Annotated in this window: 52 protein-coding genes (2 of these 52 cut by a window edge); 24 read left to right on the forward strand and 28 right to left on the reverse strand. The window is 71.5% G+C overall.

Translation table 11 applies throughout. The annotated features are described in order from the left end of the window. Together MED15_RS25650 and MED15_RS25655 are read right to left on the reverse strand one after the other, a co-directional pair. Positions 1–494: the start of a Na+/H+ antiporter gene (locus tag MED15_RS25650; protein WP_208646724.1), read on the reverse strand. The gene continues 1081 nt to the left of window position 1, outside the view; the window shows 494 of its 1575 coding nt (coding positions 1–494); its start codon is at positions 492–494; the stop codon falls past the left edge of the window. Between the two features lie 114 nt (positions 495–608). Then, positions 609–3956: an ATP-binding protein gene (locus tag MED15_RS25655; protein WP_112737139.1), complete on the reverse strand. Its 3348-nt coding sequence runs from the start codon at positions 3954–3956 to the stop codon at positions 609–611. Positions 3957–4095: 139 nt separating this feature from the next. On the opposite strand from MED15_RS25655, the gene MED15_RS25660 reads away from it, so the two are divergent. From MED15_RS25660 to MED15_RS25670, 3 genes are all read left to right on the forward strand, one after another. Continuing rightward, positions 4096–4974, forward strand: a complete 879-nt coding sequence (locus MED15_RS25660; protein ID WP_112698192.1) for an alpha/beta fold hydrolase — start codon at positions 4096–4098, stop codon at positions 4972–4974. Positions 4975–5388: 414 nt separating this feature from the next. Next, the gene (locus tag MED15_RS25665) at positions 5389–5790 is read left to right on the forward strand and encodes a hypothetical protein (RefSeq protein WP_244220583.1); all 402 of its coding nucleotides are present in this window, start codon (positions 5389–5391) and stop codon (positions 5788–5790) included. After that, positions 5787–6185 carry a hypothetical protein gene (locus tag MED15_RS25670; protein WP_112585469.1) on the forward strand — a complete coding sequence of 133 codons (399 nt, stop codon included), beginning with the start codon at positions 5787–5789 and terminating at the stop codon, positions 6183–6185. Before MED15_RS25665 ends, MED15_RS25670 begins: the two co-directional genes overlap by 4 nt. Positions 6186–6228: 43 nt before the next feature. Here MED15_RS25670 and MED15_RS25675 read toward each other — a convergent pair whose 3' ends face one another. From MED15_RS25675 to MED15_RS25685, 3 genes are all read right to left on the reverse strand, one after another. After that, a complete protein-coding gene (locus MED15_RS25675; protein WP_112601672.1) occupies positions 6229–8397 on the reverse strand; it encodes a hypothetical protein in 2169 nt (722 codons plus the stop codon). Positions 8398–8404: 7 nt separating this feature from the next. After that, entirely contained in the window at positions 8405–9607 is a 1203-nt protein-coding gene (locus MED15_RS25680; RefSeq protein WP_167457727.1) for a low temperature requirement protein A, read from the reverse strand. A 121-nt stretch (positions 9608–9728) separates the two neighbouring features. After that, positions 9729–10646: an SDR family NAD(P)-dependent oxidoreductase gene (locus MED15_RS25685; protein ID WP_112698194.1), complete on the reverse strand. Its 918-nt coding sequence runs from the start codon at positions 10644–10646 to the stop codon at positions 9729–9731. A 131-nt stretch (positions 10647–10777) separates the two neighbouring features. Here MED15_RS25685 and MED15_RS25690 point away from each other — a divergent pair, with 131 nt between their 5' ends. Next, positions 10778–11599, forward strand: a complete 822-nt coding sequence (locus tag MED15_RS25690; protein WP_112698195.1) for a helix-turn-helix transcriptional regulator — start codon at positions 10778–10780, stop codon at positions 11597–11599. 25 nt (positions 11600–11624) lie between these two features. Here MED15_RS25690 and MED15_RS25695 read toward each other — a convergent pair whose 3' ends face one another. From MED15_RS25695 to MED15_RS25705, 3 genes are all read right to left on the reverse strand, one after another. After that, positions 11625–12392, reverse strand: coding sequence for a TetR/AcrR family transcriptional regulator (locus MED15_RS25695; protein WP_112585459.1), 768 nt, complete (start codon positions 12390–12392; stop codon positions 11625–11627). A 74-nt stretch (positions 12393–12466) separates the two neighbouring features. After that, entirely contained in the window at positions 12467–14098 is a 1632-nt protein-coding gene (locus MED15_RS25700) for an MFS transporter (RefSeq protein ID WP_341866360.1), read from the reverse strand. Further along, positions 14095–14790: an SDR family NAD(P)-dependent oxidoreductase gene (locus MED15_RS25705; protein ID WP_167457728.1), complete on the reverse strand. Its 696-nt coding sequence runs from the start codon at positions 14788–14790 to the stop codon at positions 14095–14097. Before MED15_RS25705 ends, MED15_RS25700 begins: the two co-directional genes overlap by 4 nt. 162 nt (positions 14791–14952) lie before the next feature. Between MED15_RS25705 and MED15_RS25710 the strand changes: the two genes are divergently transcribed. The 4 genes from MED15_RS25710 (at position 14953) to MED15_RS25725 (ending at position 18849) form a co-directional block, all read left to right on the forward strand. After that, the gene (locus MED15_RS25710; RefSeq protein WP_112585453.1) at positions 14953–16245 is read left to right on the forward strand and encodes a sensor histidine kinase; all 1293 of its coding nucleotides are present in this window, start codon (positions 14953–14955) and stop codon (positions 16243–16245) included. After that, positions 16233–16898: a response regulator transcription factor gene (locus MED15_RS25715; protein ID WP_112585451.1), complete on the forward strand. Its 666-nt coding sequence runs from the start codon at positions 16233–16235 to the stop codon at positions 16896–16898. The genes MED15_RS25710 and MED15_RS25715 overlap by 13 nt, the downstream gene beginning before the upstream one ends. Before the next feature lie 102 nt (positions 16899–17000). After that, entirely contained in the window at positions 17001–18062 is a 1062-nt protein-coding gene (locus MED15_RS25720) for a Gfo/Idh/MocA family oxidoreductase (protein WP_112737141.1), read from the forward strand. Between the two features lie 238 nt (positions 18063–18300). After that, a complete protein-coding gene (locus MED15_RS25725; protein ID WP_112698200.1) occupies positions 18301–18849 on the forward strand; it encodes a DUF1062 domain-containing protein in 549 nt (182 codons plus the stop codon). 164 nt (positions 18850–19013) lie between these two features. Here the strand turns inward: MED15_RS25725 and MED15_RS33635 are convergent, their stop codons facing one another. The 3 genes from MED15_RS33635 to MED15_RS25735 all read right to left on the reverse strand — a co-directional run bounded on the left by MED15_RS33635 (position 19014) and on the right by MED15_RS25735 (position 21150). Continuing rightward, positions 19014–19172 carry a hypothetical protein gene (locus MED15_RS33635; protein WP_167457729.1) on the reverse strand — a complete coding sequence of 53 codons (159 nt, stop codon included), beginning with the start codon at positions 19170–19172 and terminating at the stop codon, positions 19014–19016. A gap of 384 nt (positions 19173–19556) precedes the next feature. Further along, the gene (locus MED15_RS25730) at positions 19557–19778 is read right to left on the reverse strand and encodes a hypothetical protein (RefSeq protein ID WP_030335934.1); all 222 of its coding nucleotides are present in this window, start codon (positions 19776–19778) and stop codon (positions 19557–19559) included. A 277-nt stretch (positions 19779–20055) separates the two neighbouring features. After that, complete coding sequence (locus MED15_RS25735; protein ID WP_112585445.1) at positions 20056–21150, reverse strand: PIN domain-containing protein; 1095 nt, start codon at positions 21148–21150, stop codon at positions 20056–20058. A 219-nt stretch (positions 21151–21369) separates the two neighbouring features. Between MED15_RS25735 and MED15_RS25740 the strand changes: the two genes are divergently transcribed. Further along, positions 21370–23406: a glycosyl hydrolase family 28-related protein gene (locus MED15_RS25740; protein ID WP_112737143.1), complete on the forward strand. Its 2037-nt coding sequence runs from the start codon at positions 21370–21372 to the stop codon at positions 23404–23406. A gap of 41 nt (positions 23407–23447) precedes the next feature. On the opposite strand, the gene MED15_RS25745 is transcribed toward MED15_RS25740, so the two are convergent. From MED15_RS25745 to MED15_RS25765, 5 genes are all read right to left on the reverse strand, one after another. After that, positions 23448–23906, reverse strand: a complete 459-nt coding sequence (locus MED15_RS25745; protein ID WP_244220584.1) for an MmcQ/YjbR family DNA-binding protein — start codon at positions 23904–23906, stop codon at positions 23448–23450. After that, on the reverse strand, positions 23855–24484 hold the full coding sequence (locus MED15_RS25750; RefSeq protein ID WP_112737145.1) for a CG0192-related protein: 630 nt from the start codon (positions 24482–24484) through the stop codon (positions 23855–23857). The genes MED15_RS25745 and MED15_RS25750 overlap by 52 nt, the downstream gene beginning before the upstream one ends. A gap of 13 nt (positions 24485–24497) precedes the next feature. Further along, entirely contained in the window at positions 24498–25595 is a 1098-nt protein-coding gene (locus MED15_RS25755) for an SRPBCC domain-containing protein (protein WP_112737147.1), read from the reverse strand. 68 nt (positions 25596–25663) lie between these two features. Further along, positions 25664–26713, reverse strand: a complete 1050-nt coding sequence (locus tag MED15_RS25760; protein WP_112731484.1) for a nitronate monooxygenase — start codon at positions 26711–26713, stop codon at positions 25664–25666. Positions 26714–26742: 29 nt separating this feature from the next. Further along, on the reverse strand, positions 26743–27855 hold the full coding sequence (locus MED15_RS25765; protein WP_244220585.1) for a hypothetical protein: 1113 nt from the start codon (positions 27853–27855) through the stop codon (positions 26743–26745). A 145-nt stretch (positions 27856–28000) separates the two neighbouring features. Between MED15_RS25765 and MED15_RS25770 the strand changes: the two genes are divergently transcribed. The 3 genes from MED15_RS25770 (at position 28001) to MED15_RS25780 (ending at position 32038) form a co-directional block, all read left to right on the forward strand. Then, positions 28001–28966 carry a hypothetical protein gene (locus MED15_RS25770; protein WP_112737149.1) on the forward strand — a complete coding sequence of 322 codons (966 nt, stop codon included), beginning with the start codon at positions 28001–28003 and terminating at the stop codon, positions 28964–28966. Positions 28967–29266: 300 nt separating this feature from the next. Further along, a complete protein-coding gene (locus MED15_RS25775; RefSeq protein WP_208646725.1) occupies positions 29267–31591 on the forward strand; it encodes a M64 family metallopeptidase in 2325 nt (774 codons plus the stop codon). A 174-nt stretch (positions 31592–31765) separates the two neighbouring features. Then, positions 31766–32038, forward strand: a complete 273-nt coding sequence (locus tag MED15_RS25780) for a hypothetical protein (RefSeq protein WP_112698206.1) — start codon at positions 31766–31768, stop codon at positions 32036–32038. Between the two features lie 417 nt (positions 32039–32455). On the opposite strand, the gene MED15_RS25785 is transcribed toward MED15_RS25780, so the two are convergent. Continuing rightward, positions 32456–33724 (reverse strand): Nramp family divalent metal transporter, encoded by a 1269-nt coding sequence (locus MED15_RS25785; RefSeq protein WP_112585431.1) that lies wholly within the window; start codon positions 33722–33724, stop codon positions 32456–32458. A 264-nt stretch (positions 33725–33988) separates the two neighbouring features. Here MED15_RS25785 and MED15_RS25790 point away from each other — a divergent pair, with 264 nt between their 5' ends. Genes MED15_RS25790 through MED15_RS25800 form a run of 3 tightly spaced genes read left to right on the forward strand, consistent with a single transcriptional unit; the run spans position 33989 to position 36293 of the window. Further along, positions 33989–34396, forward strand: a complete 408-nt coding sequence (locus MED15_RS25790; RefSeq protein ID WP_030335957.1) for a GntR family transcriptional regulator — start codon at positions 33989–33991, stop codon at positions 34394–34396. A gap of 20 nt (positions 34397–34416) precedes the next feature. Further along, positions 34417–35307, forward strand: a complete 891-nt coding sequence (locus tag MED15_RS25795) for an ABC transporter ATP-binding protein (RefSeq protein ID WP_112737153.1) — start codon at positions 34417–34419, stop codon at positions 35305–35307. Then, the gene (locus tag MED15_RS25800; RefSeq protein ID WP_112737155.1) at positions 35304–36293 is read left to right on the forward strand and encodes an ABC transporter permease; all 990 of its coding nucleotides are present in this window, start codon (positions 35304–35306) and stop codon (positions 36291–36293) included. Before MED15_RS25795 ends, MED15_RS25800 begins: the two co-directional genes overlap by 4 nt. A gap of 48 nt (positions 36294–36341) precedes the next feature. Here the strand turns inward: MED15_RS25800 and MED15_RS25805 are convergent, their stop codons facing one another. The 8 genes from MED15_RS25805 to MED15_RS25840 form a co-directional block, all read right to left on the reverse strand. Continuing rightward, a complete protein-coding gene (locus MED15_RS25805) occupies positions 36342–37430 on the reverse strand; it encodes a DNA glycosylase AlkZ-like family protein (RefSeq protein WP_112698305.1) in 1089 nt (362 codons plus the stop codon). 70 nt (positions 37431–37500) lie between these two features. Next, the gene (locus MED15_RS25810; RefSeq protein ID WP_112698209.1) at positions 37501–38331 is read right to left on the reverse strand and encodes an ABC transporter permease; all 831 of its coding nucleotides are present in this window, start codon (positions 38329–38331) and stop codon (positions 37501–37503) included. After that, entirely contained in the window at positions 38328–39293 is a 966-nt protein-coding gene (locus MED15_RS25815) for an ATP-binding cassette domain-containing protein (RefSeq protein WP_112698210.1), read from the reverse strand. Before MED15_RS25815 ends, MED15_RS25810 begins: the two co-directional genes overlap by 4 nt. 174 nt (positions 39294–39467) lie before the next feature. Continuing rightward, entirely contained in the window at positions 39468–40730 is a 1263-nt protein-coding gene (locus MED15_RS25820; RefSeq protein WP_112585419.1) for an ROK family transcriptional regulator, read from the reverse strand. 112 nt (positions 40731–40842) lie between these two features. Beyond that, entirely contained in the window at positions 40843–41946 is a 1104-nt protein-coding gene (locus tag MED15_RS25825) for a substrate-binding domain-containing protein (protein ID WP_091401241.1), read from the reverse strand. A 52-nt stretch (positions 41947–41998) separates the two neighbouring features. Continuing rightward, positions 41999–43288, reverse strand: coding sequence for a multiple monosaccharide ABC transporter permease (gene mmsB, locus MED15_RS25830; RefSeq protein WP_112698211.1), 1290 nt, complete (start codon positions 43286–43288; stop codon positions 41999–42001). Next, positions 43285–44832: a multiple monosaccharide ABC transporter ATP-binding protein gene (gene mmsA / locus MED15_RS25835; protein WP_112585415.1), complete on the reverse strand. Its 1548-nt coding sequence runs from the start codon at positions 44830–44832 to the stop codon at positions 43285–43287. The genes mmsB and mmsA overlap by 4 nt, the downstream gene beginning before the upstream one ends. Positions 44833–45367: 535 nt before the next feature. Then, positions 45368–46546: a glutathione-independent formaldehyde dehydrogenase gene (locus MED15_RS25840; protein ID WP_112585413.1), complete on the reverse strand. Its 1179-nt coding sequence runs from the start codon at positions 46544–46546 to the stop codon at positions 45368–45370. Between the two features lie 134 nt (positions 46547–46680). Here MED15_RS25840 and MED15_RS25845 point away from each other — a divergent pair, with 134 nt between their 5' ends. After that, complete coding sequence (locus MED15_RS25845) at positions 46681–47265, forward strand: TetR/AcrR family transcriptional regulator (RefSeq protein WP_112585411.1); 585 nt, start codon at positions 46681–46683, stop codon at positions 47263–47265. After that, positions 47262–48095, forward strand: a complete 834-nt coding sequence (locus MED15_RS25850; protein ID WP_167457730.1) for an alpha/beta fold hydrolase — start codon at positions 47262–47264, stop codon at positions 48093–48095. The genes MED15_RS25845 and MED15_RS25850 overlap by 4 nt, the downstream gene beginning before the upstream one ends. Positions 48096–48320: 225 nt before the next feature. Here MED15_RS25850 and MED15_RS25855 read toward each other — a convergent pair whose 3' ends face one another. Further along, entirely contained in the window at positions 48321–49037 is a 717-nt protein-coding gene (locus tag MED15_RS25855; RefSeq protein ID WP_112585407.1) for an SDR family NAD(P)-dependent oxidoreductase, read from the reverse strand. Between the two features lie 68 nt (positions 49038–49105). On the opposite strand from MED15_RS25855, the gene MED15_RS25860 reads away from it, so the two are divergent. From MED15_RS25860 to MED15_RS25870, 3 genes are all read left to right on the forward strand, one after another. After that, positions 49106–49726 (forward strand): TetR/AcrR family transcriptional regulator, encoded by a 621-nt coding sequence (locus MED15_RS25860; RefSeq protein WP_112737157.1) that lies wholly within the window; start codon positions 49106–49108, stop codon positions 49724–49726. A 112-nt stretch (positions 49727–49838) separates the two neighbouring features. After that, positions 49839–51524, forward strand: a complete 1686-nt coding sequence (locus MED15_RS25865; protein WP_112585403.1) for an ABC transporter ATP-binding protein/permease — start codon at positions 49839–49841, stop codon at positions 51522–51524. Next, positions 51514–52980, forward strand: coding sequence for an aminotransferase class V-fold PLP-dependent enzyme (locus tag MED15_RS25870; protein ID WP_112737159.1), 1467 nt, complete (start codon positions 51514–51516; stop codon positions 52978–52980). Before MED15_RS25865 ends, MED15_RS25870 begins: the two co-directional genes overlap by 11 nt. Positions 52981–52989: 9 nt before the next feature. Here the strand turns inward: MED15_RS25870 and MED15_RS25875 are convergent, their stop codons facing one another. After that, a complete protein-coding gene (locus MED15_RS25875; protein WP_112585399.1) occupies positions 52990–53388 on the reverse strand; it encodes a hypothetical protein in 399 nt (132 codons plus the stop codon). A 71-nt stretch (positions 53389–53459) separates the two neighbouring features. Beyond that, positions 53460–53633, reverse strand: a complete 174-nt coding sequence (locus MED15_RS33865; RefSeq protein ID WP_170158683.1) for a hypothetical protein — start codon at positions 53631–53633, stop codon at positions 53460–53462. A 132-nt stretch (positions 53634–53765) separates the two neighbouring features. On the opposite strand from MED15_RS33865, the gene MED15_RS25880 reads away from it, so the two are divergent. The 4 genes from MED15_RS25880 to MED15_RS25895 all read left to right on the forward strand — a co-directional run. Beyond that, positions 53766–55025 (forward strand): glycoside hydrolase family 16 protein, encoded by a 1260-nt coding sequence (locus MED15_RS25880; protein ID WP_112585396.1) that lies wholly within the window; start codon positions 53766–53768, stop codon positions 55023–55025. Between the two features lie 167 nt (positions 55026–55192). Then, positions 55193–56215 (forward strand): DUF4331 family protein, encoded by a 1023-nt coding sequence (locus MED15_RS25885; RefSeq protein ID WP_112585394.1) that lies wholly within the window; start codon positions 55193–55195, stop codon positions 56213–56215. A 202-nt stretch (positions 56216–56417) separates the two neighbouring features. Continuing rightward, positions 56418–56963, forward strand: coding sequence for a hypothetical protein (locus MED15_RS25890; protein ID WP_112585392.1), 546 nt, complete (start codon positions 56418–56420; stop codon positions 56961–56963). Between the two features lie 16 nt (positions 56964–56979). Further along, positions 56980–57341, forward strand: the beginning of a protein-coding gene (locus tag MED15_RS25895; protein ID WP_112726645.1) for a COG1361 family protein. It continues 631 nt past the right edge of the window; only the first 362 of its 993 coding nucleotides appear in the window; its start codon is at positions 56980–56982; the stop codon falls past the right edge of the window.

A 57341-nucleotide genomic window follows, 5' to 3' on the forward strand; every position in this document is an offset into this window, starting at 1 on the left:
CTGAGCAGACCCACTGCCACCGCGAAGACCACCAGCGCGGTGCCGTCGTTGATCAGGCTCTCCGCGTGCAGGGTGGTGAGCAGCTTACGGGGCAACCGCTTGGCCAGGCCGGTGACCGCGGCGGCGTCGGTCGGCGCGAGGACCGCGCCGAGCACCCAGGCGGCAGCGGGGTTCACCCCGAACGCCTGCGCGGCGAACGACACAGTGACCATGGTGAGCACCACCAGCACCACGGCGAGCAACCCGATCACCGGCAGGTTGGCCCGGATCTCCCGCAGGCTGATGGTGAGGCTCTCCCGATACAGGATCGCCGGCAGGAAGATCAGCAGGACCAGGTCGGGTTCCAGGGTGACCTCGGACAGCGGCGGCGTGAGCCCGAGCAGCACGCCCAACGCGATGAGCAGGACCGGCGGGGCGACCCGGTACCGACCGCCGAGGGTGGTGCCGACGAGGACGGTGACGCCGAGCACCACGATCAGGATGAGCGCCTCCACGCGTACACCCCCTCGGACCACGGCCGGCGGTGGACGCGCCGGTGGTTCCATCTGACCGCACCGGCCGGTGGGTTCCGGCGGAAACCGGCAAGTCGCGGTGCCCGCGGGCGAGGGTCAGGCGGTGGCGCGGGCGCGCGCTGTCACCGCACGGGCCGTACGACGGTGTTCGGCCGCCTCCTCGTGCCGGCCCATCGCGGCGGCCAGGTCGGCGAGGTGCCCGGCCACCGGGCCGACGGTGAGCACCCCACTGCCGGCGGCCAGCTCGTCGACGGCCGGCAGCAGCTCGGCGTGGACCCGCGTCATCGTGGCCCGGTCGTCGAGGGCGCGCGCCGCCCGACCGACGAGGCAGAGCCGCACCTCACGCAGCAGATCGTGCGGCCCCTCGGGAAGCGCCCGCAGGGCGGCCGCGGCGGCGTCCCGGTCGTCGGCGGCGAGCAGCAGCAACGGCCGGACCCACGGTTCGTGCGGCCCCCAGTCCAGGTCCGCCCAGTCGGCAGCGCCGAGCCCCGTGGTCGGCCGGTCGGCAGCGCCGAGCCCGATGGTCGGCCGGTCGGCGCCGATGGTGTCGGCCAACCGCAGGCCGAGCAGGGCCAGCGGGAGCAACCCCTGGGTCAGCCCCGGCATGCTGTCGGCGCTCACCCGGTCGGTCGCCGAGCGGTACGCCTGCGCCGCCGCGTCCGACTCGCCGTCAAGGGCCAGGCGCAGTGCGGCGTACCACCGGGTGAAGACACCGACCAACGGCAGCTCGTACCGTTCGGCGAGGCGGTCGGCGGCGCGGGCGTGCGCGTCGGCGGCGGGCGGGTCGGCCAGCGCGCAGTTGGCCTGGACCAGGACGAGGTGGCCGAGCACCTCGAAGGTCACCAGGTGGTGCCGGGCGGCCAACTCGACCAGTTCCACGCCGATCCGGGCCCGCGTGTCGGCAAGACCGACGCGGTGGAAGGCGTGCATGAAGCGGGCGTTGAGCGCGAAGGCCAACAGCCCGGGGTCGCCGATGTCGCGGGCGGTCGTCTCGGCCTCGACGGCGGCGCGGCGGCCACGATCGGTGGTGGTGCCGCGCAGCTCCAACGCGAGGGTGCTCAGCAGCCGACTGCGCTGCGCCGAGCCGATCGGGCCGAGCGCGGTCAGGGCGTGTTCGGCGGCTCGGACGATGTGCCCGGAGAGCAGGTCGTCGTCGTTGCGCGTCCAACTGGCGGGCACGTCGAAGCCAGCCAGGGCCTCCTGGATCAGCAGGGGGTCTCCGGTGGACTCGGCGACGGTGATCGCCTCGGCACGCCGTAGCCGCGCCTCGGCCAGCCGGCCCGTCACGGCCAGCGCCCGCCCCAGGCCGAGCAGCGCGGTCACCCGCCCACGCGGCTCGACCCCGCCGGCGCGGCCGTACGCGTCGATCGCCTGGCCCCACAGGCGGGCCGCCTCGTGGGGGTTGCCGCCCCATTCGGCCCGCTCGGCCGCCACCCGGGCGTACGTCGACGCCTCGGCGGCGTGGACCGGCCCGCCGGCGCGCAGCAGGTGGTACGCGAGGGCAGCCGGCTCGACGGGTTCCCGCTGTCGCAGCACCTCGGCGACGGCCGCGTGCCAGGCGGCGCGGCGCGGCGCGGACAGGTCGGCGTAGAGCGTGTCGCGGACCAGGATGTGGGTGAAGCGCAGCCGCCCGTCGGACTCCCGTTCGGTGAGGAACCCGGCCGCCAGGGCGCGGTCCACGGCGTCCAGCGCTGTCGTCGGGTCACCGGCCAACACGCCCAGCACGTCCGGGTCGAGGTCCCGGCCGAGCACGGCCGCCTGCCGCAGCACGGTACGGGTCGAGGTCGGCAGCTGCGCCAACCGGTGCCGGATCACGTCGCGTACCCCAGGCGGTACGGCGGCCAACCCCGCCTGCCCCGTGCTCGCGTACAGCTGGGCCAGTTCGCGGACGAAGAACGGGTTACCGCCGCTGCGCTGATGGATCGACCGGGCGGTGGACTGGTCCAGTTCCGACCCGACGATGGCGCCGGCCAGCTCGCCGGTCGCCGACGCGGGCAGCCCGGCAAGATACTCCCGGACCGGCTCCAGCCCGGCGGCGCGGGCCAGGGTGGCGGTCAGCTCCGGGCTGATCTCGGTGGCCCGGTAGGTGCCGAGGATCAGCACCGGCCCGCCGGCCGGCTGCGGGCCGGTGAGCAGTGCGGTCAGCAGGTCCAGGGTGTCACCGTCGGCGCGGTGCAGGTCGTCGAGGACCAGCAGGACCGGCTCCCGGTCGGCGACCGCCGAGATCAGCGAGGCCACCGCGCGGTGTCGACGGAACCGCACGGTGGCGGGGTCAGCCGAGCCGTCAGCCGAGCCGTCTTCCGAGTCGGCGGCGGCGGGGGCGACGACGGGGGCGGCCGGCCCGGCGAGCGCGTCGGTGATCTGGGTCCACGGCCACGCTGGCGGAGCGCCCTCGTACTCCGGGCTGCGTCCCCACGCCGTGGTCCAGCCCTCGGCGGCCAGTCGCCGGGTCAGGGCCTCGGCCAGTGCCGTCTTGCCGGCGCCCGGGTCGCCGCTGAGCAGGGCGAGCGTGGGCTGGCGGCGGCGGGACGCGGCCTCGGCGGCGCGCCGCAGCAGTTCCAGCTCCGCGTCGCGGCCCACGAACGGGCGCTGCTCCGCCTGGACTTGTCGAACGGGTTCCCCGAGGCCGGTGGTGACGGCCCGGTCGACGGCCGGGGCGAGGTGCGGCGCCTGGGCCAGGATGTCGGCTTCCAGCCGTCGCAGCTCGGGCCCCGGGTCCACGCCCAGCTCGGTCACCAGGACGTGGCGGGCTTCCCGCAGCGCGGCCAGCGCGTCGCCCTGCCGGCCGGCGCGGTACCGGGCCGTCGCGAGCAGTCGCCAGGCGTCCTCGCGCAGCGGATGGCTGGCCAGGTGTGCCGGTAGGTCCGCGGCCGCCTCGTCCGGTCGGCCCACCGCCAGGAGCGCCTCTGCCCGCCGCTCGACGGCGAGCATCCGCAGCTCGTCCAGCCGGTTGATCTCCGCGAAGGCCCAGGACTCGTTGGCGCAGTCGGCGTACGCGGGCCCGCGCCAGAGCCCGAGCGCCGACTCCAGCGCGGTCAGGGCCGGCGCGGGACGCCCGGCCGCCAGCAGCCGGCCCGCCTCGGCGACGGCCGCCTCGAACTGTCCGGCGTCGACAGCGTCCGGGGCGGCCTTCAGCGCGTACCCGGGCGGCTCGGTGACCAGGATCCGGGGCGGCTGCCGGGGTGGTCTGTCGGGCTCCAGGGCCCGGCGCAGGTCGGCGACGAAGGTCCGGATCGCGCCCACCGCGCCGTCCGGTGCGACCTCCCACAGGTCGTCGACGAGACGATCCACCGGCACCACCCGACCGTGGGCGATCAACAGCCGGCCGAGCACCAGGCGCTGCCGGTGCCCCCGCAGGGGGACCGGGCCGCGCTCGGTCGCGGCGATCACCGGCCCGAGTACGCCGAAGGTCACCGCGACGGGCGCCGTCAGCTGCCTGGTCATGGCACCAATCTAGGCCCGTGGCCCGGCCGGCACTGATCCGACGCTGACCGGCTGCTGATCACCGCCGGACAGGCTCGGTGAGGTACGACGGCGACGGGCCTCCGCCCTCGCCGGCACTGCTCACCAGGAAGGTTCCCCCGTGGACCCGAAGATCAACGGATTCGACTACCGACGCGTCACCGTCGCCGACGGGGTGACGCTCAACGCCGCCGTGGGCGGTTCCGGGCCGGCGATCGTGCTGTTGCACGGCTTTCCGCAGACCCACCTCATGTGGCGGCACGTCGCCGCCGATCTGGCCGCCGACCACACGGTCATCTGCCCCGACCTGCGCGGCTACGGCGACAGCGACAAGCCCCTCGACACCGACGGCACCGGGTACGCCAAGCGCACCATGGCCGCCGACATCGTGGCGCTGGCCGGCGCGCTCGGTCACGATCGGTTCGCGTTGGCCGGGCACGACCGGGGCGCCCTGGTCGCGTTCCGCGCCGGCCTCGACCATCCGGCGGCGGTCAGTCAGCTGGCCCTGCTCGACGTGCTACCCACCCTGGACATGTGGGACGTGCTGCACGGCGCCAGCGCCGCGGTGGCGTTTCACCTCTACCTGATGGCGCAGCCGCCCGGCCTGCCCGAGGAGCTGATCGCCGGCAGCCCGGACGCCTTCTTCGGTCACTTCCTGGACGTCTGGACCCGTGATCCGGAGGCCCTGCCGGCGGAGGTGCGGGCCGCGTACCTGCGCGCGTCCCGCGACGCCGTTCCCTCGATCGTCGCCGACTATCGGGCGTCCGCCGGGATCGACGTGGCCCACGACGCCGCTGACCGGGCGGCCGGCAACCAACTGCGGATGCCGGTGACTGTGCTCCAGCAGGACTGGGGCGCGGCGCTGGGCTACGACGCGGCGGCGGTGTGGCGGGCCTGGGCACCCGACCTGGACCACCAGACGGTCACCTGCGGACACTTCATGGCGGAGGAGGCCCCGGCCGAGGTGCTCCGGGCGCTGCGCGCCCTGCTCGCCCGTTGATCGATCGGCGACCCGGCCACCACTGTCACCCTGGGCAAGATATCCGACACTCCTTGTCACCGGGTGGCTGTGTGGCCGGGTCGTCGCGCCGCACCCGTCCCACAGCCCACAAACCAGCCAGTAATGGGCCTTGACCTGCGGTAACGCGACGTTGCACGAGGTGGACGGCAACCCGTCATCGGTGATACACAGGCAGATACCGGCAGCCAACGACGTCGAGTCGCTCCATCTTCTCGCCCAACGACCGTCCACAGGCAACGCACCACTGGGCTCCGCCGCACGGACCGCGGCTCGCCGTCGCGACCCACCGAACGGCACTGGTCCACCGGGCGCTGCCGGACGCCGGTCCTCGACCAAGGAGTTGCCGTGGGAACCCTACGAATCCGATCCCGCCACCAGCCGTACGAGATCGCTGTGCTGGCCGCGGCACCGCTCTGCGGCATTCTGATGATGACCCTCGATGTCCGGCCGACGTCCGTTCAGACGTCGATGCCGGGGCCCATCCAGGTCGCCTGGGAACTGGGTCTGATCGCGGTGGGCGTCGGTGGACTACTGGGCATCCTGTGGCCCGGCCGGCTCTCCACCGGGCTCGGCCTCGAACTCGCGTCGGTGCTGGTGCTCGGCACGATCACCGGCATGTACGCGGTAGCCGTGCTGGTCATGTCGGGCCGATCTTCCATCGTCGCGGCGTCGTTCGTGATGGCGGTGACGGTCGGGTCGCTCTGGCGGGCCGCGCAGATCGCCATCGACCTTCGTCGCCTGGCCCGAGCGTGCGAATTTGTGACCTACGAACAGTTGCAGGCAGGTGTTACGTGATCACCGCACCCGCACCGGCTGCACCGCACTGGGTGCAGGTGACGCTCAGCGTGCTCGGCATCCTCGGCGGAGGCACCGGCCTCGCCGCTATCGCCACCGTCGTGGTGCAGCGGGGCAAGTTCAAGGCCGATGCCGCCGACACGCTCACCGAGGCCGCCCTCACGCTCGTGCAGCCGTTGCAGACGCGGATCACCCAGTTGGAGGGCGAGGCGTTCAGCGCCCGGTCCGAGCTGGGCACGCTCCGCGAACAGGTCAACCAGTTGCAGTTCGTGGTCCGGGTGCTCACCCGGACGCTGGACCGCTGGCGCGCCGCGATCCGTGCCCCCGACGCCACGCTGCGCAAGGTCCGAGCGACGGTGGCAGAGTCGGACCGGATTCCCGAGATGGACCGTTGACCGCGGTGGTGTCCCCGCACCGCCCGCCCCACGATCGGCCGGCTCAGCCGGCACCGCGGAGGCGTTCGGCGAGTTCGCGCACCGCCGCCCGGAACTCGGGGTCGGTCTCGCCCGGATGGTGCCCCCGCAGCGGCGGCGCTGACCGCTCCCCCGGCGCCGGCAGCAGGTCCGGTGGGTCCCGCAACCGCCGGTCGACCTGGCCCGCCGGATCGGTCGGGTCCGGTGATGGATCGCCGGGGCGGTGTGCGGCGAAGACCCAGCCGCCGACCGGGTCGGTGTCCCGCCAGAGGTTGAGCCACCGCCACTCGACCCGCTCCCCCACGTCACGCAGCACCTCCTCGTTGAGGTAGGCCGGAAAGAGCCGGGCGTACAGGCGGTCCAGCGGTGACCCGTAGGTGAGCAGCGCGACCCGTCGACGTACGCGCGGGGGCAGCCGCAGCACCGCGAGAGCGAGCAGCGCGGACCCGTGGCTGTGCCCACAGAGCAGAACCCCGACGTGCCGCTCGGCCAGTTGGCTGATCCGGTCGGCCAGTTCCGGCACCGCGCGGTCGGCGTAGCTCGGCGGGGCGAACGGGTGCGCGGCCCGGGGCCAGAAGGTGCCCAGGTCCCACAGGATGCCGACGTGTCGGCGAAACCACGCGGTCCGATAGGCGAACACGCCACCGGTCACCAGCGTGAGCAGCAACGCGGCGACAAGGTAGCTACCCCCGCTGAGCCCCATCTGGACGGCTCCGGCCGGCAGCCCGAGCAGTTGCCGGGTCAGGTCCTCCGGTTCGCGCCCGCTACGCCCCACCAGACTCGTGGCCAGTCCGACCACCGCGAGCGCCGCGTACGTGGCGGCCAGCGGACCCAACCACTCGGTGAACCGCGCCCGGGCGATGGTCTTCGTCGTCAGCCGTAACCTGCCGACCGCCTCCGCTGGCACGACCGGGAAGTCACGAGCGGTGATCGCCGCAGCCGCACGCAGCCGGCGCCGCCGCGACACGACGGTCAACGCGCCGCACAGCAGCACCGCCGCGACCACGTGCAGGAAGAAGGCCAGCAGCGTCCAGCGGTACGGCAACGGTGGCCCACCATCACCGCGGTAGCCGCCGAGCAAATCCCCCATCTGGTAGACGAGGCCGGCGGAGAGCGCGCCAGCCAGGCCGACCGCGAGGGCGGCGAGGACCGCCGCGCCCAGGCCACCCGGCAGCGCGGACCGGCCGCCCACCCGACCGCGCTGCCACAGCACCACCACGCTGAGCAGCACCAGCGACGTCATCTGGCCCAACAGAGCCGCGCCGGCGATCCCGCCGTAGCCGGGAAGTTCGGCCGCCGACGACCAGTCGCGCCGGTCGCTCGCCACGGTGACGAGGGTCGCCACGCTCAGGACGGCAGACACCGTGCCCGCCGTGCGGGCGGTCCAGGTCGCCGTTCGGGCGGTCGCCGCCCGGTCGATCATCCCCGGAGCGGCGAGCAGACCGACGCAGGCCAGCAACACCGCCGCGCTGAGCGCCAGCAGCAGCGTCGTGGAGAACGTCGCGCCGCTGGCGCGACGGGCCGTGAGCAGCACGACATTGAGTACGGCGAGCGCGGCGGCCACGTGGATCGCGCGCAACCGGTGCACCAGCGGCTCCACGGCCCACAGTGGGTTGTCGGCCGGGCCGGACCGACGGGTTCCGAGGAGGCGCAGGACCGCTATGGCGGCGATCGGCAGGAGCGCCAGCACGGCCAGCCGCTGCCCGACGTTCCGACCGTCGAGCCCGGCCATGGTGTCGAAGGGCGGGCGGCAGCGGGCCGCACCGAGACACCGCCAGGCGAGCAGGTCGAGGGCCACTCCGGCGATGGACACCACGTACAGCACTGTGAGGTTGAGCGCGAGGAGCCGACACAGCACGCTGACCGCGACGGCGCGGCGGCGGCCGGTGGGGCGCATCCACACGGCCACGTTGGCGAGCATGAACGGCAGCAGGAAGACCATGGCGAGGGTCCGTCCGACGGTGCCCGAGGGCAGGTCACCCCAGCGGTACGCCTCCAGCGTCAGCTCGTCCGGGCCGATGTCGTCCGACCGGGTGGCACGGTGGAAGCCCCCGCTGCCGTCGCCGGCGACCTGCCGGACCTGCGGCTGGTCGAGGATGACCGTCGGGTCCGCCCCGGACACGCCGTGCACCCGCAACTCCACCACGTCGTGTCGTCGCGGTTGGTCGCCGTGCCGCTGTCTTCCCTCAGGCATCGGGGCGCTATCCGTGTCGCCGCTTGTGGGGTGCGTCGCTCTCCCCGGGCTCGTGCACGGACCGCCGCAGTGCCGGCATCGCGTCGAACAGGACGATCAGCAGCAGTACCCCGGCGACGACGGCGCTGTTGACCAGTTGCGGAGACCGCACTGTCGCCAGCCCGCCCACGATGATCGCCGGCACACCGACCAGACGCGCCCAGGGCCAGCTGCCGTCGACCACCGCCGCGAGCAGGATCCGGGCGCTCAGGAACAACGCGGGGCCGATGACGCCCACTGTCGTCTGCCCCGTTTCGTATTCTCCCGGATGGTCGATCGTCATCTCCATGGCCACCGAGGTGGCCAGCACACCAGCGATCATGACGAGGTGCAGGTAGCCCGCCATCAGCGTCAACTTGCTGCCGGGCGGGCCCTCCGCCTCGATTCTCGCGCCCAGCCGGCTGCCGGCGGGCACCAGGTAGAGCCGGGCGAGGGCCACCGCCGTCACGAACGCCAGGGCGAAGGCCACAGTGCTGTCCCGGTCCAGGCCGGACCCGCTGTAGGTGACGCCGGCGATCAGGATCAGCTCACCCAGGGCGATGATGAAGATCTGTTGGTACCGCTCGGAGAGGTGTGTTCCGTTCACCTGAAGTTCCGGCCAGGTGCTGCGTCCGAGCCACGGGAACGGCCAGCGCAGCCGCGCCAGGGAGTACTCCATGACGAGGGCGAGCGCCCAGAGCACCTCCCGGGCCGGGGTGACGGCCGCCCCGACCACCCAGAGCACACCGGAGATCGCGAACCAGACCGCAACCCGCAGGCTCCGCACCTGTAGCGGGTGCCCCCGCAGGGCGGGGATCAGGATCGCCGCCCGACCCAGGTGGATGGCCACGTAGGCGACGGCGAACACCATGGCGTGTCCGTCGAACACGGTGGGTACGGCCGCGGCCATCAGCAGGCCGCCGAACATCGTCCAGAGCAGCAGGGTGACGATCAGCGGAGCCCGGGGGTCGAACCAGTCCGCCGACCAGGCGGTCACGAACCACACCCACCAGAGCGCCGCCAGCATCAGCAGCGTCTGGAAACCACCGTTGAAGCTGGGGTCGTCGAGCAGCGCCCGGGACAACCGGGTCAGCGCGAAGATGAACGCCAGGTCGAAGAAGAGTTCCAGGAACGACGCCTTGCCCGGGTTCTCCCGCCGGAGCAGCAGCCGTCCCGGAAGCCCGCCCGCCATCGCCATCCTTCCCCGGCCCGCAGCTGCCACCGCCGCCCCAGTCGTACCACCCGGACCGCCGGGCCCGGGTCGGTTCCGCCGAGCCGGGCCGTCGTGGTCGGCGGCAGCCGGTGACGCCGCGCTAGGAGATCAGGTCGGATGCCACGGCCCAGAGCCGCTCGGCGTTGCCCGGGTCGACCGCGTACGCGGCCACGCCGCTGTAGTCGGCGGGCCGATCGGTGACGACCGGGGCCTCGGCGCAGTCCTCGAAGTAGCGGCCGCCAATGCCGTCCAGCAACGGGGAGGCCGCGAGCAGCACCGAGGTCGCCGCACCCTGTTGCGGGGTCTTGTGCATCTCCTTGGGCGACTTGAGCCCACCGGTGTGCTTCTGCAACCCGGTGGCGATCGCGCCCGGGTTCAGCGCGTTGGAGTAGATCCCCTCGTCGGCCCAGCGGCGGGTGGCTTCCACGGCGAGCAGGGCCTCGGCGCTCTTGGACTGACCGTAGGCCAGCAGCGGGTCGTAGGGCCGGAACGCGAAGTGCAGGTCATCGAAGATCACCGGGGAGAAGAGGTTGCCGCTGGAGCTGACCGACACCACCCGGGCACCGTCGGCTGCGGCGAGGGCGTTGTGCAGGCCGACGGTCAACGCGAAGTGCCCCATGAAGTTGGTGGCGAACTGCATCTCCCAGCCCTCGGCGGTGCGCTCCAGCTCGGGCAGCGCCATGATGCCCGCGTTGTTGACGAGGATGTGCAGCGGCTGGTCCCAGCCGGCGACGAACTGGCGTACCGAGGTCTGGTCGGCCAGGTCCAGCGCGCGGACGGTGACCCGCTCCGCGCCGATGCTGGCCGCGATGTCGGCGGCGGCCTGCTCACCCGCCGCGACCCGGCGGACCCCGAGCACGACCTCGGCGCCGGCAGCGGCGAGCGAACGGGCCGTCTCGATGCCGATACCGGCGGCGCCGCCGGTGATGATGGCCCGCTTGCCGCTCAGGTCCACCCCGGCGATGACCTCGTCGGCGGTCGAGGCGAAACCGAAGGGGGTCGTGATGCGCTCTGTCATTGCTGTCCCGTCTCTCGATCACCCTTACTCCGACACTGTCACCCCGGTGGCAGGCGTTAGCCGGTTCCCTGCTTTTCCTGGTAGTGGCAGGACCAGGCTGGGCGGTCGGTGGCGGCTCCTACGATGGGCGGGTGAGCACGGCCGGCCCGCTGGGCGAATACCTGCGTGCCCGGCGCGAGCTGATCGGGCCGGGTGACGTCGGCCTGCCCGCGCACGGCCGTCGGCGGGTGCCCGGCCTGCGGCGCGAGGAGGCGGCCCTGCTCGCCGGCATCAGCGCCGACTACTACCTGCGGTTGGAGCAGGGGCGTGACCGGCACCCGTCGACGCAGGTGGTCGAGGCGCTGGCCCGCGCGCTGAGGCTGGACGCGGACGCCGCGGCGCACCTGCACGGCCTGGCCCGGCCGGTGCCGGCCCGGCGGACGGCGCGACCCTCGGAGCGGGTGCCGGTGGGCATCCGGCAGTTGGTCGGTTCGTGGGCCGAGACGCCGGCCTTCGTGCACGGTCGACACCTGGACGTGCTCTTCGCCAACCCCGCCGCGACCGCGCTGGCGCCGATCTTCACCGCTGGGGTGAACCTGCTGCGCGCGGTCTTCCTCGACCAGAGCGTGCCGGCGCTCTACCCGGCTCTGACGGGGGTCGCGGCCAACGCGGTGGCCGGCCTGCGCGCACAGGTCGGCCCCGAGGTGGACGACCCCCGCCTCATCGAGCTGGTGGAGGAGCTGACGGCCGGCAGCGAGCGGTTTCGGCGTTTGTGGGCCCGTCACGACGTCACGGCCCGCGCGGGCGGCGGGGTGCGGGTGTTCCAGCACCCGGAGCTGGGCGAGTTGGCGCTGCGCTACGAGAAGCTCGCGATCAGCGGCACCACCCAGTCGCTGGTCGTCTATCACGCCGAGCCGGGCAGCCCGTCGGCGCGCTCGCTGGCCCGGCTGGCTCGACGGGCGGCACCGCGCTAGCGTCGCCGTCCCCGAAGCGGGCCCGCTATCGGTTGGCCGCCCGCTCGGCGACCACCACCGAGATCCCGTCGAGGACGCGTTGCAGACCGAACTCGAACGCGTACTCCGGGCCGTACGCGGCGCCGTGCTGCTGGCCGGCGGCGGTGCCGACCCGGGACGCGGTCGGGTAGGCGCCGGGCTTCAGGAAGGTCTCCAGCCAGGGCGCGTGCGACTGCCACCACTGACCGTCGGTCATGCCGGTCTCGCGCTCCAGGTCGACCACCTCGGAGGCGGCCCGGGCGGCGCTCTTCACGTGACCCAGCACGAGGGTGAGCACCGCGTCGACCTCGACGTCGGTGAGCCCGATGTCGACGATCGCGCCGAGCTCGTAGTCGTACTTGGCCATCAGGTGCGGACCGAGCACCGGTCGGGTCGTCTCGGCCCGCAGCATCCACGGATGCCGTTGGTAGAGCGCCAGATTGTCGCGGGCGATCCGTTCCAGCCTGGTCCGCCAGTCGCCCTCGACGACAGGGCGCGGCATCTCGCCGTACGCAGTGTCGATCATGACGGCGACGAGTTCGGCCTTGCCCGGCACGTAGGTGTAGACCGACATCGTGCCGACCCCCAGCGCCTCACCGACCCGGCGCATGGTCAGCGCGTCGAGCCCCTCGGCGTCGGCGATGTCCATCGCGACCCGGACGATCCGGTCGACGCTGAGCGCTGGACCGGCGCTGCGGCTGGTCGGCTCGCGGGTGCGCCAGAGAAGGGCCAGGCTGCGGGCCGGGTCCGCGGTCGCCTTGCGCTCACTCGCCATGGTGCGGCCATCCTAACAACGAGGCCGTACGCCGTACGACCGCGCCGGCCTGCTCTCGCTCGCCCCGTACGCCGTCAGAGCGCCTCGCGGTCGTCGGACAGCGTCGGACCGGCGGCGGCGGGCACCAGGTGTCGGACCTCCGGCTCCCCGTCGGTCAGCTCCCGGGCCCGTTGCTCGGCCGCGCGGTCCTCACCGGTCAACCGGCCACCGTGCTGGCGCAGGTGCTCGTCCCAGGACGGCACCAGATACACCTCGACGAACCGGTCCGCCGTCTCGGCCGGGCGGAACAGCCCCCAGCGCATCGCGCCGGTCCGCTGCCGCGCGCCACGCACCAGGTCCATCGCCGCCAGGAACCGTTGGGTCCGCTCCGGCCGGACGGTGTACTGCACCGTCACCAGCACCGGCCCCACCCCCGGGTCCGGCTCGTGCGCCAGGTGCAGCTGCGGCCAGTAGGCCGCCGGTTCCCGGTCCACCGACCGCAGGTCCGGCAGCGGCCAGATCCGACTCGTCACGGTGCCGACCAGCATCAGCGCCGCCGCCGCCAGGTACGCGAGGACCAGCCCGGCCATGTCGGCCACCAACCCCCAGAGCAGCGCGCCGACCGCCTGCCCACCGGCGAAGCACACCTGGTAGACGGCCAGGCCCCGGGCTCGTACCCAGCTGGGCAGGAAGAGCTGCATCTCGGCGTTGACGTTGGCCAGCACCGTCACCCAGGCCATCCCGGCGGGCAGCAGGGCGAGCAGTACCAGCGGCACCGCCCGCACGGTGCCGACCACTGTCAGCGCCACTGTGAACAGCGCCCCGGCGATCAGCAGCAACTGGTTCGCCGACAGTCGCGTGCGGATCACGGCCAGCAGCACGCCACCCGCGATGGCGCCCACGCCGAGGGCGGCCAGCAGCACCCCGTACCCGCCGGAGCCCAGCCCCAGCCGCCGACTCGCCACCAACGGCAGCAGCGCCCAGAGCGCGCTGGCCGGGACCACGAAGACCAGCGCCCGGCGCAACAGCCGGCGGACGGTCGGCGAGTGGCGTACGTAGCGGCTACCGGCCCGCAGCGCGGCGGTGAACCGCTCGGGCACGTCGACCGCGCGGGCGTTACCGGGCCGCCAGCGCCACAGCGCGTACGCGAAGATCGCGAATGCGACCGCGTTGATGCCGAAGACCGGGGCGACGCCGGTACGGGCGATCAGCACGCCGGCCACCGCGGGCCCGAGCGCCCTCGCGACGTTCACGCTTATCGAACCGAGCGCGGACGCCGACCGCAGTTGGTCCTGCGGCACAAGCTCCGGAATCACCGCCGCCCAGGCCGGCAGGGTCAGCGCCTGTCCGACCCCGAACGCGAAGGTGAGGGTCAGCAGCAGCGCCGGCGGCATCCGGCCGGCCAGGGTGAGCAGGGTCAACGCCACCGCCACCGCCACCAGGAACAGCTGCACGGCGATCAACAGGTGCCGGCGGTCGAAGCTGTCGGCCAGCACCCCGGCGGGCAACGCCAGCAGCAGGACCGGCAGCAGACTGGCGGTCTGCACCAACGCGACAAGGGTGGAGGCGTTGGAGTGGTTGATCAGCAGCCACTGCGCGCCGACGGTCTGCATCCAGGTGCCGATGTTGGCGGCGAGCAGGGCCAGCCACAGGTTGCGGTAGACCGCCGTACGCAGCGGCGCCCAGGCCGAGGCCGGACGGTCGGCGGGTCCGGCTGCGGCCGTCACCACCGCCCGTCCGCGCGCAACACGCGCTCACCCGAGACGTAGAGGTCGTCGGGTTCGAGCAGCAGCAACCGGACGACCTCGGTGGCGACCTGTTCGGGCATGGCGTACACCTTGTCCAGGAACTCGGCACCCACCCGTTCCTGTAGCCGCGTCGGCATCGGCCCGGGATGCAGCTGCATCACCTTGACCCGGTTGCTGTGCTGGGCCTCGGCCAGCGAATCGACCAGGCTGTTGCCGTAGCTCTTGGTGGCCCGGTAGACGGGGATGCCGGGCCGGGGCGCCGCCAGCGCCAGCGCGCCGATGTAGACGACGTTGCCGTGGCCCTGTCGGTGCAGGTGCCGCACCGCCTCCCGCAGCAGGTACGTGATGCCCAGAACGTTGACCTCCACGGCCCGGCGAATGTGTTCCACCGACAGGTCCCCCAGGTCGCCGCCCGCCCACATGGAGGCGCAGGCCGCCACCCCGTCGATAGTGCCGTAGCGCTCGACCACCTCGGCGAGCCCGTCGCGGACCTGCTCGTAGGAGGAGACGTCGCAGACGACGCCGTCGCAACCCAGCTCGCCGGTCGCGGCGGCGACCTCGGCCGGCACGTCGCCGAACACCACGACCTGATGCTCGTCGACGAGCAGTCGGGCCACCGCGAGGCCGAGACCGCTGGTCCCGCCGACCACCACGAAGGTTCTGGCACCCATGTCTCTCCAGCCGTCGCCGGCACAGGTCACGCGGGCCGCGCGACGGCGCGTTCTTCCCGTTTCCGGACCCCGCACACCCGTTCGCCGGTAGTGCTGGGCATACCCCGAAGAGTGGATCTGGACGGCTGGGGCACCCATTCGCTCCCGATTAGCGTCTGCTGCATGACCACGGAACACAGTTCGCACCTGGCCGAGGCGCTACGCCGCCGCCGCTGGCTGATCTCCGCGTGGCCCTGGCGCGCGCTGGCCTACCTGGTGACCACCGTGCCGATCGCCGGCGTGCTCGGCGTCGGGCTGCTCGTCATCGGCGCCCCCCTGCTGGCCGCCGCCAACGGGCTCCGACAGCACGGCCGACCGCCGAGCATCGCGCTGATGCTGTTCCTGGCGACCGGCAGCCTCACCCTGTTGGCGTTGGCCCCGCTCGTGAGCTTCCCGGTGGCCGTCGTCGAGCGGTGGCGGGTCGGGCTCGTCGACGGTCGTCCGCTGGCCTCGTCGCCGTGGCCGGGACTGGTCGCCCGCTACCGCAGCGCCGCGACCTGGCGGGAGGTGGCGTACCTGTTCTGGCTGGGCGGGTTCACGCCGGTCGCGTACTGGGTGTTCCTGGTGCTGGTACTGCTCGACCTCGGAATGATCTCCAGCCCCTGGCTGGCCGGCGACGCCAACCAGCCGGTGGTGATCTGGCAGCCGATCGACAGCACCGGCGAAGCCATTCCGTACGCGATCGTCGGGGTGCTGCTGATCCCGGTGCTCTGGTACGCCATCGGTCTGCTCGCCGCCGTCCAGGCAGCCGTGGCCCGGTGGTTGCTGGCCCACCCGGTGGACGCGGCGGCGCTGCGCGAGGTCACCCGTTCCCGCACCCGACTGGTCGGCGCGTACGAGGCCGAACGCCGTCGCATCGAGCGCGACCTGCACGACGGCGCACAGCCCCGGCTCACCAGCCTCACCCTCCAGCTGGGGCTGGCCCGGCTGGACGTACCCGAGGACTCCCCCGCCTCCCGACCACTCGCCGTGGCGCACGACCAGGCCCGGGGCCTGATGGTGATGCTGCGGCAGTTGGTGCACGGCATCCGCCCGCAGAGCCTCACCGACCTCGGCCTGGCCGGCGCCGTACGCGAGCTGGCCGACGCCGCCACCATCCCGGTCGCCGTGCACGCCGACCTGCACGACGAACTGCCGGAGATCGTGGAGACCACCGCCTACTTCGTGGTCTCCGAGGCGCTGGGCAACGTGGCCCGGCACGCCCAGGCGACCCGCGCCGACGTACGCCTCACCCGCGCAGGCGGTGACCTCGTCGTCGAGGTGACCGACGACGGTCACGGCGGCGCCGACCCGGCCCGGGGCACCGGCCTGACCGGGCTCGCCGACCGGGTCGCCGCCGTGGACGGCCGGCTGCTGCTGTCCAGCCCGCCCGGCGGGCCTACAGTGGTCCGGGTGGAGCTGCCATGTCGTCGGTGACCCGGGTGGTGCTCGCCGAGGACGAGGTGCTGCTGCGGGAGGGTCTGGTCGCGCTGCTGACCCGCTTCGACTTCACGGTGTGCGCGGCCGTCGGCTCCGCACCGGACCTGCTGGCGGCGGCCCGCGACCACCAACCGGACCTGGTGCTGACCGACATCCGGATGCCGCCGGGCCGCCGCGACGACGGGCTGCGCGCGGCCGTCACGCTGCGCACCGAGCGACCTGACCTCCCGGTCGTGGTGCTCAGCCAGTACGTGCAGACCGGGTACGCGGCGGCGCTGCTGGACAGCGGCGACGGTCAACGCGTCGGCTACCTGCTCAAGGACCGGGTCGCCGAGGTCACCGAGTTCGTCGACACGCTGCGCCGGGTCGCCGGGGGCGGCACCGCCATCGACCCGGACGTGGTCCGACAACTTCTGCACCGCCCCCGCGACCCGCTCGCCGCACTGTCCGCCCGGGAACGCGAGGTGTTGGCGCTGCTCGCCGAGGGGCGGTCCAACGCGTCGATCGCCGGCCGGCTGCACGTCAGCGAGGCGGCGGTCGGCAAGCACGTCGGCAACATCCTGCTCAAGCTCGACCTGCCACCCAGCGACGACACCAACCGTCGGGTGCTCGCGGTCCTCACCTACCTGCGCGCCGACCCGGTGACCTGACCGGCGCCGGGCCGGGATCGGGCCCGACCGCCCCCGGCGTAGATTCTTCTCAGCGGTACCGACGCCAGGTCAGGGCGCGGACCAGGGAGACGGGGGCACGGCATGGCGAAGGCGCTGCGGGTTGGTCTGCTGGGGTACGGGCTGGCGGGCCGGGTGTTCCACGCCCCGCTGATCGCCGCGACCCCCGGGCTGCGGCTCGACGCCATCGTGACCCGTGATCCGCAGCGACGCGAGCAGGCCCGACAGCACTTCCCGGACGCCCGCCTGGTCGACGACGCCGACGAGCTGTGGCGTACCCCGGACGCCCTGGACCTGGTCGTGGTGGCGACGCCGAACCGGCAGCACGTGCCGATGGCGCGCGCGGCGCTCGCCGCCGGCCTGCCGGTCGTCGTCGACAAGCCCCTCTCCCCGACCACCGCGGAGGGCCGCGTGCTGATCGACGAGGCGACTGAGCGTGGGGTGCCGCTGACGGTCTTTCAGAACCGGCGCTGGGACGGCGACTTCCTGACCGTCCGCCGCCTGGTCGAGCAGGGCGAGTTGGGGCAGGTGCTGCGCTTCGAGTCCCGGTTCGAGCGGTTCCGTCCGACGATCAAGCCGGGCTGGCGGGAGCTCGCCGGTCCGGAGGAGGCCGGCGGCGCCCTCTTCGACCTCGGCGCCCACCTCGTCGACCAGGCGGTGCAGCTGTTCGGCAGTGTCGACCGGGTCTACGCGGAGGTGGACCGTCGCCGCGCGGGGGCGGCCGTCGACGACGACGCCTTCGTGGCGTTGACCCACGCCAACGGGGTCCACTCGCACCTGTGGATGGGTGCGGTGACCGCTCAACTCGGGCCACGCCTGCGGGTGTTGGGCGATCGGGCCGGCTACACCAGCTATGGGCTGGACGTGCAGGAGGCGGCGCTGCACGACGGTGGCCGACCGGACCAGCCGGGCTGGGGCGAGGTCCCGTCGGACCGCTACGGCCTGCTCGGCGTCGACGGTGACCTGCGGCCGGTGCCGACCGAACCCGGCGCGTACCAGAGCTTCTACGCCCAGGTGGCGGCTGCGCTGCGCGACGGCACGCCGATGCCGGTGGACCCCCGGGACTCCGTCCACACTGTCGAGTTGATCGAGCTGGCCCACCGGTCGGCGGCCGAGGGCGTGGTCCTGCCGGTCCCGACCGCCTGACCGGGGCGGACCCCCGACCGCTCGACACCTCCCGCCACCCGGGCTCCTGACGCGTACGCGAAAACCAGTGGAGCGGCGCCGCCGTGCGCCGTTACCGTGCTGCGCAACCAGGTCGTCTAGGCAAGGACGTGCCGTTGTACACCCTGTGAGACCTCCCGAGAGCTGATCTGTCGCGCGTCGCGCAGTTGCGCCGCGCTCCTTTTTGCTGCGGACTTCTCACTGAGACCGGTGTACTTCTGTGCTCAAAAATTGGGCCGTCGTGCCCACCTGCCTGCCCATCGTTCGCCGCCGTTGCCACGCGTGCGCGTCCCAACGCCTCCGGGCGAGCGGCAAGTTCCGGGTCAACGCCAACCACAAGCTCCTCGACGTCTGGCTGCTCGCGCTCTGCACCGCTTGCGGGGAGACGGCCAAGCTCACCGTCCTGGAACGGATGACGGTGCGCTCCATCCCACCCGAACTGCTGGACCGGCTCCATGCCAACGACCCCGGCCTGACCGCTGAACTGCTTCAGGATCCGGCCGTCCAGCACCAAAACCGATTCGCCCTGGACTGGACCGACGCCTGGCGTCTCGACACCGGTGGATCTGATCACCTGGACCTCGACGTGATCGACGTCGCGGTCCGCAACGCGGCACGGATCCCGGTCCGGCCGACCCGACTGATCGCAGAGGGTTGCGGTGTGTCGCGGGGCGAGGTCGACCGACTGATCGCGGAGGGGAAGATCGTTTCGGCGTTCCGGTTGAGCGGCAAGCTCTCCGGGGACTTCACCTTCACGCTGAAGCGCTGACCCCCGCCATCGGGGCCCGCCCGGCGTCCGGCCGGACAGGCCCCGATGGCAGCGGCATGGTTGGCCAGCACTTTGATCGACTCGGTTTCCGTGAAAGCGGGGGGTTGGACCGCCTCCAACACCGCAATTTCACGGAAACCGAGTCGATCATGATTTCGGTAGCCTCAGTCGGCGTTCTTCTCGGAGCGAGCGTCGTCCGGCGCGCGGGCGTCGTCGTCGGTGAGCGCGTCGTCCGACGTCTTGGGCAGGTTGGCGAGCCGACGCTCGGCCTCCCGGGCCTCATCGTCGATCCTGGGGTTCTCCTCGTCGGGACCGTGCGACATGGGGACCTCCATCGGGCGCGACAGGCAGACCCACGTGTACCCGACCTGAGGGCGGAGACACGGAGGGAGCCACGATCCCTTGGTCAGATACGGCCGAACGGGTGCTGGGTACGCACTGGAGTCGGGCTCTTGAGAGGCCGTGGCGAACTGGCGGCTGCCTCGAGTGCCAAGCACGCGACGACTGCCCGCGACTGGATTCGGCATTGGCGCCTCTGGCAGACGTTGCTTCCGTCATGCTTCAGAGGGCGGTGACCTGTGCGTTGGAGGTAGTCGGCGGCTGTACCGCTGAGCGCTTTCGGCGGACCAACGTACCGAGCGCCGGGCCGGTCGGCGGGCGCGCCGGGCTGGAGCCCGGGAGCGTTGCCGACCCGGCCCGGTGCCGGATCAGCGCTGCTTTAGCTCGCGCCAGGATGGGTGGGTGCCGCGCCAGGCGTCGGCGAGGATGGCCGCCGAGGCCCGGCTTGGGCACTGCTGCACCCGCTCACGACCCGACGCCCCACCGATCTGGGCGCGGACCTCCCAACCCTGCCCGTCAGTACGGATGTACACGTCCCGGCGCCCGCGCGGGGTCGTGTCTCCGTTCCACCAGTGCTCCTCCACCTTCATTCGCCGACCGTATAGCAATTCCCGCGCCGAGGGTACGGCGCAGGTATGCCCGGACCGGGGCAAGGGCGACAATCCAGGCGCATTTCGGGCCAACCGTTGACGGTTCGAAACCATAACGGGCGGTTCTCCCGCTCCTGACTTGCGAATCAGGAACCCCGCCCCACTCTGCACCCTCCCCGCAACTCCAACCCCCAGCCGATGTTGATCAAGAGGTTCGCGTCACGAATCGCGTTCCCGGTGACGCAAACCTCTTGATCAACACGAGAAGGGTTGGGGGTCAGGTTTGGGTTGTCAGGAGGTAGTCGTCGGCTTCGGGGCTCCAGCGCAGGTCCAGTACGCCTGCGGTGGCGGCGGCCTTGCAGAACTGCAGGAAGCTGCGGTAGCCGAGCTTCTTTTCGCTGAAGTCGGGGCGGGCCCGGCGTACCTGGTTCTTCAACCCGGACAACGCCACCGGGTTCCCGCCACTACCAAGGTCCGCCACGACGCCCCGGAGTAGGCCGAACGCCACCTCGCGGTCGCCGTGCTCGGGCAGCGAGACCTCGGGGTCACCCTTCGCCGGCCCCTCGCCCAGCTCGATCACGTTGCGCTCGGCGAGGTGGCGCAGCAGTTCGCCGAAGGTACGGAAGCCGTAGTCGGACTCGCTGAAGGTGGGGTCCTTGCGCAGCAGGGTGCGCTTGAGCCGGGAGGCGGTGACCTCACCGTTGGCACTGCCCTGCAACCCGGCGACCGACTGGGCGACGAGCACGGCGAGGGCGTCCACGTCGCGGCCGGGCTCCTCCCCCGCCGGCCGACGGTCCACCTCCGGCTCGTGCTCCCGCTCCGGCTCGGGTGGGCGTTGCTCCGCGCCGGCCTGCCGGGTGGTGGGACGAGCGCGCCGGCCACGGGCCGGCGGGATGTCCACGCCCTCCAAGCGGTCGTAGTACAGGAACTCGTCGCACGCCGGGGGAAGCAGCCCCGAGGTGGACCCCTCGACCCCGACGCCGATGACCCGCTTGTTCAGCTCGCGCAGCTTGTGCACCAGCGGGGTGAAGTCGCTGTCACCACTACAGATCACGAAGGTGGAGATGTAGTCGCGTTCGAACGCCAACTCGATCGCGTCGACTGCCATCTTGATGTCCGCGGCATTCTTACGGGACGCGCCCATCCGCTGTGGAATCTCGATCAGCTCGACGTGGGAGCGGGTGAGCATGCGGCGGTCCTCGTCGAAGTAGGACCAGTCGGCGTACGCCCGGCGGACCACCACCCGACCTCGTTCGGCCAGCGCGTCGGCGATGGGCCGGAAGTCGAAGGCCGCGCCGCCGCGATGGTCGCGCGCGCCCAACGCGAGGTTCTCGTAGTCGAGGAAGAGGGCAATCCGGTCTTCTTGATCCACGCGGATCAGCCTACGCCGGGCGTGAGCTGGTCGGGGCGGGCGACGCGCGACACCTCAACTCGACGACCGTCCATTTCTTGCGGCCTGAAAGTCGTTTATTTTCGTTGTTCGATAGGTGTCTTGCAGTGCCCTGTCCGGTGCTGCATCATGACGATCAATGTCGGGCGTCGGGGGAACGCCGGGCGGACCTCCACCACCACCCACCCAGGAGGGTCACCGATGTTTCGCAGCCTCACGCCGGCGCGGGGACGCCCCGGCCGGCCCAGCGGCACCGCCGTCGCGCTCGCGGCCGGTCTCGCCGTGCTGGTCGCCGGGCCCACCGCGGCCGCCGCCAGTCCACCCGCGTCCGCCGACGCGCAGCCGGTGGTCACCCGGGCCGCCCTCGACCCGGCGCTGGTCGCCGGACGCGGCGCGGACGTCGACTTTCTCGAGCAGGAAGCGGAGAACGCCCGCACCAACGGTGAGATCATCGGGCCCGACCGGGCCGCCTACACGTTGCCCGCGGAGGCTTCCGGCCGCCGCGCGGTCCGGCTCACCCCCGGGGAGTACGTGGAGTTCGTCCTGCCCAGCGCGGCGAACGGGATCACCGTGCGGTACAGCATCCCGGACGCGCCGCAGGGTGGTGGGATCACCGCGCCGCTGCGGGTCGCCGTCAACGGCAAGCACCTGCGCACCATGACGCTCACGTCGCAGTACTCGTGGCTCTACAACCAGTACCCGTTCACCAACGACCCGCAGGCCGGGCTGCTGCACCCGGACTGGTGGATCACCGAGTGCCAGTGCGTGCCGTCGGCCACCACGCCGTACCCGAGCATCGACAAGCCGTTCCGGCCCACCCACTTCTACGACGAGCAGCGGCTGCTGCTCGGACGTACCTACCGGGCCGGCGACAAGGTCCGGCTCACCGCGCCGCCCGGTAGCGCCGCCGCCTGGACTGTCATCGACCTGCTCGACTCCGAGTTGGTAGCGCCGCCGCACGTCCGACTGCTCGCCGCGAACGTGCTCGCGTTCGGCGCCGACCCCACCGGCCGGCGGGATTCCGCCGACGCGCTGGACCGGGCCATCGCCTTCGCTCGGCGCGCCCACCTCAAGGTGTACATCCCGCCGGGCACCTACCAGGTCAACCGGCACATCATCGTCGACGACGTGACCATCGAGGGCGCCGGCAACTGGTACACCACCATCAAGGGCCGCGAGGTCGCCCTGCCAACGCCCGCGCCGGACGGGTCGGTGCACACCGGCGTCGGGTTCTACGGGCGCGACGCCGCCGACGGCGGCAGCCGTAACGTGCACCTCTCCGGCTTCGCCATCGAGGGCGACGTGCGGGAGCGCATCGACACCGACCAGGTCAACGCGATCGGTGGGGCGATGAGCGACTCCACCATCGACGGGCTCTACCTGCACCACACCAAGGCGGGCCTGTGGTTCGACGGCCCGATGCGCAACGTCCGGGTCACCAACAACATCATCGTCGACCAGATCGCCGACGCGCTCAACTTCCACACCGGCGTGACCGACTCCCTCGTGTCGCACAACTTCGTCCGCAACACCGGCGACGACGGCCTGGCGATGTGGTCGGAGAAGACGGCCAACGCACGGAACACGTTCGACCACAACACCGTGCAGTCACCGACCCTGGCCAACGGCATCGCCATCTACGGCGGCACCGACACCACGGTCTCGCACAACCTGGTCGCCGACCCGGTACGCGAGGGCAGCGGCCTGCACGCCGGGGCCCGCTTCGGCGCGGAGCCGTTCACCGGGCACCTGCGGTTCACCAACAACACCACCGCCCGCGCCGGCACGTACGAGCTGAACTGGAACATCGGGCTGGGCGCGATCTGGGTTTTCGCCCTGGATCGCAGCATCGAGACGCCCATCGAGGTGACCGGCGACGCGTACCTGGACAACACGTACAACGCGATCATGCTGGTCAGCGACTGGCCGGTTAAGGATCTCTACTCGATCTCCGATGCGCGGTTCCGGGACGTCCGGGTCGATGGCACGGGCACCTCGGTGGTCAGCGCCCGCGCGGCCGGGTCCGCCTCGTTCGCCAACGTGGACGCCCGCAACGTCGGCGCGGTCGGCGTCAACAACTGCGGATCGTTCCACTTCACCCCGGCCGGTTCGGAGTTCACACTGACCGACCTCGGCGATAACGACGGCGGGTGGCTCGCGCCGTGGCTGCTGCCCAACACCATCACCTGCGACGACCGGCCGCCCGTGTCGCCGCCCCCGCCCCCGGCGCAGTGGTGACAGCGGTGGGCGGCCCGGGAAGTCGGGCCGCCCACCGTCTGTCAACTGCCCAGCCGCTGCCGCGCCAGGAACTTCGGCACCACCATCCGCCACGCCTCGGTGACCAACTCGGTCATGTGATCGTGGTCCAGTCGCGCGGCGTGGCAGCACATCCAGTGGAAGCGCAGGTCGGCCTCTCCCGGCAGGAAGAACAGCTCCGGGTCGGTGGCGACCAGACCGGCCCGCTCCTGCTTCGGGAACGCGAAGCCCATCGTCGCCTCGTCCCGCGAGAAGGCGACGTAGACCATCGACCCCACCCGGAACTTCACCCGGTCCCGGATCAGGTGCTCGCTACTGCGCGGCAGCGTTCGGGCGAGAGCCCGCACATCGGCGACGGTGACCACGTCCCGACCGTACGGCCGTCCGGTCCTCCCGTCGACCGCGACGAGCGGGTCGGGCGACCGGGACGTCAGCGCGCCCGCACGTACGCCAGCGGCACGCTCGTCGGTTGCCCGTTCCATCTGCCGAGCAGGGTGGCCCCGGCGCTGTCGGCAGCGCCGGGACGGCGGACGACGACCAGCTCGACAGTGTCGGTGTCGATGAGTGTGCTGTCCCCATCGACCACCCGACGCACGACGCCGACCGGTGTCACGTTGGCGTCCCCGGCTCCGTCGACGACGACCGTCATGGTCGGCTCACGCAGCTCGCGCCGGCCGTCGACCTCGAAGTACTGCTCCGCCTGGCCGCTGCCCGTGAGGATGGCGTGGGCGAGCGCGGCGGCGTACACCGGGTCGACGCAGCCGTCGTACACCCAGCGCCGGCCGAGCACCGAGTGCTCGGTGGTGCCGACCAGCCAGGCGTCCGCACCGTCGAGGGGCGCGGCGCGGTAGGTGAGCGGGACATGGTGGACCGGCCCGTCCGCGGCACCGACCAGCATCGTCTCGATGCCGACCTCGCCGGCCGGGTCGTCGAAGCGGTAGGCACCCCGAATCACCATCTCGACGCCGGCCGGTCCGGCGAACCACTGTCGGTCGGGGAGCCAGGCCGTCAGCAGGTCCAGCTTCGTGGGGTGCAGGGTCGCCCTGTGCAGCAGTGCCATGATGGCAGCCTAGTCAGAGGCCCGCGCACTGTTGCCCGCCGATCGTGCAGCTCTCCGGCTCCCGGGCTTTCGGCCGGCTGTCGCGGACGTCGAAGCTGATCCTCTGGGATCCCCCGGCCGCCAAGGCGGCTCCGGTGAAGGTGATCACCTGTTTGTCCTGTCGCCAGTTCGCGCCGTCGACGTCGTCGACTGTGGTGCCTTCGGCGAGGGTGACCACCACGGCCCAGTCCGCCACCGGTGCGCCGCCGGGATTGCGGACCACGATCTCGCCGGTGTAGCCGAACAGCCGGTCGGAGTCGGTCTCGTATCGGGCCGTGACGGGCGCCGGTGGTGGAGGTGGAGGTGGCGCAGCCGACGCGGGTGTCCGCGAGGGCTTCGCCGACGGGGTCCGGCTCGGCGAGGTGGTCGCCGACGCGGTGGTCCGAGAGGGGCGCGCCGAGGGGGTCGCCGTGGGGGCGACGGTAACTGTGCCGGCCGTCACGGTAGGCGACGCGGTCGCGGTCGGTGCGGGCGCGGCGGCCGGCTTCGGGTCGAGCGGTAACGTCACCCATGCCGCCGTTCCCGCCACCAGCACGGCCCCGGCGACCACGGCGACCGGCGTGCGACGCCGACGGGGGTTGCGGTCGGCCCTGCCGCGTACGCCGATCAGCGGCAGTTCCGCGGTCATCCCACCGTCGGCCCGGCTCAGGTCGACCTGCTGGAAGGCGAGCCAGTCGAGGATGGCCGGCAGCCGTACCGTCAGCGCCTGCCGGAGCTGTTGCTCGCGCGGCTCGTGCTGCTCGGCGGACCACGCGCCGTGCGTGCTGACCTCCCGTAGCTCCAGTCGGCAGCCCTGCTTCGTGGTCGTGACCGTGCAGGTCAGCTCGCTGAGCCGGCCGGCCTCGTCGCAGGCCAGCACGAGGAGGTCCGGCTCCTGCCGCTCGGTCACCTCGACCTCGACGTTGGCCTCGAAGCCGGGCAGACCGGAGGTGTGCAGCAGCATCCGGTCCGCTACGCCCTCGACAGTCTCGGCCTCGGCGAACCACCGGCCGAGCAACTCCCGATCGGTCAGAGCGCGCCAGACCCGCTCAGCCGGGTGGGACAGGTCGACCTGCGCACCGATCTCGATCACGGCGAGACTCTAACGGGTTGCCCGACCGGCCTCTTCCGGCCCGCCCGAGCTGGTTGCCGGCGTCCTGGTCAGCCCCAGCGGCTGGAGCGCTCGACCACTGTGGCCAGCGCGGCCCGGGCCTCGGCGCTCACCTCGGCGACCACCTGCGCCGCCGGCACGTCCCGGGCCAACGGGTGCGCCTGCCCGGCCCACAGGTTGGCCACCGATGCGTCCGCGTCGCGCCGGGCATCGGCGAGCAGCGGACGCGTCAGGTGCAGCACCTGCGGGTAACCGCTCGGTGCCACCGCGTCGTGCTGGCGCAGGAAGTCGTTGGCCACGCCACGGGCCCGCTTACCGGTGTACGCCCGGGTCAACGCGGTCGGCGCGGCACTGGCCACCGCCGCCCGGTGCATCGGCGAACTGCCCGCCTCCGGGCAGCGCAGGAAGGCAGTGCCGAGTTGCGCGGCGGCAGCGCCGGCAGCGAGCACGGCGGCCACCGAGGGGCCGTCGACGAGGCCACCCGCGGCAACCAACGGCCGGTCACAGCGGGCGGCGGTCAGCCGGAGCAGCGGCAGCAACCCGTAGTCGTCGTCGTCCGGCAGGCCGCCGCGATGCCCACCGGCCTCGGTGCCCTGCACCACCACCGCGTCCGCACCCAGGTCGGCGGCGGCGGTCGCGGCGTCCGGGCGGGTGACGGTGGCCCACACCTCGGTGCCCCGCTCGCGCAGGGCGGTCACCGCCGCCCGGTCGGGCAGCCCGAACACGAAGGACACGACCGGGACCGGGTCCGCGAGCAGCGCGGCCAGTTTCTCCGGGTACGCGTCGTCGCCGCCCACCGGCTCGCCCAGGCTCACGCCTCGCTGCGCGGCCTGCGGGGCGAGCCGTTCGGCGTACGCCCGGATGGCGGCGTCGTCGACGCCGCCGGGGTCGGGCAGGAAGAGGTTCACACCGAACGGCCGATCGGTACGCGCGCGGACCTCGGCGACGTCGGCGACCAGCCGACCGGTGTCGATCATCCCGGCGGCGAGGAAGCCCAGCCCACCCGCGGCGGACACGGCGGCCACCAGCGCGGGCGTGGACGGGCCACCAGCCATCGGGGCGGCGATGATCGGCTGGCGCAACGTGGACAGGACGGACATCCCCCCATCCTGCCGCAGGCCCGCCCCGCTCACCGGCGCGAGGTGTGCCTCCACCAGAGCGCGCCGCCCAACCCGAGCAGGACCAGCAGTGTTCCCGCGCCGAGGGCCAGCGGCCAGGTTTGCCCATCCTCTCCGCCGACCTCTCCGGCGGCCGGACGGACCGCCGTGGGCGACACCGGGTCGACAGACTCCGTGGAGGGCGCAGCGGTGGCCGTGCTGGCGGTGGCCGGGTAACGCAGGATCGTCGAGCGGGTGCCCGCTGGTTGGCCGGCGGACTCGGAGACGGTGAGCAACGACCGACCGTCCCGGCTGTAGGTGATCGACTCGCCCTGGGGCTCGTCCGGCAGCGGGGTGATCCGCGGTGTGCCGGTGGTCAACGCGCGGACCACGTCGCCGTCGGGCACGTCGTACTCGAAGGCGTCGGCGTAGCTGCGCAGCACCACCCGCCGCCCGTCCGGCGCGCTCGCCGCGCCGGTGATCACGCCGCGCCCCAGAAACGAGAACGGGTTGCTGGTCGTGGTCCCCGGCACTGTCACCTGGCCGAGTGCGGTCAGCGGCGTCGTCGCGTCCGATCGCAGCGCGGTGGCCGGCGCGTACAGGAAGACCGTGCCACTGCCGCCCTTGGTGACGATCAGCGGCCGACCGGACGCGTCGAGCAGCAGCGCCTCCGCGTCGTGCGGACGGTCCGGGTAGCTCATCCGGTGCAGCACCGGCTGCTTCGCCCCCGGCGCCAGCCGCCACACGCCGACCGTCGGCCGGGAGCGGTCGTTGTCACCGATGTCGGCGACCCAGACGGTGCCGTCCCGGCCGATGGCCAGGTCCTCGGTGTCGCGGGGCCGGGACGGGAAGGAGACGGTGCGCGCCACCGCGCAGCGCTGGTCGAGGAAGAAGATCCGGCGGCGGGCCTCATCGTCGGCCCCATCGTTGATCACCACGTACCCGCCGTCGGTGGCGACCATCCCGGAGATCTCGCGCAGCCGGTCGTCGCGCACCTGGCAGACCGGCGTCCCCGCCGCCGCGCCCGCCGTGGCAGCGCCCGGCGCCAGCACCACGGCCAGCGACAGCACGCCCGCGAGCATCGCGGTCACCACCGCCCCCGCACGAGCACGCCGCCCCCAGGTCAACCGTCCACGTACCCGCATCGCCCACCCTCCTCGTCGCGGCCGTGACCGGCCACCCGCCCATCCTGGCCGATCCCGGCCACGGTCGGCGGTCATCGGGGGGACGCGCCGGAACCCCTGGTCGATGTACTGTCGCTCCGCCTGATCTTCAAGTCGGAGGATGGACATGTCCGTGAGCGACACCGTGCCGGCCACCCGGTTCGGACGGCGGCTGCTGCGCCGCCTCGGCCGCCCGGCCGGTGGCGCCGCCGCCGCGTGGGTGCCGCTCGCCGCGCTCGTCTGCGGCCTCTTCACCGGCGCGCTGGCCAGCCGCGCCGCCTGGGAGACGTCCCGACCGCAACCCGACCGGGCCGAGGCCGCCGCCATCCTCACCGAGGTCTTTCCCGGCCACGACCTCGGCGAGATCGACACCCCGCCGGCGCTCTTCGTCGTCTACGGGCACGCGCTGCGCCTCGGGACCGTCAAGACCCTGGTGTTCGGTGACGGTGGCGAATATCAGGAGGGCGCCACCGGCGCCTTCGCCCTCGGCGCGCCGCCGGCGCCCGTCGCACAGATCGTCACGGCGGCCCGGGAGCGCCTGACCGGTGGCGGCTGGCGGGTGTACGACCAACAGGTGTCCGATCGCGTCAGCTGTGCGGACAAGATGTGCGCCACCCCGCAGGCGATCACCGACACCGCGTTGACCGCCCGACGTGGCGACACCATCCTGAACGCCTCGATCTCCTCGCAGACAGCCGTCGACGCCAGCTACCTCTCGGTCGAGCTGCACCGCGCGCCACCGCCCCTGGTGGTCCCCGCCGGAGTGCTCGGCACGGTGCTGGGCGCGGTGGCCGGTTGGCTGGTCTTCGGCTGGGTCAGCCGACGCACCGAGGGACGCCGTAGCCGCGGCACTGTGAACGGCCTGATCGGTGTGGCCACGGTGCTGTGGTGGCTGCCGGTGTTGCTGGCCGCACCGCAGCTGCTGCACCACCACCTCGGCGAGCCACACCCGGCCTGGCACCCGTACTGGGAGTGGCTGGGCCAGCCGGCCGCCTCGCTGCTCTTCCTGGTCGGCGCGGTGTGCGTGCTGCTGGCGCTGGGGCTGGCCGCCGGAACCCGCCGGAACACCATGCCCGAGGCGACGGCCGACTGACCCCCGGCGGACCGGTCGTGGCCCGCCCAGGGCCGGCCCCGTCGGGTGCACGGCGACCGGCCCTGGGCATCTGTCAGCGGACGGACCAGCGCCGCGCGGCGGTGCCGTTGCACGTCCAGAGCTGCACCTCCTCCATCTGACCGGCTTCGACGTCCACCGAGGACCGCCGAGGGTTACCTGTCGGTGCGCAGACCGGTACGGTCCGAGATGTCCACGGTCACGGCAGGCCCGGACGACGGCGCCCCCGCCGGGCCAGCCGCCCGGCACCGCCAGGCCGACCGGCCATGGAAGGGGCGCAGGGTGCGGATCAAAGTGGGGTTGTGTGTCGCGGCGCTCGTCGCGGCGGGACTGACGGTCGGCACACCGGCCGCCGCCACACCGGCCGCCGTCCCGGTGGCCGGCACCAGCGTGGTGCCGGTCCAGGTCACCGGTGACCCGGCGACGCGGTTCAACCTGGTGCTGCTGGGCGACGGTTACACCGAGGCCGACCTACCCACCTTCCGAGCGCACGTGGACCGGCACCTCAACACCCTGTGGACGATCGAGCCGTTCAAGTCCTACCGCAGCTACTTCAACGTCTACGCCGTGGAGATCATCTCGGCGGAGTCCGGGGTGGACTGCGACCCCGGCCTGTCCGCGCCGCGACGCGACACCGCGCTGGGCATGGGCTTCTGGGGTGGTTGCAACCCGGCGAGCGTGCAACGTCTGCTCACTGTCGACGGCACCGCCGCGAACGCGTACGCCGACCTGGCCGTCGGCACCAACCCCGGCAACCGGCAACTGGTCGCGCTGGCCAACAGCGGCACCTACGGTGGGGCCGGCGGCAGCAACGCCACCGCCTCCGGCGGCAACGCGCTTTCCGCGCTGATCAGCCCGCACGAGCTGGGGCACTCGCTCGGTGGCTTGCAGGACGAGTACGACTACTACGGCCGTGGGGTGCCGGGCGACACCTACAGCGGGCCGGAGCCGGACTCGGTGCACCACACCGTGCTGACCGAGCGGCAGATGCGCGACACCCGCACCAAGTGGTGGCGCTGGCTGGGTGAGCCGAGCGAGGCGGGCGGAACGATCGGCCGCTACGAGGGCGGCCTGTACCTCCAGCGTGGGGTGTGGCGACCGAGCCGGCACTCGATGATGAAGTCGCTGGGCTTCTACTTCGACCAGGTCGGCCGGGAGCGGATGACCGAACGGATCGCCGCCCGGGTCGGCATCGTGCAGGGCGGCACGGCCACCGATCAGGCGGTCGGCGCGGACCGGCTGCTCTGGGTGGACACCCTGCACCCGGTGAGCCACGCGCTGACCGTGACGTGGTCGGTGGACGGCAGGGCGGTGCCGCGTACCGGCAATGCCCGCCATCTGGACCTGCGGAAACTACGGCTCTCTCCCGGCCGGCACACGGTGACCGTCACGGTGACCGACCCGACGGAGTTCGTCCGCGACCCGGCGGTCCGCAGCTCACCGGCGCTGACCCAGACCCGCGCCTGGACCGTGGACACCGCGGTGCGTACCCCGGTGGTGGAGTCGCCGCTGGCGATCACCGCGTCCACCGCGACCGACCGGCCGGTCGGCGCGCACGACGTGGTGTACGTGCGGACCAGCCAGCCCACCGATCGGGCGCCACGCGTGCGCTGGACGCTCGACGGCAGGCCGGTGGCCGACACCGGCACCGGCACCGACCGGGACGTCGACCTGGGCGCGCTGCGCCTGTCGCGGGGTACCCACCGGCTGACCGCCCGGGTAGACGAGCCGGGCGCCGGGAGGGCGGTGACCCGCACCTGGACGGTCGACGCGACGCGGCCCGACGTGGCGTACGCCCTCTCCGAGCCGCTGCTCACCGTCACCCGGCCCGGCCGACCCACCGAGTACGTGTACAACGGCCCGTTCACCATGGGGTTGACCGGCACCGACGACGGCACCGGCCAGGTCACCTCGGAGTTCCGGCTCGACGGCGACGGGTGGCACAACTACTACGGCTGGCCCACCGATGCCCGGTCGCCGTTCCTGTTCAGCGCCACCGGCACCGACGTGGACGGCCTGGTCTACGGCAACCTCGGCTCGGGCGGCCTGTCCGTGTCCCCGTTCGCTGAGCGGTCTCCCGGGTACGGCCGGCACCGCATCGAGTACCGGGGCATCGACGCCGTCGGCAACATCGGACCGGCCCGCGCGTTCATGGCCACGCTGATCCCGCCGCCACCGGCCTGCACCACAGTGGTCACCGGCCGACACGCCGGCCCGCTGACCGTCACCGCCGGCGTCGCCTGCCTGCGCGCGGCCACCGTGACCGGCCCGGTCACCGTCGCGCCCGGCGCCGCCCTGGTCGCCCAGGGCTCCTCGATCGCCGGGAACCTGACGGCATCCCGCGCCACGGTCGTCGAGGTGCTGAACACCGAGGTACGCGGCGCCATGTCGCTGACCGGCACCACCGACCACGTCACGATGGTGGCGGCCCGGGTGGCCGGGCCGTTGGCACTGGCCGGTACCGCATCGGCGCCCATCCTTGCCGGCGGCGAGGTGGGCGCGTTGGCCTGCTCGGGCGGCCCGACCCCGGTCGACCTGGGGGCACCCACCACGGTGCGGAAGCCGACCGGGGGCCACTGCCGCCGCCTCATGCCGCCGGCGGCATGACGATCAGCCCTCAAGATCCGCGCAACTACCGGGAATGTGCTGCTTCCTCCGCCGCGGAGGCAGCACCATCCCGGGAACTGCCCAGATCTTGGCCAGCGTGGCGGCGTGAGTGCGGCGCCGGCGGGTAGGCAGCGGCCCGGCGGCATGTCGACACCCGCCGGGTGGGAGGCTCCGATGAGCACGTACCGGGACGAACAGGGCGGCACGTTCCCTCCACCGGAGGCGGATGCCCTGGAACAACGGCAGGACGCGTTCGACGTCGGGCCGCCGGACCGGGTCTCGGGTGACGTGGACCCGGAGGCCGCCGAGGCCGACCTGGCCGAGCAGGGCGCCTTCCCGGCGGGCACGCTCGAGGAGGTGACGTCGCTGCCGGCCGACGCCAACCCGGCGGACGCCCTCGAACAGCGTCAGGAGATCCCGACCCGAGACGAGGGGCGTCGCACCTGACCACACCCGCCCCAAGTTGGCCTGGCCGAGCCGGCTCCGGCCGCCAAGCCGGCTCCGGCCGTCAAGGCTGGGCTGCCCTCAGAAAGGGCCCGGCCGCCCAGGGCCCGGCGCACCCACGCGCGTCCGGTCACCCACACAAGGCCCGACCGCCCACACAAGGCCCGACCGCCCACACAAGGCCCGACCGCCCACACCAAGGCCCGACCGCCCACACTTGGCCCGTTGACCCACCCGGGCCCGGTTACCCACACGGGTCCGGCCACTACACGGATCCGGCTATCACACGGGTCCGGCCCGACGTGGTCCTCAACGGGTTATACCTGTGAGTCATTTTTATGACTCACAGGTATAACGCTCGTGAGAGTGTCCGGGCCCAGGCAGCCTGCCCGGCTCAGCCGGCGACGCCGACCAGCCGGCTCAGCCGGCGACGACCTGCCACAGGAGGAACGCGTTCAGCGCGACCACCAGCACGGCCACCAGAGACGCGGCGGCGGTGGTGAGCGGGTGGTTGACCAGGTTGCCCATCAGGTCGCGGCGGCGGGTGAAGGCGACCACCGGGATCAGCGCGAACGGGATGCCGAAGCTGAGGATGACCTGGGACAGCACGAGCGCCCGGGTCGGGTCGAGGCCGATGGCGAGCACGGCCAGCGCGGGCAGCAGGGTGACCAGCCGACGCAGCAGCAGCGGTACCCGCCGACGCAGGAAGCCCTGCATGATCACCTCGCCGGCGTAGGTGCCGACGCTCGTGGAGGCGAGCCCGGAGACCAACAGGGCGACGGCGAACCCGAACGCGGCGGCGGTCCCGATGGTCTGGCCGAGCCCGGCGTGCACCCCCTCCAGGCTGTCCGCGCCGCCCGGGCCGCCGCCCCGGAAGCTGGCCGCGGCGATCAGCAGCATGGCGAGGTTGACCGCGCCGGCCGCGCTCAGGGCCAGCAGCACGTCGGTGCGCTGGCCACGGAACAGGATCCGACGCTCGGTGTCGTCGGCGGCGGGAATGCGGTCGCGGGTGAGCGCGGAGTGCACGTAGATGACGTGCGGCATGACGGTCGCGCCGAGGATGCCGGCGGCCAACAGCACGCTGTCCGTGCCCTGTAGACGCGGCACCATGCCGGCCATGGCAGAGCCGGGATCGGAGCCGGAGGCGAGCAGGTTGGCGGCGAAGGCCAGCACGATCACCCCGAGCAGGACGGCGATGACAACCTCGAAGGCGCGGTACCCGCGCGAGCGCAGGGCGAGCACGGCGAACGCGGCCGTGCCGATGATGATGCCGCCGGGCAGCAGGGGGATGCCGAAGAGCAGGTACAGGGCGACCGCGCCACCGATCACCTCGGCCAGGTCGGTGGCCATGGCGACCAACTCGGCCTGCACCCACATCACCCGGTTCACCGGCCGGGGTAGGCGTTCCCGGCACAGCTCGGGCAGGCTGCGCCCGGTGGCCAGACCCAGCTTCGCCGTGAGCGTCTGCACCAGCATCGCCATCAGGTTGGCCACCACCACGACCCAGACCAGCAGATAGCCGTAGCGCGCGCCGGCGGCGGAGTTGGTGGCGAAGTTGCCGGGGTCGACGTACGCGACGGCGGCGACGAACGCCGGGCCGAGCAGGATCAACCGCCCACGTACGCGACCCCGGGCGCGGGCGGCCTGTAGTGGAGTCGCCCTCGACGTCGTCAGTTCGTTGGTGACCACCGAACACCTCCCCGTCCACGCGGATCGCTGCCGGTCCCTTCCCCGCGGGCTGACCCCTGGGTGCCAACCGGTGGCCTGCCGGTGCCACCAGGGTCACCACCGCCGGGCCCGTCCCGATGCGCCCGCCGGCCAGCAAGCGGCGCGCCGGACGAGACGCGCCGCGCTCGGACAGAACGTGCCGCGCCGAGCTTGACAGCCGATGGGTCACCGATGAAGCTGTCTATTAGTCCTACTGTCGTAGGACAACAGGAAGGATCATCGGGAGTGATCGAGTTCGTACTGGACAGCCGGTCGAAGGTGAACACCTACATGCAGCTCGTGCAGCAGGTGAAACAGGCGCTGCGGGTTGGCCTGCTGACGCCGGGCGACCAGTTGCCGAAGGTCCGGGACGTCGCGCAATCCCTGGCGATCAACCCGAACACGGTGCTGAAGGCGTACCGGGAGTTGGAGATCGAGGGTCTGGTCGGTGGCCGACCCGGGGTGGGCACGTTCGTCCAGCGCACCCTGGCCGGCGCGTCCCTGCCCAACCAGGCCGAGCTGCGCGACGACCTGGTCGCCTGGCTGCACCGGGCGCAAGCGGCCGGTCTCACGGCCGAGGACGTCATCGCCCTGGTGGAGACGACGCTGCGCGCCACCCTCGCCGACGACGCCCCCCAGAAGGAGCCCGCGTGAACGGAACGAGAGGACAAGGGATGGACATGGTCTTGGAAGCAGACCAGCTCGGCAAGCGGTACGGCAGCACCTGGGCGTTGCGGGACTGCTCGCTGCATCTGCCGGCCGGCCGGATCGCCGCGCTGGTCGGGCCGAACGGCGCGGGCAAGAGCACGCTGTTGCACCTGGCCGTCGGGCTGCTCAAACCCGATGCGGGCACGGTCCGGGTGTTCGGTCGGTCCCCGTACGGCGACACGGAGGGCTTGGCCGACATCGGGTTCGTCGCCCAGGACACCCCGCTGTACCGGGATTTCACGGCGTCCGAGTTGGTCATCGCCGGCGGCAAGCTGAACAAGCGGTGGGACGCGACGTTGGCCCGCCAGCGGCTGGCGCAGCTCGGCATTCCACCGGACAAGGCGGTCGGCAAGCTCTCCGGCGGTCAACGGGCCCAGGTCGCGCTTGCTCTGGCACTGGCCAAGCAGCCGCGGTTGCTGCTGCTCGACGAACCGGTCGCCAGCCTCGACCCCCTGGCTCGACGGGAGTTCCTCCAGTCGTTGATGGGCAGCGTCGCGGAGTCGGGCACCACCGTTCTGCTCTCCTCGCACCTGCTGGCCGACCTGGAACGCGTCTGTGACTACCTGATCGTGCTGAACGCCTCCCAGGTGCAGCTCACCGGCGCGGTCGACGACCTGGTCGCCGGGCACCGGCAGCTCGTCGGGCCGCGGCACGACGGCGGCGCTATCGGGGGCGTCGCCGCAGTGATCCGGGCCAGCCACACCGACCGGCAGTCCACGTTGCTCGTCCGCACCGACGGGCCGGTCACCGATCCGGCCTGGACGGTCCGCGAGGTCAGCCTGGAGGACGTCGTGCTGGCCTACCTGGCGGACGGCACCACGCAGACCAGTCACAGCGAGTGGGGGGTAGCAGCATGATCTGGTTGACCTGGCGGCAACATCGCAAGCAGGCGTTCTACACAGTGCTGGGGTTCGTGGCACTGGCCGCTCTGCTGGTCCCGATCGGCCTGTCGATGCGGAACACCTTCAGCGACCTCGGGCTGACGGACTGCGTGAGCCAGCTTGCCCGTGCCGACGTGGCGCAAACGACCCGCGAGACCTGCGAAGCGGGCTTCCAGCGCTTCGGCAGCCAGTACGGCAGCCTCAACCTGGTGGCCGTACTGCTGATCACCCTGCCGGCGCTGGTCGGCCTGTTCTGGGGTGCACCACTGGTCGCCCGCGAGGTGGAGCACGGGACGCACCGGTTCGTCTGGACCCAGGGCGTCGGCCGGACCCGCTGGGCCCTCGTGAAGTTCGGGCTGGTGGGCGCGGCCGTCGTGATCCTCGCAGCGGCCTACGGGCTGGGCATGTCCTGGTGGGTCGACCCGCTCACCCAGGCCGCGTACGAGGGCCGGCTCGGCATGATCGTCTTCGATCTGCAGGGCATCGCGCCGATCGGCTACACCCTCTTCGCCGTGGCGCTGGGCGTCTTCGCCGGCACCGTCTGGAAGCGGATGCTGCCCGCCATGGGCATCACCCTCGCTGGGTTCATCGGCGTACGGGCGGCGGTGGAGATCCTGGCCCGACCGCACTACCAGCCGGCCCGCACCCAGACCTTCCCGATCGCGGGGGAAGGGTCACCGGAGATCAGCCGGGGGGACTGGATTCTCTCCCAGGGTGTCCGAAACCCGGACGGGACCATGGTCGCGGAGGACACCCGGATCCAGTGCCCGCCGGGCGGGAAGGGGCCGGACGGTCGGGTCTGCGGGTCCGAGTTGGGCCTCGAACCGGGCGCGTACAACTGGCAGCTCTACCAGCCGGCGGACCGGTTCTGGCTGTTCCAGGGCATCGAGACGGGCATCTTCGTCGCCCTCGCCGTGCTCCTGCTCTACCTGGCGGTGCGCCGGATCCGCCGGATCGCCTAGCTGGGCGACGGGTGCTCGTCGGGGAGCGGGGGCCCCGGCGATCACCCGTCAGCGCAGGCCCTCGACGGTCAACGACAGCCAGGACGCCAGGTCGTGCAGCTCCTCGTGCACGGCCCGGGTCACCTCGGGAGTGAAGGGCACGTCCTCGTGGACGGCGTGCACGGTGAGCGTGCCGCGCCGGCGCTCGGCCGTGGCGTCCACCTTTCCGACCAGCTGATCGCCGTGCAGGATCGGCAGCGCGAAGTAGCCCCACCGCCGACTCGCCTTGGGCTTGTACATCTCCAGCACGTACTCGTACTGGAAGAGGTCGGCGAGGCGGACCCGATCGTGCACCAGCCGGTCGAACGGCGACAACAGCGCCGTACGCCCGGTGAAGGGCTGACCGAGCGCGGCCGGGTCCACCCGCCACTCCCCCGCGACGCCCTCGATGATCGCTGGCTCGCCGGCGTCACCGACCTCGGCCGGCTCGCCGGGCACGACCACCGCCTTCTCCCGAGCGATGCCCAGCGCCCGCAGCCGTCGCTCGTTGCGAAGTCGGCGCGCCTGCTCCAGCTCGATGACGGGCACATCGGCCGGGTAGACCCGCTCGGCCACGTCCCAGAGCCGCTGTCGGCCCTGGCGGCCGGCGATCGCGACCTCGCCGCGCAGGACCAGGAACTCCAGCATCTGGGTGACGTTGCGGTTGTTGGTCCAGCCCGACGACGGCCAGGGCACGGCGCTCGTGTCCGGGATGTCGCGGGAAAGCAGCGGACCGGAACGGCCGAGCAGGTCGAGGACGTCTCGCCGGAACGAGTCGTTGACGCGCAGCCACTCGCGGTGGCGCTCATGACCGGGCGACGCCGCCATCGCCGCGAGGAAGAGGCCCAGGTCGTCCATCGGTCGCACCATCGCCTGGTGCTCGAACAGCGTCCGGTCCCGTTCGAGGGCCTCGCGCATGTGCGCGGGCTGGTACGACGAGCCGAGCCGGCTCCAGCAGACGAGGTCGGCGCTGGGCGCGACGGCGGCGGTCGGGTCGATCTGCACCAGGGTCAACTGGCGGACCACTGTCAGCAGGTCGGTCGGACGCGGAGCGGCCAGCAGCTGGGCCCGGATGGCGATCCGCCGCGCCTGGGCCCGATCGAGTCGGTGCACACCCACGTCGGTGAGCCTAACGACGACCACCGACACCGATCGGGCCCAGAGAGTCGAACCCCGCGTCCGCGCGGGCTCAGCCGGCCAGCCGTCGGTACCGGGCGACCGAGAGGGGCAGGAAGACCGCGACCAGGACGAGCGGCCAGAGCACGGCCAGCAACGGGTAGTGCTGCGCCGCCCAGGAGTCGCCGCCCCAACCAGGGTTGCCGAACAGCTCACGGGTGGCGCCGACGGTCGCCGACAGCGGGTTCCACGCGGCCACCGCCCCGAGCCAGGCAGGCATGGTGGACGGTGCGACGAACGCGTTGGAGAGGAAGCCGAGCGGAAACTCCAGGGTCTGCACGGCCACCACGGCGGTCTGCCCACGGGCGACCAACCCGAGGAAGATGCCGACCCAGATCAGGGCGAAGCGCAGTAGCAGGATCAGTCCCACCGCCGCCATCGTGGCACCGCCCCCACCGTGTGCCCGCCACCCGATTGCGAGACCGGTCAGCAGCAGGACCCCGAGGGTGACCGCCGCGAACAGCATGTCGGCCACCGCCCGGGCTGCCAGCGGCGCCAGCGGTGAGACGGGCATCGATCGGAGCCGGTCGGTCACCCCGCGCTCCAGGTCCTCGGCAACGGCGACAGTGGTGAGGCTGATGCCGAAGACCATGGTCATCACGAACATGCCGGGCATCAGGAACTCTCGGTAGCTGCCACCGCCGGGCACCTGCAAGGCGCCACCGAACAGGTAGGCGAACATCAGCACGATCAGGGTGTTGAAGCCGAGCGAGGCGATCAGCGCGCCAGGATCGCGTCGCCACCGGGCCAGGCCGCGCCAGATCAGCGTGCCGCTGTCGGCCAGGAGGGCGGGCCGGCCGGGCGTCAGATCCACCGGCGGGGCCGGCATGCTCACCGCGCTCATGCCGCCACCTCGGCGGTCGCCGCCCGGTGCCCGGTGAGGTGCAGGAACACGTCGTCCAGGGTTGGGCGGCGCAGCGCGACGTCCGCCACCGGGACGTTCACGGCGTCGAGCGCCCGCAACACGTCGACGAGCGCACCGGCCTGGTGACCGACCCGGACGCTCACCATCCGCCGGTCCACGTCGACCGTCGGTTCGTCGTCGGCCGCCCGGCGGATCTGGGTGACCGCGGCGGCAAGGTCGGTCGGCTCCGCGACGACCACCTCGATCCGATCGCCGCCGAGCCGGGTCTTGAGGTCGTCCGGAGTTCCCTCGGCGATCACCCGGCCGGCCTCGACCACCGAGATCCGGTCGGCGAGTTGGTCGGCCTCGTCCAGTTGCTGGGTGGTGAGCAGCACTGTGGCGCCGGTGCGTACCAACTCGCGGACCGACTCCCACACCTCGTTGCGACCGCGCGGATCCAGCCCGGTGGTGGGCTCGTCGAGGAAGAGGACCGCAGGGGCCAGGATCATGCCGGCCGCCAGGTCGAGCCGTCGGCGCATGCCGCCGGAGTACGTGCTGACCGGCTGCTCGGCGGCGTCGGCGAGACCGAAGCGTTCCAGCAGCTCGACCGCCCGTTGGTGGGCCCGGCGGCGACCCAGGTGGAACAACCGGCCGAAGAGCACCAGATTCTGCCGGCCGCTCAGCGCCTCGTCGAGCGCGGGATGCTGCCCCACCAGCCCGATGCGGTAGCGCACCTGGTCGGGTTGGCGGGTCACGTCGAAGCCGGCCACCTCGGCACGACCCTCGTCGAGTCGGAGCAGGGTGGAGAGGATCCGTACCGAGGTGGTCTTGCCGGCCCCGTTCGGGCCGAGCAGGCCGCACACGGTTCCCCGAGGCACCCGCAGGTCGAACCCGTCCAGCGCGTACCGGTCCCGATACCGCTTGCGCAGCCCTTGCGCCACTATCGCGTCGGCTCTTGTCATCAGAGCGCTCCCTCCTGAAACTGTCTGCCCGCACTACCGTACAGCGTACGATAAGGCGTACGAGAAGCTTCATGAAAGGCCGGACCGAGTGGGGGCAGGGTGGCGCCAGCGGCAACCGTCACGCCGACGTCAGATCACTTCCGGAAGCCGGGCGGCACCGGCGGGGAGCCGCGGCTACGCGGGCTCGGCGGTCCCGACCTGGCCCGCGACGCCGACGTTCAACGGGTCGGCCAGGAGCTTGTCGAACGCCAACTCGGCGGCGCCGATCAGGACGGCGTCGCGGCCGAGCGCCGCCGCGCGCAACCGCAGGTGCTCGCGGGAGGCGGGCAGTGGCATGGTGTCGAGCCGGTCCCGGACCACGTCCGCGCCGGCGGTGAAGATGTCGCGCAGCGAGCCACCGAACACCACGGCGTCCGGGTTGACCACGTTGACCAGGTTCGCCACGCCGAAGCCGAGCCAGTCCGCCACCTGCTCGACCGCCGCGCGGGCGGTCGGGTCGCCGTCCGCCGCCGCGCGCAGCACCTCGGCCACCGCCGCGCGGTCGCTCGGGTCACGGCCGGCGTGCCGCAACAGCGCGGCTTCGGAGATCTCGGTTTCCCAGCAACCGCGTGACCCGCAGCCGCAGGGCAGGCCGTTGGGGTTGACGACCATGTGACCGACCTTGCCGCTGTGACCCCGGTGGCCGATCACCAGTCGGCCACCGACGATGATGCCGGCGCTGATCCCCAGGTCGCCGTGCAGGTAGATGACGTCGTCGATGCCGACCGCGACGCCCCGGACATGCTCGGCCAGGCCGGCGATGTCGGCCAGGTCACCGGCCACGAAACCGGGGCCGGAGCTGAACTCCGCCTCCAGCGCGGCGCCGAGCGTCTCGTCGATGCTGGCGATCCGGAGCCTGCCGTCCGGGTCGCGGGTGGTGTCGGTTACCGCGGCGGCGCCGCCGACCAGCAGCGCGTCGCCGGCCACCGACCGTTCCATGTCGCGGACCAGGTCGGCGAGGGGCCCGACGGCTTCGATCGCCGACATGCCACTGGGTCGGGGGATCTCCCGTAGATCGAGGATCTGCCCGCCGAGGCCGACCCGGGCGGCACGCAGCCGGTCCGCGTCGATGCTCAACGCGTGGGCGTAGACCCGGTCGGAGCGAGGGCTGACGACCAGCGAGGGGCGGCCGGCGCGGCGGGCGGTGGTCGGAGCCTCCTCGGTGACCAGGCCGCTGGCGACCAGGTCGGCCGCGAGGGCGCCGATGGTGCTTCGGTTGAGGCCGAGCCGGCTGGTCAGCTCGGCGCGGGACGTCGGTCCGTGCAGGTGGACGTAGCGCAGCACAGCGCCGAGGTTCTGCCGCCGGATCTCCTCCTGGCTGGCGCCGGGAACCGACGGCAGCGGGGACTCGGCGTTGCGGCCGACGCCGGCTGGCCTGGCCCGTACTGGTATCGCCACGGTCAGACCTCCTTCCGGGTCGAGGCCGGTTGGTGCGGGGGTGCAGGGACGACGATGGGTCCCGGTAGAGGAGACCCGGGACCCATCGGCGTTACTACCTACCGTGCGGTGATTACTTGGTGAGCGGCGCGAGCTTCGGGTCGTTGGCGTACGCCTCAGCCGCGTTCGCCTTGGTGACGGCGACCGGCGGGAGCAGGTACGTGTCGACGACCTTGCTGCCGTTGTTGTAGGACTTGGTGTCGTTCACCTGCGGCTTGTCGCCGGCCTGGAGAGCCTTGACCATGTTGATGGTCTCCTTCACCAGGTTGCGGGTGTCCTTGTTGATCGTCATGTACTGCTCGCCCTTGACGATCGACTTGACCGACTCAACCTCGGAGTCCTGACCGGTGACGACCGGGGTCGGCTTGCCAGCACCCTTGACCGAGGTCAGGATGGCGCGGGCCAGCGTGTCGTTCGGGGAGAGGACGCCGTCCAGCTCCTTGTTGCCGTAGGTCGAGGTCAGCAGCTGGTCCATGCGGGCCTGCGCACCCTCGGCCTTCCAGCCCTGGATGGCGGTCTGCTTGACGTCCTTCTGACCCGAGGCGACAACCACGTTGCCCTTGTCGATCTCCGGCTTGAGCACGTCCATCGCGCCGTTGAAGAAGACACCGGCGTTGTTGTCGTCCGGCGAGCCGGAGAACAGCTCGATGTTGTACGGGCCGTTCGGCTTCTTGGCCTTCATGCCGTCCAGCAGGGCCTGGCCCTGGAGCTGGCCGACCTTGAAGTTGTCGAAGGCGACGTAGTAGTCGAGGTCCGGGGTGTTCGTGATGAGCCGGTCGTAGGCGATGACCTTCACGCCGGCCGTGTGGGCCGCCGCGACCTGGGTCGACAGCTGCGCGGCGTCGGTCGCGCCGATGACGATGACCTTGGCGCCCTTGGTGACCATCGCGGTGATCTGAGCCTGCTGGTCGGCGACAGTGGTCGACGCGCCGGCGTACTGCACGTCACCCTGGAAGCCGGCCTCCTTGAGGCCGTTGCTGAACAGGTCACCGGCGAGGACCCAGTTCTCCGAGGTCTTGGCCGGCAGGGCCACGCCGATCAGCGAGTTCGCCGGGAAGCCCTTGGCGGCCTCGCCGCCGGAGCCGCTGTCGCCGTCGCGGCCGGAACCGCAGCCGGCGAGGGCCAGCATGGCGGCGGCGCTGATGGCCACCACCGACGTGCCGAAGAATTTACGCATGGTGAGGACTTGCCTTTCTAGATGGTGAGGCGGGTAGAGAGGTCGGTGGCCGTCAGCCGGACACCGCTGCCTTGGCGGGCTCGCGCTCCGCGTCCGGCGGTGAGGCGGAGTCCTCGCGGCGGAAGGGCCGCATCAGGCTCCCGATGATGGAGAAGCGCCCCTGGCTCTTGTTGTAGACGTCGATCGCGACGGCCAGCAACAGGACCAGACCCTTGATGATCTGGACGCGGTCGGTGCCGACACCCATGAGCTGGAGGCCGTTGTTGAGCACGGCCATGACGAGACCACCGACGATGGATCCGCTGATGGTGCCGATACCGCCGGCGACGGCCGCGCCACCGATGAAGACCGCGGCGATGGCGTCCAGCTCCCAGCCGTTGCCGTCCTGCGGTCCGGAGGCCGCGGAACGGGCCACGAAGATCATGCCGGCCAGCGCGGCCAGGACGGACATGTTCATCATGACGAAGAAGTTGACCCGCTTGAGCTTCACACCGGACAGCTCGGCCGCCCGGGAGTTGCCGCCCACCGCGTAGATGTGCCGGCCACCGGCCGTGTTGCGGGTGTAGAAGGAGTACGCGATGACCAGGACCAGCAGGATGATGCCGGAGATCGGGAAGCTGGTGCCGACGCGACCGCTGGCGAAGCGCAGCGCCGCGAAGGCGATCACGCCGACCATGATGGCCATCCGCAGGATGGAGATCCACATGGGCGCCGGGTCGGCGTCCATCGCCCGTCGGGTCTTGCGGGCCTGGATCTCGCGCCACACCACAGCCAACGCCGCGGCCAGGCCGAGCAGCAGCGTGGCGTTGTTGTAGCCGGTGTTCGGACCGAACTCGGGCAGGAAGCCGGAGCCGATCTCCCGGAAGCCCTCCGGCACCGGGACGGTGCTCGCGTTACCGATGAACTGGTTGCCGCCCCGGAAGAGCAGCATGCCCGCCAGGGTGACGATGAACGCCGGCACCCCGATGTAGGCCACCCAGAAGCCCTGCCAGGCGCCGATCACCGCGCCGATGGCGAGGCCGAACACGATGGCAGCGGGCCAGGGCAGGTCCCACTCGGTCATCGACTTGGCGACCAGGATGCCGGCGAAGGCGGCGACCGAGCCGACCGAGAGGTCGATGTGCCCGGCCACGATCACCATGAGCATGCCGATGGCCAGAATCAGAATGTACGAGTTCTGCTGGAACAGCGCGATCAGGTTGTCCGACCGCAGGGTGAGGCCGTCGGTCAGGATCTGGAACAGGACGACGATCGCCACCAGAGTGAAGATCATTCCGAACTGGCGAGCGTTGGAGGTGGTGCCTCCGAACAGGTTCTTCTGAAGGTCCTTCAATCGGCTCATCGTGTGGCCATCTTCTTCGTCGAGGTCATCTGCTTCATGAGGGTTTCCGGGGTGGCGTCCGCCCGGGCGATCTCGCCCGTGATGGCGCCTTCGAACACGGTGTAGATGCGGTCGCAGAGCCCGATCAGCTCAGGCAGCTCCGAGGAGATGACGATGACGCCCTTCCCCTGGTCGGCGAGCCGCTGGATGATGCCGTAGATCTCGTACTTGGCACCCACGTCGATGCCGCGGGTCGGCTCGTCGAGGATCAGCAGGTCCGGGTCGGTGAACATCCACTTGGCCAGGACGACCTTCTGCTGATTGCCGCCGGAGAGCTTGGAGACGCTCTCGTCGACCGTCGGGGCCTTGGTCCGCAGCTCCTTGCGGTACGCCTCAGCCGCCTGGTACTCCTCGACCTCGTTCAGGACGCCGTGGTGCGAGATCTTGGACAGCTTGGCGGCCACCGTCGACGTCTTGATGTCGTCGAGCAGGTTGAGGCCGATCGCCTTGCGGTCCTCGCTGACGTACGCGAGCCCGTTGTCGATGGCATCCGCCACCGACTTCAGGACGATCTCCTTGCCGTCCTTGATGATCGTGCCCGACTCGTACACCCCGTAGGAGCGGCCGAAGACACTCATCGCGAGTTCCGTGCGGCCCGCGCCCATGAGACCGGCGAAGCCGACGATCTCGCCGCGGCGCACCACGAAGCTCTCGTTCTTGCAGACCTGCCGCTCGGCGGAGATCGGGTGCCGGACGTTCCAGTCGCGGACCTCGAAGAAGACCTCACCGATCTTCGGCGTGTGGTCCGGGAACCGGCTGCTCAGCTCGCGGCCGACCATGCCCCGCACGATCCGGTCCTCGTCGACCCCGTCCGCCTTGACGTCGAGGGTCTCCACGGTCCGGCCGTCGCGCAGGATGGTGATCTGGTCGGCGATCGCCTCGATCTCGTTCAGCTTGTGCGAGATCATGATCGAGGTGATGCCGCGGGAGCGGAACCCGCGCAGCAGGTCCAGCAGGTGCTTGGAGTCGGCCTCGTTCAGCGCCGCGGTGGGCTCGTCGAGGATCAGCAGCTTCACGTCCTTGGCGAACGCCTTGGCGATCTCCACGAGCTGCTGCTTGCCGACCCCGATGTCCTTGATCAGGGTGTCCGGGTCCTCTTCCAGACCGACCCGGGCCATCAGGTCCAGCGCCATCCGGTTCGCGGCCTTCCAGTCGATCGCGCCCCGCTTGCGCGGTTCGTTGCCGAGGAAGATGTTCTCGGCGATCGACATCCCTGGAATGAGCGCGAGCTCCTGGTGGATGATCACGATGCCGGCGTTCTCACTGGCCCGGATGTCGGAGAACTTGCTCTCCGACCCCTGGTAGATGATCTTGCCGTCGTAGGTGCCGTGGGGGTACACCCCGCTGAGCACCTTCATCAGGGTGGACTTGCCCGCGCCGTTCTCGCCGCAGATGGCATGGATCTCGCCGGCGCGAACCACCAGGTTGACGTCGGAGAGGGCCTTGACTCCGGGAAACTCCTTGGTGATGGAGCGCATCTCAAGGAGGATGGGCACGTCGCTCATCGCTCGTACCACCTCGCCAACGTCATCGGTTGCCTCCGGAAGGTTGAACCTTCACTTGGTTTTGTTGTTGACGGCAACGTATTGCGGCCGGAGGGCCATCCGCAAGGCGAGGGACTGTTGAAAAAGTAACAATCCGGTAATATAGATGTCGCACAGTGTTCGCCCGCCACAGCGGCAACGACAGCCCCTCCCGGTACCCCAGGCCTGACCGCAGCACCCACGCCTACCTGCGACAACGCGCCAATCGACCCCGGCCGTTCCCGCAGCTTTCCCACCAGGAAAGATGCCTCAGGGACGGCGCATCCGGTAACGCAGCGCACACGTCACGCCATCGAATGATGGGAATCGGGCACCAGCCCAGCGCCGCACGCGAGGCGCACCACGAGCCTCTGGCGGCCTGATGTGACCCACGCCTCTACCGACCGCACGCATCGATGGTCACCATCCTGCACCGGACGACGGGCCAGAGCCCTAACGTCCCTTATGCGCAGTTCGTGACACCACACCGCGACCCGCAGGCCGAGGCGTCGGCCGGTCAGCTCGGGTGCAGCACCGCCTTGATCACCCCGTGCTCGCGCCGGTCGAAGTGGCGATACAGCTCGGGGGCGTCGGCCAGGGTGCCGTGGTGGGTGACGATCACGCTGGGCCGCGCCCGGCCCGCGACGACCAGGTCCCGCAGCAGGACGGTGTAGCGGCGGTCGTGGGTGCGACCGAACCGGACCGCCACGCCCTTGCTGAACAGCGCTCCCCACGGTGCGACCAGGTTCTCGTGGTCGTCCGCGCCCGGGCCGGGGTGGGGATCGCGGTCCGGGTACACCCCGGCGACCGCGATCCTGCCGGCGGCGTTGACCAACCGGGCCGCGTCGGCGATGACCTGGTTCGGACGCTCCCGGTCGGGGTGCTCCCGGTCGCGGGCCTGGAACCCGACCGCGTCGATGACCTTGTCGACCCCGCCCAGTTTCTCCTCGCCGAGCGGCAACCCGGCCCGGGCCCGGTCGGCCCGGATCTGCTCGACCGGATCGCCCCGGCGGAAGTCGATCGGCACGGCGCCGATCTCGCCGGCCTTGTCGAGTCGGGCGTCGACCCCGTCGACGGAGTACACGACCCGGGCGCCTCGGAGCAGCGCCGCGTAGGCGCCCAGCAGGCCGATGGTGCCGGCGCCGAACACCGCCACGGTGTCACCGGGCCCGACCTCGGCGAGGGTGGTGGCGGCGTGCCACCCGGTGACGAACGCGTCGGCCAGCAGCACGAAGTCGTCCTCGTACGCGTCCCCCGGCTCGCCGGGCAGGGGTACGCAGTTGGCGTCGGCCCACGGCACCCGCAGCAGGTCGGCCTGCGCTCCCCGGTACGGACCCATCCCGGCGTACCCGTACGCCGCGCCCGGCCCCTCGGCCCGGGCCCGCAGGCAGGCCGCCGAGAGCCCGCGGGCACACATCACACACGTCCCGCAGAACAGGTGCGTGGGGATCACCACCCGGGCCCCCGCCCGGATGGTCTGCACCGCGGCGCCCACCTCCTGCACCACACCCAACGGTTCGTGCCCGAGCACCAGGCCGGGCTCGGCGCTGGTGCGCCCGTCGTACATGTGCAGGTCGGTGCCGCACAGGGCGGTGGAGGTGATCCGCACGAGCGCGTCGGTCTCCGCCTCCAGCGTCGCGTCGGGCACCTCCCGCACCGCGACCGTCCGGACGTCGGTGTAGACGACGGCTCTCATCCCGGCGCTCCTGTTCGGCTGTGGAACGGCCGGTCTTCCCCCGACTGGGCAGTTCATGCCTGCCCGACCCGGCAGCCGACGACGATGCTATCTTAGGGCCCCTAAGTTATTTCCTAGCGAAGCAAAGGTTCGGTATGCCACGGCAGGGTCTGACCAGCGCGCGCGTCTCGGCCGCCGCGGCCGAGCTGGCGGATTCGGTCGGCCTGTCCCGGTTGACCGTCGCAGCCGTCGCCCGGCACTTCGGGGTCTCGGACGCGGCCCTGTACGTGCACGTCCGCAGCCGGGACGCGTTGATCGAGCACGTCGCGGTCCGGGCGGCGGCCACGTTCGCCGACGCACTCGCGATCGCGGTGGCGGGGCGGGCCGGTCGCCAGGCCCTGGTCGGGTTCGCCGACGCCTGGCGCGCGTTCGCCGTCACCCATCCAGGGCAGTACGCGGCGACCCAGCTTCAACTGCCGCCCGAGGTCGGCACCCGGTCGGCCGGGCACCTACGCATGATCGAGCTGAGCTACGCGATGCTGCGCGGGTACGGGCTCGACGAGCCGGCCCTGACCGACGCCATCCGATTCGTCCGCAGCACCTTCCACGGCTTCGTGAGCCTCGAAACGGTCGACGGTTTCGGGCATCCCCGTGCTGTCGACGCGTCGTGGCAGTCGATCCTCGACGCGGTGCACACCACGTTGAGCAACTGGCCGACCCAGAAACAGGAGCAGCAGTGAGCAGCCACGATCAGTCGGTCGAGTCGGCCGACGGAACCCACCTGGTGGTACGACGACTGGGCGTCGGAGACCCCGTCGTCCTGGTGCACGGCTCGGGTGGCGGGCTGCACTCCTGGGCCACCGTCGCGGAGCACCTGACCCGGGACCACGAGGTATGGCTGCCGGCCCGGCGCGGATACGGTCCCAGTGACGTCCCGGCCGGCACCAAGTCCTTCCGGGACGAGACCGCCGATCTGCGCGCCGTCATCGAGGCGGCCCGGCGATCCTCGGGCCGACCGGTCCATCTCGTCGGCGCGTCCTACGGAGCGACAGCGGCGCTGCACACCACCTTGGCTGATCCGCGCGACGTACGCTCCCTGGCCATCTTCGAGCCGCCGCTCTACGCGGCCGGGGCGCAGGTCGCGCCGCTGCTCGACCGGTACCGTGCCGCCTTCGAGCGCCACGACGCCGCCGCGATGGCGGCAGCCCTGAACGACGTGACGCGGGTTCCGGCCGAGATCGTCGCCGCGATGGCCGCCGGCGTGGGCGATCGGGTGCCCGACCCGGTCGAGGCGCGCCGCTCGGCGGTCGGCTGGCTGCACGATCTGGAGGCGCTCGCGCAGGACAGCACCGACATCACCCGGTGGTCCTCGATCGCCGTGCCGACTCTCCTGCTGGCTGGCGCGGACACCTGGGAGCCGATGCCCAGCACGATGAACGCGCTGGCGAGGACGATTCCAGCGGTCCGCTACGTCGTCTGGCCGGGTCAGTCGCACTTCGTGACCATGACGGCACCAACGGTGGTCGCCGACGCGCTGCGGCAGTTCTTCGCCGCACAACCGGCGGCCTAGCCGAGCCGGCCGAGGCACCGACGGCCCAGCCGAGGCACCTGACCACGTCAGCCCATCGGACGCACCCGGTCGGGCTCGTTGGCGGCGACCGGTGATTCACCGACGCACGAGGCGTACCCCCGTGCGGGCTGTCTCACCGGCCGCCGCCGGACAGGATCCGCACCGGCGGTGCGAACCCTGCGCGCCACATCGGTGTGAGTCTGCGGCCTGCTCGGTGTCGCGGGATCAGTGACCGGCGTTCTGGCCGCCGTCGACGTGCAGGATCTCGCCGGTGACGAACGGGGCGGACTCGAGGTAGAGGACGGCGTCGACGACGTCGCTGGTCTCACCCATCCGGCCGACCGGGTGCAGGCCCGCGAGCGTCTGGTGCGTCTCGACCGGGTGCATCGGGGTCTTGATGATGCCGGGAGCGACGGCGTTGACCCGTACGCCGCGAGCCGCGTACTCGATGGCCAGGGACTTGGTGGCGGAGCTGAGTCCGCCCTTGGTCAGGGACGCGAGCACCGACGGAACGTGCGAACTGGGCTGGTCGACGAAGCTGGTCGTGATGCTGACGATGTGCCCCGAGCCCCCGGCCAGCAGGTGCGGCAGGACGCGTCGGGTGAGGTGGAAGAACCCGGCGAGGTTGACCCCGGTGACCAGGTCGAACTCCTCGTCGGTGTAGTCGGTGAACGGCTTGGCGACGAAGACGCCGGCATTGTTCACCAGGGTGTCGATCCGCCCGAAGCGGTCCAGTGCGGCACGCACCACCCGCTCGGCGGTGTCGGCCTCGGCGATGTCGCCCTGGACCGTGACGATCTCCGGGTCGTCGGACGCGCCGATCGAGCGCGAGGTCGCCACGACGCGGTACCCGAGCTTGCGGTAGGCGGCCACGAGGTCGGCGCCGATGCCCTGGGAGGCGCCGGTGATCACGACGGCTTTCTGGCTCTGACTGCTGTTCATGAGGGAACCACCTTCACTAGACGACTGGTCTACTAAAAGCTAGCCGACCGGTCGTGTATCGTCGAGGCATGGGCCGGACCAGTGACGCGAAGAACAAGATCCTCGACGCGGCCGCCACGCTGATCGAGCAGCGCGGCTACACGGCGCTCGGCGTGGCCGAGATATGTGCGGCGGCGGGTGTACCGAAGGGCAGCTTCTACTACTTCTTCGAGTCGAAGCAGGCGCTCGCCCGCGCCGTCATCGACGAGCACTGGGTCACCCAGCGCCGCCAGTGGGAGCAGTTGCTCGGCAGCGAGCGCGACCCGCTACAGCGGCTCCGGGACCTGTTCGAGGCCACCGAGGAGGTCCAGCGCGTCGGCCAGCAGAAGGCCGGCGTGGTCGCGGGCTGCCTGTTCGGCAACCTCGCCCTCGAACTCAGCAACCAGGCCGAGGAGATCCGCGGTCGGCTCCAGGAGATCTTCGAGGAGCAGATCAGCCTCATCGAGCAGGTCGTCGTCGAGGCGAAGGAGCGCGGCCTGGCGGGCCCGGCGGTCGACAGCCGGGACGCCGCCCGATCGATCGTCGCCCAGATCGAGGGGCGGGTCCTGCTCGCGAAGTTGCTCAACGATCCGACCCAACTGGAGACGCTGTGGCGCAACTGCCTTGATCTCCTCCAGGTGCCGGCGCAGGCGCGGACCACCACCGGCTGAACGGACGACGGTCGCTGACCGTCCACTCTGGGCGCACTGCGCGGCCGCTCAGTAGCATCGGCGAGGCACGATATTCAGGCGGACCACTCCCCGACCGGATCGAGCACTCGACATGACGACCGAGCAGACCACGTCTCCCCCGCGTGCCGGTGTCGGCATCGCCGCTCAGGGGCTGGGCCAGAGCGTCCGGAGCGGTCGCCAGATTCTGACCGACATCTCCCTGAGCATCGCGCCGGGCGAGCTGGTCGCGATCATCGGCGCCAGCGGCGCCGGTAAGACCACCCTGCTGGAGATCCTCGCCGGGGTACAGCGACCGGCGGCGGGCACCGTGACGTACGACGGCAGCGCCGCTGCCGGCACCATCGGTGTCGTTCCGCAGGACGACATCATCCACCGCGAGCTGCCCCTGGCCCGCACGCTGCGGTACGCCGCCCGACTACGCCTGCCCTCCAGCACCGGGCCGGCCGAGATCAGTGACCGGGTCGCGGAGGTGCTCGCCGAGCTGCGACTCACCGACCGGGCCGCCACGCCGGTCGGCCTGCTCAGCGGCGGTGAACGCAAGCGCGCCAGCATCGCCGTCGAGCTGCTCACCCGACCCGGCGTGTTCTTCCTGGACGAGCCCACCTCCGGATTGGACCCGGCGATCGCCGTGGAGCTGCTCCGGGTGCTTCGCGCGCTCGCCGACACAGGTGCCACCGTCGTGCTGACCACTCACCAGATCACCGACGTGGACCATTGCGACCGGGTCGTCGTGCTGACCCGTCAGGGCCGGCTGGCGTTCACCGGCACCCCGGCCGCCGCCCGGGAGTTCTTCGGCCTGCGGTCCCTGGTCGAGGTCCACCTCCGGCTCGACGAAGTGACGCAACCCGCCGAGTGGCCCGATCGCTTCGCCGAGCAGCGCCCTGCCGAACAGCCGCCCCGTACCACCGACGACGCCGACGTCGCCGCGACGCCGGCCCGGCGCGTCGGCCGGCTGCGTCAGTGGGAGGTCCTCACCGCGCGCAACACGGAGATCGTCGCCCGCAACCGGCTGACCCTGGCGATCCTGCTCGGCTCGCCGCTGATGGTGCTCGGCATGTTCGCGCTGCTGTTCCGCCCGGGGGCGTTCGAGCCGACCAGACCCAGCCCGACGGTGACCGTGATGATCCTGTTCTGGATCGCGTTCGGCGGCTTCTTCTTCGGGCTGACCTACGGGCTCCTCCAGATCTGCACCGAGCTGCCGATCCTGCGCCGGGAGCGGCTCGCCGGTGTCCGGCTGATCCCGTACCTGTTGGCGAAGGTCGCGGTGCTGCTGCCGCTGCTCGCCCTGGTGGACCTGGCCCTGCTCGGGGTGCTGCGCGGCATGGACCGGCTGCCGCCGGTCGGCGGCGCCGACTTCGCCGCCCTGTACGCGACCCTGCTGCTCTCCTCGGCGGCGGCGCTCGCCCTCGGTCTGCTCTGCTCGGCGGCCGTGTCCGACGCGGCCCAGGCGACGCTCATGCTGCCGATGCTCTGCTTCCCACAGGTGCTGTTCGTCGGCGCGATCCTGCCGGTGCCGGCCATGGCGGTCGGCGGTCAGTGGCTCAGCTACGCGATGTCGAACCGGTGGGCGTTCGAGGGCCTGGGGCACACCGCCGGGGTGGAGCGGCTCTGGCGCGACGGCGGCTCTCCGCTCGGCCCGCCGCTGCTGGCCACGTACGGCGACAGCTTCTCCCGGCCGGTGTGGGTCGACTGGCTGGTGCTCGGCGGTTTCGTGCTGCTCTTCCTGAGCGCAGCCTGGGCGGTCCTGCTCCGACGGGATCCCCGTCGTGCGTCCTGACCCGACGCCGCACGCCTCCCCCGCGGCGCTGCCGGGATACGCCGCCACCGGCCGGATCGACGAGCTGCGCGCCACCGAGTACCGACACCTGGACACCGACGGGCAGGTGTACCTCGACTACGCCGGAGCCGGGGTGGCCGCCCAGGCGCAGGTTCGCGCCCACCACGACCGGTTGCTCGCCGGCCTGTACAGCAACCCCCACTCGGAGAACCCCACGAGCGTGGCGGCGGGCTCACTGGTGGAGTCGGCGCGACGCGCGGTGCTCGACTTCTTCCGCGCCGACCCGGACGAGTACGCGGTCATCTTCACCCCGAACGCCAGCGGCGCCTGTCGGCTGGTCGGTGAGGCGTACGACTTCGGCCGGTCCGCGCCGCTCGTGCTCACCTGGGACAACCACAACTCGGTCAACGGCATCCGCGAGTACGCGCGGTCGACTCGCGCGTCCGTACGCTATCTGCCGCTGAACGGGCCGGAGCTGCGGGTCGCCGAGTCGGACCTGGTCGCGGCGCTGGACGCCGGCCGAGGCAGCCTGGCCCGTCGGTGGGGTCGACCCGGTCGGCGCGGGCTGTTCGCTTATCCGGCGCAGAGCAACTTCTCCGGGGTGCAGCACCCGCTGGGCTGGGTGGAGCTGGCCCACCAGCGCGGCTACGACGTGCTGCTCGACGCGGCCGCCTTCGCGCCGACGAACCGGCTGGACCTCAGCGTCGTCCGGCCGGATTTCGTCTGCCTGAGCTGGTACAAGCTCTTCGGCTACCCCACCGGGGTCGGCGCGCTGCTGGCTCGCCGTTCGGCGCTGGCCCGGTTGCGTCGGCCGTGGTTCGCCGGCGGCACGATCCGCGCGGTGAGCGTGCAGGGCGACTGGCACCGGCCGATGGACGACGAGTCGGCGTTCGAGGACGGCACGCTCAACTTCCTGAGCATTCCGGACGTGGAGTTCGGGTTGCGCTGGCTCGACTCGGTCGGCGTGGACCTCGTCCACGCCCGGGTCGGCCTGCTCACCGCTTGGCTGCTGGAGCGGCTGGCCACCCTGCGGCACGACACCGGCGGGCCGCTGGTCCAGGTGTACGGGCCGACGACGGGTGCGGGGCGCGGTGGCACGGTGACCTTCAACCTCCGCCACCCGGACGGCACGCTGGTCGACGAACGGCTCGTGGCGCGGGAGGCGGCAACGGCCGGGCTCTCCCTGCGTACCGGCTGTTTCTGCAACCCGGGCGCGGCCGAGGGCGCGTTCGGGATGAGCCGGACGTCGATGCGGCAGCGGCTGTTGGCGGGCGTCGACACGATCGACCAGTACCTTGCCGCGCTGGGGCTACCGACGGGCGGCGCGGTCCGCGTCTCGTTCGGCCTGGCCTCGATTGCGACCGACGCGGAGCGCCTCGTCGACTTCGTCCAGTCGACCTACCTCAACCGGAGTGCCGGTGCGGAGTCACCTCTGCCACCTCGGCTGCGCTGCTGACCTGCCCGACTAGCTGACCTGGGCCACCGGCGCCGGGCGGTGCTTGATCTCCTCCATGAACGGGAACCGGGCGGTCAGCTCGGCGAACGTCAGGCCGGCCCGCCAGGCTGCGGCCACCTGGGCGACCTGCACCAGGTCCATGACGTCACCGCGGGCAAGAACCTCTCCCGAGACGCGCAGGTCAATCATGAAGTACCGGGCCTGCGACCCCAGCCCCACGCAGACCACGCCCTCGTCGGAGTGCAGCTCGGCGCAGGTGAACCGGGCCCGCCCCTGCTCCGGCGCGGTCACCCGGCCGACGTCGAGCCCGTGGCGGGCAGCAGTTTCGATCAGCGCGGGGGCCAGGCCACCCCGCTCGACCAGATCCGGGTAGAGGCGCACACCCAGCGCCGTCGACGCCTCGCTCATGACTGACTCCCACTTCCTTGTGACAGAGACCAGCAGCGCGCAGGTTACGGGAAAGTTTCCGGCACGCCTCGTCATCCTGTCCCGCGTGGACGTCCCACGGCAATAGGAAGGGTCGATTCGACCGCTATCGAGTAACGCTCGACCGCGCCGAACTCTTTCGATGGGTCGGCGTCGTCCATCTCGGAGGCATCGAGCAATGCGACGGCGACGACCGGCGTCGGCGCTCCGCGCTCACTGCTCAGCATCGGGCGGTAACGGACGGTCGTGATATTGGAAACACTCTTGACAGAAAGACACGATATCGACATGCTTCGCTTTAGAGAGCGCTCTCTATCCTGGTAAACCGCCTCCACCACCCCCAAGCTGAGGAGCCTCCCGTGTTCACAGCCCGGCCCAGCCTCCGCTTCCGCCCCCTCGTACTCCTGGCGGCCGCCCTCGTCGCGACCGCGACGGCGCTCGTCGTCCCGGCGCACCCCGACCGGGCCGAGGCCGCCATCGGCCCCATCAGCTGGCAGGACGAGTTCAACTCCCCCGCCGGCACGCCCGTCGACCAGAACAAGTGGCGGTTCGACATCGGCGGTGGCGGCTGGGGCAACAACGAGCGGCAGTACTACACGAACAGCACCAGCAACGCCGTCCACGACGGCCAGGGCAACCTGGTCATCACCGCCCGCCGGGACAATCCCGCCAACTACCAGTGCCACTACGGGCGCTGCGAGTACACGTCGGCGCGGTTGCTGACGGCGGCCACCTTCACCCAGACGTACGGGCGGTTCGAGGCCCGGATCAAGATCCCGCGTGGTCAGGGCATCTGGCCGGCCTTCTGGATGCTCGGCACCGGCGGCGGGTGGCCCGACGCCGGCGAGATCGACGTCATGGAGAACATCGGTCGGGAGCCCAACACCGTCTACGGCACGGTGCACGGGCCCGGCTACTCCGGCGGCGGCGGCATCACGGGCAGCCGCACCCTTGGCGCGCCGCTCGCCGACACCTTCCACACCTACCGGGTGGACTGGGAGCCGAACGTCATCACCTGGTACGTCGACGGGGTGCAGTACCACCGGGTCGATCCCGCTCGGCTCGGCGGCAACCGCTGGGTGTTCGACCACCCCTTCTTCATGATCCTCAACGTGGCGGTCGGTGGTAACTGGCCCGGTTACCCGGACGGCTCGACCCAGTTCCCGCAGCAGATGCTCGTCGACTACGTCCGGGTGTCCAGCTACACCTCGGGTGGCGGGGGCGACCCGACTCCCGGCACCAACCGGATCCGGGGTGCGCAGAGCGGTCGCTGCATCGACATCCCCGGCGCCAACCCGGTCGAGGGCGCCAAACTCCAGATCTGGGACTGCAACACCACGGCGGCCCAGAGCTGGACCTTCGCCTCCGACGGGACCGTCCGCGCGATGGGCAAATGCATGGACCCGGCCTGGGCCGGCACCGCCAACGGCACCGAGGTCAACCTGGTCAGTTGCAACGGCAACACCGCGCAACGCTTCACCCTCAACGCCTCCGGCGACCTGGTCAACCTCAACGCCAACAAGTGCGTGGACGTACGGGAGGCCAACCCCAACAACGGCGGCAAGCTGCACCTGTGGGACTGCCTCGGCGCCGCCAACCAGAAGTGGTCTCGCATCTGATCACCCGAGCACGAAGGCGTGGGTCGTCCGAGGAGAACTCGGGCGGCCCACGCCGTTGGAGCCCCGCCCACCTCCTGGAACCGGATTAACTCGATGGGCGGGGAGGCCAGGCTCATGCCCACTATGTTCGGATTAGTCCAGAATCCGGCAGTTCCGGGAGTGAGCTCATGTCGCACCACCTCGATACGCCCCTGGCCGCCCAGGGCGGCCAGTTGTACATCGACGACCTGTACGTCTTCAACGGCGACCGCGCCACGGTGTTCGTCATGGACGTCAACAGCTCGGTGACCAAGGCCGACATCAAGCGCGGCTTCCACGCCGAGGCGCGTTACGAGATCAAGATTCACATCAACGGCGCCGAGGTGGAGGACCTGACCTACCGGTTCGCCTTCGGCGAGCTGGACGGCGACGCCCGGCAGGCCCTCCAGTTGTACGAACTCACCGGAGCGGACGCCCGTGACGACGCCGCGATGGGCACCCCCATCGCCGAGGGGCGAACCGGCGAGGTGACGACCGGCGGCAACGTCCGGATCTGGGCCGGCCGGATCACCGACCCCTTCTTCATTGACCTCGACGAACTCGCCACCATCAACGGCGCGGTCAAGAACGGTTCGCCTGTGGACCGCTCGGCGTGGCGGGCCGACCAGGCCAAGAACAGCTTCGCCGGCACCACAGTCGAGTCGATCGTCCTCGAGGTCTCCCACGACGAGCCACTGCTGCGCGACGGCACCGAGATCGGCGTGTGGTGTCGCACCATGCTGGCCACCGACGCCGGCGGATGGCGCCAGATCAACCGCGCCGGCCACCCCATGATGTGGCCGATCTTCTGGCCCCACGACACCGACTTCTCCGACCCCGCCAACTTTCGGCACCCCAGCAACGACCTCACCGAGGGCGGGGAGGAGATCGCGAACGCGGTCGCCGGGGTGGTCAAGGCGAACGGCACCGCACCGGACCCGCAGGCGTACGGCTGGAGCGTCGCCCGGCAGCTCTACCCCAACCTGCTCTCGTACAAGGTCGGCACGGCCGCGAACTTCGGCTTCGCGGTCCGCAACGGGCGCACCCTGGCCGACAACGTGCCCGAGGTGATGTTCTCCCTGGTCCTCAACACCGGGACCACGGCGGGCCTCACCTCGGAGGTCACCAAGGCCGCCCGTTCCGCCACGTTCCCGTACGTGGTCGCGGCCTGAAACTCTCGCCGGGCTCGGCTGCCGACACGGAGCCGAGCCCTTGCCGTGCGCGCCCTCCGCGACGGCCACGAGCGGTGGTCCCGACCATCCGGGATCGCGCACGACCACAGGGTGACGCTCGTGCCATTCCATCCGTTCTGGGCGTTTTGCGTAGTTAGTCTCTTAAGTGCTCTAAGGGTTCTTTAGGAGAGAAGGAGACTCGATGCGTAGAAAGATTCTCGCGGGCTTGGCAGGCGTAGCCGCCGTCGTCGCGCTCGCCGGACCGGCCTCAGCGGACACGACGGGCGACACGATCGTGACCCTCACCGTCAACGCCGCCGGTGGTCTGTCGATCACGGTGCCGGCGACGGCGAACATCGGCAGCGGCGTGGAGGGCACGACCATCTCAGGTCTGCTCGGCCCGGTCACCGTGCTGGACCAGCGCGGGTCGCTCACCCCCAACTGGACCGCCAACGTCATCTCCACCGACTTCGTCACCGGCGGCGGCAGCTCGGGGGAGACGATCCCCAACCTCAACGTCCTGTACTGGTCCGGTCCTGCCACGGCGACCGCCGGTGGCGGCACCTTCACACCCGGTCAGCCGACCTCCGCCCAGCAGGTGATCATCAACGTTCCCCAGACGGCGATGAGCCACACCGGCGGCACCGGCAACAACTTCGCCACCTGGAACCCCACTCTGGTGGTGAACGTGCCCGACGGCACCGTCCAGGGTGCCTACACGGGGACGGTGACACATTCGGTGTTCTGAGCCGCTCGGCCGGCTGGTGCTGCTGGCCTCGGTCGCCCTCGTGGCGCTCGGGGTTTCGGCGGCACCAGCCGTTGCCGTGCGGGAGCAGCGACAGGACCCGGCCGAGGAAGCCGCGATCAGCATCCGGATGCTGGACATCCCGGCCAGCCGCGTGCAGGACCCCCGCGCCCAGGTCTACATCGTGGACCACCTGAAGCCCGGGACAACGATCGACCGCCGGGTCGAGGTGCAGAACACCTCCGGCGAGACGCAGAAGATCGAATTCTATTCCGGTGCCGCTTCGGTCGAGAACAACGCCTTCACCGTGCCCGAGGGGCGTACGGGCAACGAACTGAGCGGGTGGATCCGGCTGAAGACCGCCACGATGGAGCTGGACCC

Origin of the sequence: Micromonospora noduli (genome assembly GCF_003264475.1) — a bacterium.
GTDB lineage: Bacteria > Actinomycetota > Actinomycetes > Mycobacteriales > Micromonosporaceae > Micromonospora > Micromonospora noduli.

Coding starts and splice junctions, on each gene's coding strand:
- MED15_RS25655 (WP_112737139.1), bottom strand. CDS start 3,956: ATGACCAGGCAGCTGACGGCGCCCGTCGCGGTGACCTTCGGCGTACTC.
- MED15_RS25675 (WP_112601672.1), bottom strand. CDS start 8,397: ATGCCTGAGGGAAGACAGCGGCACGGCGACCAACCGCGACGACACGAC.
- MED15_RS25680 (WP_167457727.1), bottom strand. CDS start 9,607: ATGGCGGGCGGGCTTCCGGGACGGCTGCTGCTCCGGCGGGAGAACCCG.
- MED15_RS25685 (WP_112698194.1), bottom strand. CDS start 10,646: ATGACAGAGCGCATCACGACCCCCTTCGGTTTCGCCTCGACCGCCGAC.
- MED15_RS25695 (WP_112585459.1), bottom strand. CDS start 12,392: ATGGCGAGTGAGCGCAAGGCGACCGCGGACCCGGCCCGCAGCCTGGCC.
- MED15_RS25705 (WP_167457728.1), bottom strand. CDS start 14,790: ATGGGTGCCAGAACCTTCGTGGTGGTCGGCGGGACCAGCGGTCTCGGC.
- MED15_RS25710 (WP_112585453.1), top strand. CDS start 14,953: ATGACCACGGAACACAGTTCGCACCTGGCCGAGGCGCTACGCCGCCGC.
- MED15_RS25715 (WP_112585451.1), top strand. CDS start 16,233: ATGTCGTCGGTGACCCGGGTGGTGCTCGCCGAGGACGAGGTGCTGCTG.
- MED15_RS25720 (WP_112737141.1), top strand. CDS start 17,001: ATGGCGAAGGCGCTGCGGGTTGGTCTGCTGGGGTACGGGCTGGCGGGC.
- MED15_RS33635 (WP_167457729.1), bottom strand. CDS start 19,172: ATGTCGCACGGTCCCGACGAGGAGAACCCCAGGATCGACGATGAGGCC.
- MED15_RS25730 (WP_030335934.1), bottom strand. CDS start 19,778: ATGAAGGTGGAGGAGCACTGGTGGAACGGAGACACGACCCCGCGCGGG.
- MED15_RS25740 (WP_112737143.1), top strand. CDS start 21,370: ATGTTTCGCAGCCTCACGCCGGCGCGGGGACGCCCCGGCCGGCCCAGC.
- MED15_RS25745 (WP_244220584.1), bottom strand. CDS start 23,906: ATGGAACGGGCAACCGACGAGCGTGCCGCTGGCGTACGTGCGGGCGCG.
- MED15_RS25750 (WP_112737145.1), bottom strand. CDS start 24,484: ATGGCACTGCTGCACAGGGCGACCCTGCACCCCACGAAGCTGGACCTG.
- MED15_RS25760 (WP_112731484.1), bottom strand. CDS start 26,713: ATGTCCGTCCTGTCCACGTTGCGCCAGCCGATCATCGCCGCCCCGATG.
- MED15_RS25765 (WP_244220585.1), bottom strand. CDS start 27,855: ATGCGGGTACGTGGACGGTTGACCTGGGGGCGGCGTGCTCGTGCGGGG.
- MED15_RS25770 (WP_112737149.1), top strand. CDS start 28,001: ATGTCCGTGAGCGACACCGTGCCGGCCACCCGGTTCGGACGGCGGCTG.
- MED15_RS25780 (WP_112698206.1), top strand. CDS start 31,766: ATGAGCACGTACCGGGACGAACAGGGCGGCACGTTCCCTCCACCGGAG.
- MED15_RS25795 (WP_112737153.1), top strand. CDS start 34,417: ATGGACATGGTCTTGGAAGCAGACCAGCTCGGCAAGCGGTACGGCAGC.
- MED15_RS25800 (WP_112737155.1), top strand. CDS start 35,304: ATGATCTGGTTGACCTGGCGGCAACATCGCAAGCAGGCGTTCTACACA.
- MED15_RS25810 (WP_112698209.1), bottom strand. CDS start 38,331: ATGAGCGCGGTGAGCATGCCGGCCCCGCCGGTGGATCTGACGCCCGGC.
- MED15_RS25815 (WP_112698210.1), bottom strand. CDS start 39,293: ATGACAAGAGCCGACGCGATAGTGGCGCAAGGGCTGCGCAAGCGGTAT.
- MED15_RS25825 (WP_091401241.1), bottom strand. CDS start 41,946: ATGCGTAAATTCTTCGGCACGTCGGTGGTGGCCATCAGCGCCGCCGCC.
- mmsB (WP_112698211.1), bottom strand. CDS start 43,288: ATGAGCCGATTGAAGGACCTTCAGAAGAACCTGTTCGGAGGCACCACC.
- mmsA (WP_112585415.1), bottom strand. CDS start 44,832: ATGAGCGACGTGCCCATCCTCCTTGAGATGCGCTCCATCACCAAGGAG.
- MED15_RS25840 (WP_112585413.1), bottom strand. CDS start 46,546: ATGAGAGCCGTCGTCTACACCGACGTCCGGACGGTCGCGGTGCGGGAG.
- MED15_RS25845 (WP_112585411.1), top strand. CDS start 46,681: ATGCCACGGCAGGGTCTGACCAGCGCGCGCGTCTCGGCCGCCGCGGCC.
- MED15_RS25855 (WP_112585407.1), bottom strand. CDS start 49,037: ATGAACAGCAGTCAGAGCCAGAAAGCCGTCGTGATCACCGGCGCCTCC.
- MED15_RS25860 (WP_112737157.1), top strand. CDS start 49,106: ATGGGCCGGACCAGTGACGCGAAGAACAAGATCCTCGACGCGGCCGCC.
- MED15_RS25865 (WP_112585403.1), top strand. CDS start 49,839: ATGACGACCGAGCAGACCACGTCTCCCCCGCGTGCCGGTGTCGGCATC.
- MED15_RS25875 (WP_112585399.1), bottom strand. CDS start 53,388: ATGAGCGAGGCGTCGACGGCGCTGGGTGTGCGCCTCTACCCGGATCTG.
- MED15_RS33865 (WP_170158683.1), bottom strand. CDS start 53,633: ATGCTGAGCAGTGAGCGCGGAGCGCCGACGCCGGTCGTCGCCGTCGCA.
- MED15_RS25885 (WP_112585394.1), top strand. CDS start 55,193: ATGTCGCACCACCTCGATACGCCCCTGGCCGCCCAGGGCGGCCAGTTG.
- MED15_RS25890 (WP_112585392.1), top strand. CDS start 56,418: ATGCGTAGAAAGATTCTCGCGGGCTTGGCAGGCGTAGCCGCCGTCGTC.